The organism is Puniceibacterium confluentis (assembly GCF_007923445.1).
GTDB classification, from domain to species: domain Bacteria; phylum Pseudomonadota; class Alphaproteobacteria; order Rhodobacterales; family Rhodobacteraceae; genus Puniceibacterium; species Puniceibacterium confluentis.
On record NZ_VOJI01000007.1, the window covers coordinates 115,344 to 172,014 of the forward strand.

A 56,671-nucleotide genomic window follows, 5' to 3' on the forward strand; every position below is an offset into this window, starting at 1 on the left:
GCGGATGAAAAATGGCCTCAGCGGCTTCACCAAACGGTCGGAATCGCAGTATGACCCGTTCGGAGCGGCACATTCCTCGACCTCGATTTCCGCCGCCCTGGGGTTCGCCGTCGCGCGCGATCTGGGAGGGGCCTGCGACACCGGCCATGGCGATGCCATCGCGGTGATCGGCGACGGCGCCATGTCGGCGGGCATGGCGTATGAGGCAATGAACAACGCAGGCCATCTGAAAAAACGCCTGATCGTGATCCTGAACGACAACGAGATGTCAATTGCGCCGCCGGTGGGGGCGATGTCGTCGTACCTCTCGCGGCTCTATGCCGAAGCGCCGTTCCATGACCTCAAGGCCGCCGCCAAGGGCGCGGTCAGCTTTCTGCCCGAACCCCTCCGCGAAGGCGCCAAGCGCGCCAAGGAGATGCTCAAGGGCATGGCCGTCGGCGGCACCCTGTTCGAACAGCTCGGCTTTTCCTATCTCGGCCCGATCGACGGCCACGACCTGGACCAGTTGCTGCCGGTGCTGCGCACGGTCAGGGCGCGCGCCACCGGGCCGATCCTGCTTCATGTGCTGACAAAAAAGGGCAAGGGTTATGCCCCGGCCGAAGCGGCGCTGGACAAGGGCCATGCCACCGCCACCTTCAATGTCCTGACGGGCGAGCAGAAGAAGGCCGCATCGAACGCGCCGTCCTATACATCGGTCTTCGGCAAGACGCTGGTGGATCTCGCGGCAGACGACCCGCGTATCTGTGCGGTGACGGCGGCAATGCCCGACGGCACCGGCCTCAACCTCTTTGCCGAACGCTTTCCCAGCCGCTGCTTTGATGTCGGCATCGCGGAACAGCATGGCGTGACCTTTGCGGCGGGCCTCGCGGCGGGCGGCATGCGGCCGTTCTGCGCGCTCTACTCGACGTTTCTGCAACGTGGTTACGATCAGGTGGTCCATGATGTGGCGATCCAGCGCCTGCCGGTGCGCTTTGCCATCGACCGGGCCGGGCTGGTCGGAGCCGACGGCGCCACCCATGCGGGCAGCTATGACATCGCCTTTCTGGCGAACCTGCCGGGGTTTGTCGTGATGGCCGCCGCCGACGAAGCCGAGCTCAAGCATATGATCGCCACCGCCGCGGCGCATGATTCAGGCCCCATCGCGTTCCGCTATCCACGCGGCGAGGGCGAAGGTGTCGAACTGCCGGAGCGCGGCACGCTGCTGGAGATCGGCAAGGGGCGCATCGTGCAAGAGGGCGCACGCGTCGCGCTGCTGTCCTTTGGCACGCGTCTGGGCGAGGTGCGCCGCGCTGCCGAGGCGCTGGCCGCGCGCGGCATCACCCCGACGATTGCCGATGCCCGCTTTGCCAAGCCGCTTGATCGCGACCTGATCCTGACGCTGGCCCGGACACACGAGGCGCTGATCACCATCGAGGAAGGCGCCATCGGTGGGTTCGGCAGCCATGTGGCACAACTGCTGGCCGAAGACGGCATCTTTGACACCGGTCTGAAGTACCGCTCGATGGTGCTGCCGGATATCTTCATTGATCAGGCCAGCCCGGCGGACATGTATGCCGTGGCCGAACTGGGTGCCAGAGACATCGAGGCCAAGGTGCTTGCCACGCTCGGGGTCGCCCAGTTGGGCAAACGCGCCTGATCCCGATCAGGCGGTTTCCGCCTCGAGCAAGGACTGCAAGCCGCTGCGGTAATCGGGGTACAGCAGTTCGACGCCAAGCTCGTTCTTGATCCGGTCGTTCGAGACACGCTTGCTCTCGGCATAGAAACTGCGCGCCATGTCCGAGAGCTCGGCCTTGCGGAAATCGACCTTGGGCGGTTCCGGCAGGTTGAGAAGTTCTGCGGCATGGGAAATCACGTCCTGTGGCGGCGCCGGGTCATTGTCGCAGACGTTGTAGACCGCACCCGGATTGGGCCGCTCGATCGAGGCCGCCAGCACCCGGGCGATATCGTCGACATGGATCCGGCTGAACACCTGGCCGCGCTTGATGATCTGGCGTGCCTTGCCGGCGCGCACCTTGGCGAACGGGCCGCGCCCGGGTCCGTAAATCCCGGCCAGCCGGAAGACATGCAGCGGCAGGCCCGGGATTGCCCCCCAGGCCGCCTCGGCCTCGACGCGCAGCAGACCGCGCTCGGTGCCCGGGGTCAGTGGCGTCGTTTCGTCCACCCAGGCGCCGTGATGATCGCCGTAGACCCCGGTTGTCGACAGATAACCCGCCCAGTAAAGCTCGGGCGCACGGGCGGTAATGGCATCGCCGATCAGCCGCAGGCTCGGGTCGCCGGCAGAGTCGGGCCCGGCGGAAATCAGCAGATGGGTCGCCTGCGCCAGTGCGTCGCGAACCGCCCCTGCCTCCCACAGCACCGGTTCAATTCCGGTTTCGGCCAGGGCGCCCGCGGAGTCGGCGCTGCGGGTGGTCCCGAAGATGCGCCAGCCCTGCGGCAACAGCAGGCGGGACAGGGCACGGGCAGAATAGCCGTGACCAAGCGAGAGTAAGGTATGTGTCATGCGGCGAAAAATGCTCTGAAGACGGGGATTCTGCAAGCCTCGAACCCGACCTGTCGTGCGACCGATGACCGAATCGCCGTCGCCGCTGCCCGGATCCGGACCTTTGCGGCCGACGCCTCGCCAACTCCGCGATCGGCCGCTGCCCAATTCGTGGGCAGTCGATGCGTGCCCCCGGCGCCGCCCGGTCCTGTCGACCACACGTCGCGCCGCCGCCGCAGATCCCGGGGATCCGCCGTTGCCATCGCCGCGGTTGCCACGGTTCGCGGGCGGCAAAAAGTCTTTTGCCGACAAGACATTTGCCAGCGGGCCGGCGGTTTCGGGGCGCCATCGTATCGCCGCCACTCCGGGCATTTCCGGGGCCAAAATAGCCCGGAGATCCGGGGGCAGGGCCGCCGAAGGTTGCTCCGGGGGTGGGCAAAGAATGGCTCATCAGAAAAGCTGACGGTGGCAGGACGGCCGTGACTGTGTAGACCCGAACCGTGGTCAACACCGGAGCAGAGATGCAGTCATATACCCGCCGTGCCCTTCTTGGCACCCTCGTGATGTCGCTGGCCGCCTGCGCCAGCCGGAATGTTCCCGAGATTTCGACCCGTTCGGCCCCGCTCGAACCGGCGCTTTACCCCAACGAGACGCGGGAACTGCGCAAGCTGATCAACACCTACGCCGATCTCTACGGTGTGCCGCGTCCGCTGGTGCACCGGGTGGTGATCCGCGAGAGCACCCACCGCCCCGGCGCCCGCAATGGCCCGTACTACGGCCTGATGCAGATCCTGCCCGCCACCGCGCGCGGCATGGGCCACCGCGGCAAGGCGTCGGAGCTTCTGGACGCAGAGACCAACCTGAAGTTCGCGGTGAAGTATCTGCGCGGTGCCTGGCTGCTGGCGAACGGCAGCTATGATACCGCGGTCAAGTGGTACTCCCAGGGGTATTACTACGAGGCCAAGCGCCGCGGCATGCTGGTCGAAACCGGCCTGCGCAGCGGCTGATCCTGTGCAGTCCGATGCCCCGCCCCGGGCTATCGGGCGGGGTCACTGGGCATAGTCCGATCCTTCGCCGTCCAGGATTGCCTTGAGTTCCGCAAGGTGGCGGACGTCCTGCTCGGGATAGCTCTCCAGTTCGCGCGCTGTCTTTTCCGCGATTTCGTCACTCAGCACCTTGAGCGGCCGACCGGTCTGCAACGCCCGGATATAGGTTTCAGCCGCGCGTTCGAAATAGTACAGCCGGTTGAAGGTTTCGGCCACGGTGTCGCCGATCACCATGACGCCGTGGTTGCCCATCACCATCACCTTTTGCCTGGGATCGGTGAACAGCTGCGCACAGCGGATGCCCTCGTCTTCGAACGCCAGACCGCCATAGGCGCCGTCATAGGCGATGCGGTTGTAAAACGTCGCACAGTTCTGATCAATCGGCGGCAGCGTCGGGTCGGCAAGGCAGGCGAGCACCGTGGCATGGATCGAATGCACGTGCATGGCACAGCGGGCATGGGCACAATGGCGGTGCAGCCCGCCGTGCAGACCCCAGGCGGTGGGGTCGGGCGCGTCGGGGCCGGACAGGGTGTCGGGGTCGTTGGCGTCAACCAGCAACAGGTCCGACGCCTTGATCCGGGAAAAATGTTTCTGGTTCGGGTTCATCAGGAACCTGGTGCCGTCATCATTGACTGACAGCGAAAAGTGGTTGGCCACCCCTTCGTGCATGTTGAGCCGTGCGGTCCAGCGGAAGGCGGCGGCGAGGTCCACGCGCTCGGCCCAGTGGTCCATGTTGGGTTTGAGATGTGTGACAGACATGGTGGGGTCTCCTGTAATCCAGCCGTGGCAAGTCTGCTGTGCCGCGGAGGGAAAGGCCAGAGAGGGTGCACCGGGGGCCGACTGCCGCGCTTGCGCCACTGACGCGATGATGTCACCTTGCCGCGAAATTATGCAACGAGGCGCGGATGCAGGATCAGTCAGTCACACTCGACATCGTTACGCCGGAGATGTCTCCACCCGAGATGTTCGACGATGCGACAGCCGCTGTCGACCGCCTGTGCGCGCTCTACGAGTCCGCCGTCGGTTTTCTGTGTGACCGCTTTGACAAGGCGATGGCCGAGGGCCACCCCGGCGTGCGTTACCGCGCCTATTATCCCGAATTGCGGATCACCACCGCGTCGTTTGCCAAAGTCGACAGTCGGCTGAGTTTTGGCCATGTCTCCGCGCCCGGCACCCACGCCACCAGCGTCACGCGCCCGGACCTGTTTCGCAAGTACCTGTGCCAGCAGATCGGCCTGTTGCTCGCCAATCACGGGGTGCCGGTTCAGGTCGGGCTGTCGGATACCCCGATGCCGGTGCATTTTGCGGTGGCCACCCGGGCCGGCGTGACCGTGCCGCAGGAAGGTGCGGCGCAGTTCACCCTGCGGGATGTGTTCGACGTGCCGGACCTTGCCACGACCAACGACGACATCGTCAACGGCCTGGCCAAACCCGCCGCCGACGGCGCCGAGGCGCTGGCGCCGTTCACCGCGCAGCGCGTCGACTATTCGCTGGCGCGGCTGGCCCATTACACCGCGACCGACCCCGAGCATTTCCAGAACCACGTGCTGTTCACAAACTACCAGTTCTACGTGAGCGAGTTCGAGGCCTATGGGCGCGCCATGCTGGCCGACCCGGACAGCGGCTACATCAGCTTTGTCTCTACCGACAACGCCGAGATCACCGGCCCGGATCAGGCCATCGCGTCCAGCGGGAAGATGCCGCAGATGCCGACCTATCACCTCAAGCGGGCGGATGGATCGGGCATTACCCTGGTCAACATCGGGGTCGGGCCCAGCAACGCCAAGACCGCGACCGACCACATCGCCGTGCTGCGCCCACATGCCTGGCTGATGGTCGGTCACTGCGCCGGACTGCGCAATTCGCAAAGTCTGGGCGATTTTGTTCTGGCGCATGCCTATCTGCGCGAAGACCGGGTGCTGGACGATGATCTGCCGGTCTGGGTGCCGATCCCGGCGCTGGCGGAAATCCAGATCGCGCTGGAACGCGCGGTGGCCGAGGAAACCCAATTGGAAGGCTACGATCTCAAGCGGATCATGCGCACCGGCACCGTCGCGAGTGTGGACAACCGCAATTGGGAGTTGCGCGACAAACGGGGCCCGGTGCAGCGTCTGTCGCAGTCACGGGCCGTGGCGCTGGACATGGAATCCGCCACCATCGCCGCCAACGGGTTCCGGTTCCGGGTGCCCTACGGCACGCTGCTCTGTGTCAGTGACAAGCCGCTGCACGGCGAGTTGAAGCTGCCCGGCATGGCGTCCGATTTCTACCGGACGCAGGTGGCCCGGCATCTGATGATCGGCATCCGCGCGATGGAGCAGTTGCGCGACATGCCGCTGGAGCGGATCCACAGCCGGAAATTGCGTAGCTTTGATGAGACAGCTTTCCTGTGACCCTGGGGAAAGCACCGCTATATGCGCGTTTTTCCCTTGCAAATATACACTAACCGTTGTGTTTGATTGCTACATACGGTTTAGTTCACCGAATGAGGCCCTAGGAGATGGGCAGAGAAGGAGACCATGAAATGGCGAAACCAATGACCAAGACGCAACTTGTGGCAGCTCTGGCCGAAGAAATGGGCAGCGACAAGAAAGCGGCAGGCGCGGCGCTGGACGCGGTTTGCAACCTGATCACCAAGGAAGTGGCCGACGGCGGTGCCGTGACTCTTCCCGGTGTGGGCAAGATCTACTGCCGCGAACGTCCCGAGCGGATGGTACGCAACCCCGCCACTGGCGAGCAGTTCAAGAAAGAGGCCGACAAGGTGGTGAAGATGACCATCGCGAAAGCCTTGAAAGACAGTGTGAACGGCTAACGTCGCGGATTACCGAGTTTTCAGAAGGGTCGCCAGATGGCGGCCCTTTTTTGTGGCGCTGTCGACGGCATGTTCCTGTCAGCAACCGGACCCGAATTCCCTCCGGGCCCGATTGGCGCGGGTTCCGGTCGCGCGCTGTGCGCCGGACCCGCGTTCTGCGTGGACCGTCGGCACAACCCGCGGCCACCGGACATCACAGATACCGGTTCACCAGATTCTCCAGCCGTTCCTGACGGCCTGAGCGGGGCTGCGGGTTGATGTCCTCTGCCAGCACACGGTCGGTGATGCTGTCCAGGGTGCCGGCCAGCATGTCGCGGGCCCGGGGCGTGTCCCAACCCGCATAGCGGGCGTCGCGCGCCGCTTCCAGCTTGCCGTCCTGCAACATTGCGGCGGCGGCCCTGAGCCCGGCGGCACAGGCGTCCATGCCGCCCACATGTGCCAGAATGAGATCCTCGGGGTCCAGAGACTGGCGCCGCAGTTTGGCATCGAAATTGGTGCCACCGGTGGTGAACCCGCCTGCGCGCAGGACTTCGTAATAGGCCAGCGTCATCTCGGGGATGTTGTTGGGAAACTGGTCGGTGTCCCAGCCGGACTGGTAATCGTTGCGGTTCATGTCGATGGAACCGAAGATGCCCAGAGACCGGGCCATGGCCAGTTCGTGTTCGAAGGAATGGCCCGCAAGGATGGCGTGCCCCTGTTCGATGTTCATCTTCACTTCCTGCTCGAGACCGAACTCTTTCAGGAACCCGTAAACCGTGGCGACATCATAGTCGTACTGATGCTTGGTCGGCTCCTGTGGTTTGGGTTCGATCAGGATCGGACCGTCAAAGCCGATCTTGTGCTTGTACTCGACCACCATGTGCAGGAACCGGCCCGCCTGGGCCCGTTCGCGGGAAAGGTCGGTGTTGAGCAGCGTTTCATAGCCTTCACGCCCGCCCCACAGGACATAGTTCGCGCCGCCTAGCTGCTTGGTCGCATCCAGACAGGTTTTGACCGTCGCTGCGGAAAACGCAAAGACATCCGGGTCGGGGTTGGTGGCCGCGCCCGACATGAAGCGGCGGTTCGAGAACAGATTGGCCGTGCCCCAGAGCAGCTTGACGCCGGTGTCTGCCTGCTTTTCCTCGAAATAATCGACGATCTCGCGCAGATTGCGGGTGTTTTCGGCGAAATTGGCGCCTTCGGGGCGGACATCCGCATCGTGGAAGCAGTAGAACGGCACGTCGAGAATCTGGAACATCTCAAAGGCGACATCCGCTTTCAGCCGGGCCAGCGCCATGGTGTCTCCGAACCAGGGCCGATCGAAGGTCTGTCCGCCGAAAGGATCGCCCCCGGGCCAGGCAAAACTGTGCCAGTAGGCCGCAGAAAAACGCAGATGGTCCTTCAGGCTCTTGCCCAGGATCATTTCGTCCGGGTTGTAGTGGCGAAAGGCAAAGTCGTTGTCGCTGTCGGGGCCTTCGAAAGTGATCTTCGGAATGTCCCGGAAAAATTCGCTCATGTCGGTTTCCTTCAGGTCAGGCCCTTCAGGGCCGAATAGCTGGCGCGGTACCGGGCATGTGCCTCGGCAAAATCCGGAGTCAGGGCAATGTCCGGGTCGATGCTGCGGGCAATCGGCGGAGCGGTGGCGATCTCGGCTCCGGCGCCGGTCGCCGCCATCATGCCCAGCCGCGCCGCCCCGAAGGCGCCGCCGAAATCACCCGAGACCGGCAGGTCGATCGGCATGCCCAGAGAGGTTGCAATCGCCTTGACCCAGTAGTCGGACCGGGTGCCGCCGCCGACGCCGATCAGTCGGGTGATCGCGGTGCCGGTCCCGCTGAGCGCGTCAAAGCTGTCGCGAAAGGCGTGGGTGACGCCCTCCAGCACCGCGCGGGTCAGGGCGGCGGTGTCGTTGCCGTGATCCAGATGCAGGAACGCGCCGCGGATCCGTGCGTCGTTGTGCGGCGTCCTCTCGCCGCCCAGATACGGCAGGAACAGGGTGCGTCCCGGGGGCTGCAACGGGCCAAGGTCCGCCGTCAGGGCGTCAGGTTTCTGTCCGATGGACCCGGCGAACCAGTTCAATGCGTCTGCGGCGGCAAGGATGACACCCATCTGGTGCCAGGTGCCGGGCAGGGCGTGGCAAAAGGTGTGCACTGCACTGGCGGCATCGGGCTGATAGGCGGCAGACGCGGCAAACAGCACCCCCGACGTGCCGAGCGAGACAAAGGCTTCGCCCGGTTTCACCACCCCGACACCCACCGCGCTGGCGGCATTGTCACCGCCGCCACCGGCAATCACGACCCCCCTGGGCAGACCCCACCGGTCGGCCAGCGTATCGCGCAACGTGCCGGAAACCGCGGATCCTTCGACCAGCCGCGGCATGTGTTCACGCCCGAGTCCCGTGGCCCCGAGCAGCGCGTCGGACCAGTCGCGGTTGCCGGTATCGAGCCAGCTGGTGCCCGCGGCGTCCGACATGTCCGCGACGTGTTCGCCACTCAGCCAAAGCCGCAGATAGTCCTTTGGCAACAACACCTTGGTGACCCGGGCGAACACCGCGGGTTCGTTCCTGCGGACCCAGACCAGCTTGGGCGCGGTGAAGCCGGGAAACACGATGTTCCCGGTCAGCGCCCGGAACCGCGGGTCCGAGTCCAGTGTTGCAGCCTCATCCGCCGCGCGGGTGTCGTTCCACAGGATGCATGGCCGCAGAACCGCATCGTCGGCCCCCAGCAGGGTCGCGCCGTGCATATGGCCCGACAGTCCGATACCCCGCACGGCGTTCAGTGCCACCCGGGAGGCCAATTCCCGCAGTACCGCATCTGCTGCGGTCAGCCAGCTTGCCGGGTCCTGCTCTGACCAGCCGTCGTGCGGGCGCTGCACACTCAGCGGCGCCGTCGCCTCGGCGAGGATGGCCTGATCGCCATCCATCACCACAGCCTTGAGCGACGACGTGCCCAGATCCAGCCCGATAAACTGTCCGCTCATGCCGCCGCTTTCGGGTTCTTGCCAAGGATGATCATCGACAGGATGTCATCTTCGGTGACATCTTCGACCCGCTCGGTTCCGACAACCTGGCCGTTCTTCATCACCGATACCCGGTCACACAACGCCATCATCTCGCGGGTGTCGTGGCTGATCAGGAAGATGCCAAGCCCCTGTTTCTTGAGCTCGGTGATCAGATCCGCGACCATCTTGGTTTCATGCACCCCGAGCGCGGCGGTGGGTTCGTCCATGATCAGGATCCGGGCCTTGAAATACACCGCGCGGGCGATGGCGACCGACTGGCGCTGACCGCCGGACAGGGCGGACACCGGTTCCTTCAGTTTCTTGAAGTTCGGGTTCAGGCGGGCCATGATCCGGCGCGTCTCGGCCTCTTGCCGCGAGTCATCGACAAAGCCCAGCCGGGTGGTCAGTTCGCGCCCGAGAAACAGGTTCGACGCGGCGTCCAGATTGTCGGCCAGCGCCAGCGTCTGGTAAATTGTCTCGATGCTGTTGTTGCGGGCATCGCGGGGCGAATGGATGTCCACCTTGGCGCCATTGATCCAGATTTCGCCGGAATCCATCCTGTAGGCCCCGGACAGGATCTTGATCAGCGTCGATTTGCCGGCGCCATTGTGCCCCAGCAACCCCACGACTTCGCCGGGATAGAGGTCAAGGCTGACATCGTCGACCGCGTGTACGCCGCCAAACGCGATGGAGATGTTCTTCATCTGAACTAGGGGTGTGGTCATTTACCTGGCTCCTGTCCGCTTGCGATACTCGATGTCGACCCAGACGGCGAACACCAGCACGGCGCCGACCACGATGTTCTGGTAGGGGGCATCGACCCCGACCATCGCCATGCCCGATTGCAGGGACTGCATGATCAGCGCGCCAAAGACCGCGCCGTAGATGGTGCCGATTCCGCCGGACAGGGCGGTGCCGCCGATCACCGCCGCCGCGATGACCCGCAGTTCGTCCAGGGTGCCGATGTCGTTGGTGTGGTAGCCAAGCCGGGCCGAGGCGACAACGCCGCCCAGGGCAGAGAGCACGCCGACAATGGCAAAGATCTTGACCGTCAGCAGCCGGGTGTTGATGCCCGACAGGCTGGCGGCGTCGGGGTTGCCGCCGGTGGCAAAGATATAACGCCCGAGCCGTGTACGTGTGGCGATCACCGTCATCACCACGGCGACAAAGATCAGCAGCAGCACGGAAAACGGAATGCCATAGGCGACGGTGCAGCCTTCGGCCTGTGCGCAGCCATAGGCGGCAAAGTCCCGCGCCACCACCCGGTCCGGCAATTCGTAGGCATTGAGGATGGCAACGAACCCGAGGATCGCGCCAACAGTGATGGCAATCACCGCGATTTCGGCCCAGACCGGTTTGACCGGGAATTCGTGGCTGATCTTGTTGCGCCGTGCCGCCCACAGGCCGACAGCCGCAGCCAGCGCCGCAACGATCCCCACGACCCAGCTCCAGAACCAGCCCAGGGTTCCCGTGATGCCGCCGAACAGGATATAGGTCTCGTCCAGCGGGCCGATGGTTTGTCCGCTTGTCAGATACCAGCCGACGTTGCGCCAGATCAGCAGCCCGCCCAGCGTCACGATGAATGCCGGAATGGCGCGGTAGCCCACCAGCCAACCCTGCATCCCGCCGATCAGGGCCCCCACCAGCAGGCCAAGGCCGATGGTGATCCAGGGGATCAGGGGCGAGCCGATCTCGAGCCCGAGGTGGCCCGGCAGCCAGCGGGTCTGCAACATCCCCATCACGGCGGTGCAGGTGGCGAGCAGGGCACCGACCGACAGGTCGATGTGGCGGGTGACGATCACAAACACCATGCCGGTCGCCATGATGGCGACACTGACCGTCTGGATCGTCAGGTTGAAGATGTTGCGCGGGGTCAGGAACCGGCCATCGGTCCAGAAATTGAACACGAGGCAGACCACGACGAAGGCTCCGATCATTCCCAGCAACCGGGTGTCGAGCTCGAGCTGTCTGATCAGGCTGCGCCGGGGGGCAAGGTGCGACGGGGATTCTGTCTTGTCAGACATTCTGGCTCCGGGATTCAAACACAGGACGGGATGGCAGCGCAAAGCCCTGGGTGGCGGAGCCTGCGGCAAGGCGGAACCCGGCCCGCAGAACTGCAGGCCGGGAAATGTCAGCTCAGTTGCAGGGAGCGGGACCGTCGGTTACACCTTGGCACAGCGCCTCCTGGGTGATCCAGCCGGCGTCCACGACCACGGACAGGTTGTCCTTGGTGATCGGCACCGGTGTAAGGAACTTCGCGTCCATCTCGGTTCCTGCGGGCGAAGTCCACTTGGCTGCACCCTCGACCGCGGCCATGCCGTCCTCGGCGCTTGCCATGTCCACGGCGATCTCTGCCGCCGCCTTGCCGAGATCGCGGGCATCCTTCCAGACCGAAACGGTCTGAGTGCCCAAAGCCACCCGGTTCAGCGCGGCATGGTCCCCGTCCTGTCCGGATACGGGAATGCCCTCCATCCCCTGTGCTGTCAGCGCCGCAACCACACCGCCTGCGGTTCCGTCGTTCGAGGCGACAACCGCATCGACCATGTTGTCATTTGCGGTCAGGATCTGCTCCATGTTGCGCTGGGCGTTCGCGGGCAGCCAGCCATCGGTATAGGCTTCGTCCACGATCTTGATCGCGCCGGAATCGATCGCCTCCTGCAGCACTTCCTGTTGTCCGCCGCGCAGGAAATCGGCATTCGGATCAGTGGGCGAGCCCTTGATCATCACGTAATTGCCTTCGGGCTGTGCCGCGAGCACCGCACGGGCCTGCATCCGCCCGACTTCGACGTTGTCAAAGGTCAGGTAAAAGGCGCGCGGATCCTCGATCAGGCGGTCATAGGCGACAACCGGAATACCCTCATTGGCGGCGGCATCGACCGCCGGGCCGATGGCCGCTGTGTCCTGCGCAAGGATGATCAGCGCGTCAACGCCCTGCGCGATCAGGGATTCGACATCGGAAAGCTGCTTGGCCGACGACGACTGGGCATCTGCCGACACATAGGTCGCTCCGGCCGCCTCCAGTGCGCTCTTGATCGCCGCTTCGTCGGTCTTCCAGCGCTCTTCCTGAAAGTTCGACCAACTGACGCCTATGGTCATGGCGTGGCTTTCGGCCAGTGCAGCCGAACTGAAGCCAGCGACGGCAATCGCCGCTGCGATAATGGATTTATGCATGTGGTCCTCCCAGACTGTCCCCAAAGTTTCGGGGGGGGTGTGAGCCTTTTGGCCCGACACCCGCAAAATGCCATATTTATTTCATCTGTCAAAATAAAAATGACGAAAACATGCTTCCGGGCCATTTTTTTACTTCTCATGACAGCATTAATCCGACAATCTCAGCGGAGAAGGTCACTTTCACCTTTGCGGATGCAGAAATTTGTTTGGACGAAAAATAATGTATGACAGCGAAGGCCGCCGCAACGATGCCGATGTGCCCGTCACCGGCTGTGGGCCGATTCTGTCCGTGTCGGCCACACCTCTGCGCCCCCTTCGCCAGCAAATCTTTGAAACCGTCCGTGCCGCCGGACGAACCGCGCGGGCGGATGTCACCCGGTCGCTTGGGATCAGCCCGGGATCTGCAACCACGCTGAGCGCCGAGCTGATCGCCGCCGGGTTTCTGCGCGAGGTCGAGGGGCTGCCGCGCGAGGCCGGGCGCGGACGCCCTCCGGTCGCGCTCGAGGTGGTGCCCGATGCGCGGCTTGTCGTTGGAATCAAGCTGTCCGACAGGGCGCATACGGCCGTGTTGACGGATTTTGCCGGCAATGTGCTGGCCAATGCTTCGCAGCCGACCCAGCCGCATCGCAAGACGCTGGAGCAGACGGTCACCGAGGTGGCCGAACTCGTCGCCACACTGCTGAGCGGCGCGCAGTGCGACCTGTCCCGGATCAGCGCCGTGGGTGCGGGACTGTCAGGTCTGGTCAATCACGAGAGCGGAATGGTTCTCTGGTCGCCGCTGCTGAGTCAGCGCGACCTGGCCCTCGGTCCGGCACTCTCGCGTCGCTTTGGTCTGCCGGTGTTTCTGGACAACGATGCCAACAACCTGACCCTTGCCGAATTATGGTTCGGCGCCGGGCGGGCGCGCTCGGATTTCGCGGTGGTCACAATCGAGGAAGGCGTCGGCATGGGGCTGGTTCTGGGCAACCGCCTGTTCCGTGGCAGCCGTGGCATTGGACTGGAACTGGGTCATACCAAGGTGCAGTTGGATGGGGCGCTGTGCCGCTGTGGCAAACGCGGCTGTCTCGAGGCCTACGTCGCCGATTATGCCCTCGCCCGCGAGGCGGCGACAGCGCTGGATCGGAACCACAACAATCCGCAAAGCCCGAAGGTGATGCTGGAAACCCTGTTCGAGCAGGCCAAGGCGGGCAACGAGTCGGCGCGCACGATTTTTCGCCGCGCCGGACGCTATCTGTCGTTGGGATTGGCCAATGTCGTGCAACTGTTCGATCCGGAACTGATCATCCTTTCAGGCGAGCGGATGCAGTATGACTATCTTTATGCTGATGAGGTCATCGCCGAGATGCGCGCCCTGACACTGGAGGATGGCCGTGTTCCCTGCCCGGTCGAGATCCACGCGTGGGGTGATCTGGTCTGGGCCCGCGGCGCCTCTGCCCTGGCGCTGGGCGCGGTCACGGATCAGGCCCTGGGCGATGGCTGGGTAGCATGATCCGGGGCGCGGTCCTGTGTCTGATCGCTGCCGGGGCCGATGCGCAACCGCAGTTTCAGAACCACTCCGAGGACTTGCCGCGCCATGTCTACTCCGGCGGATGGGAGCATTTTGTCGGCGGCGGCGTGGCGGTGTTCGACTGTGACGGCGATGCACGCCCGGACATCTTTGCCGCCGGAGGGGACTCGCCTGCGGTCCTTCTGCGCAATCTGGGTGGGTTCCGGTTTGCGCCCGTGCCGCTGGAGTCGCTGACCGGGGTGACCGGCGCCTATCCTCTGGACCTGGATGCCGACGGATGGATGGATCTCTATGTGCTGCGCGTCGGGCCGGACAGGATTCTGCGCGGCGGGCCGGATTGTCGGTTTGCCGATGGCGGCGCGGATTGGGGTCTGCCGCACAGCGACCAGTGGAGCACCGCCTTTTCCGCCTGGTGGGTCGATGACGGACGCACGCACATGGCCGTCGGACATTATGTCGACCGCACAAACCCGGATGGCCCGTTCGGCGCCTGCGACAGCAACGCGTTGTTGATCCCCGACGCCACCGGCTACCGCGCTGAAATACTGGCACCTGGGTTTTGCAGCCTGTCCATGCTCGCCGCCCGGGACGCACGCGGCCGGGCGACGCTGCGCATTTCCAACGACCGGCATTATTATGTCACCGGCGGGTACGAGCAGATGTGGGACATCGGTCTTGGCCGGTTTCTGGAGCCTCGCGATGGCTGGGAAAAGGTTTCGCTCTGGGGCATGGGCATTGCCAGCCGGGATCTGACCGGGGACGGCCGCCCCGAGGTCATGCTGACCTCCATGGGCGATCAGTTGCTGCAGGTGGCACAGGCCGACGGCAGCTATTCCGGGGCGCCCTATGCGCTCGGGACTTACGCGACGCGGCCGCATACCGGTGACGACGGTCGCCCCTCGACCGGCTGGCACGCGCAGTTCGGCGATGTGGACAACGACGGCAGGGCGGATCTGTTTATCGCCAAGGGCAACGTGGATCAGATGCCCGGGATGGCGATGCAGGACCCCAACAACCTGCTGATGCAGCAGCCCGACGGGCGCTTTGTGGAAATGGCAGGCACGGCCGGGGTGGGCAGCGTGGCCCGGTCGCGCGGCGCGGCACTGGTGGATTTCGACGGAGACGGGCGGCTGGATCTGCTGGTGTCGAACCGGCGCGCGCCTCTGGAGCTTTACCGCAACGTCACGGCGGACACCGGCAACTGGCTGCAGGTGGCGCTGGTCCAGCCCGGTGGAAACCGCAATGCCGTCGGCGCGCTGGTCACCGTGAACGGCCAGGTGCAGGAGATCACCGTGGGCGGGGGCCATGCCGGCGGTCAGGCCGTGCCACTGCATTTCGGCCTGGGGGCGGCGACACATGCCGAGGTGTCAGTGATCTGGCCGGACGGGACGGGCAGCGCCGAACAGGTGCAGGCGGGGCAGGTCATCACCCTGTTTCACCCCTGAGGTCAGCGGGCCACCTGTAATCCGCTCGGCACGGTTGACGGCACGCCCAGCCGGCCTGTGGCCGCGGCGGGATCGGTGAGGCTGTCGAGAAAGGCCACAAGCGCGGCAATGTCAGCCTCGCTCAGGTTGACCGACCATGTGGCGGCCGCAGCAATCGCGGCAACCTCATCCGGGTCGGACATGATCTGCGCATCCTTCACCGGCAGCTCGGGGAGCACGGCCTGCGAGATGTCATATCCGGCCAGCCCCTGCGCCGGAGCCGCGTGATCGGCAATGAACCCCGCCAGATCCGCATGTCCGCCGGCATGGCCGTAGGGTGCGGTTTGCGCGACATTGCGCAGCGACGGGGTCCGGAAGGCAAACAGATCTTCGGCCCGGCCGGTAACGCGAAAACGGCCCTCGTCGCGGCTGTGCTGTTCAAACTTTGCGGCCTTGCCCGGGCCGATCTGCGGGGCGCCCATGGCGTGAAACCCGTGGTCGGTCTGGAACGGGCCGGAATGGCAGGTGTGACATTCGGCGCGACCGTAAAACAGCGCGCTGCCCGCCAGCGCCTGTTCGGACAGCGTGCCGGTGCCGCGCAGCCAGGCGTCGAACGGCGCCTGGTCCGAACGCCATTCCAGCGCCATGAAGGCGGCGATGGCGTTTGAGATGTCGGTAAAGCCAATGTCCTCCGGGGTCTGGATCCGCGGATAGGTCCGCGCGAATTGCGTCGCGTAGCCCGGCACAGCCGCCACTCTGCGTGCGATCAGGTCCCAGGCGCCGCCGGGGCCGGTCAGCAAGCCCTGGCGGACCGCGCGCGACACCTCGTTTTCCTGCAGATGCCCGGCCATTTCATCGGCGCTCAGCACCGGAAACATGGTTTGCGCCGACAGAAGCGAAGCAAATCCCGACACCATGTCGTCCTCGAGCGGTGTGCGGAATCCGGTTGCGCGGGTGGCATCGACTTCGATCCGGCCATCGTGGAACAGCCGGGTGAATTCATGGGCCCCGAGATTGAACAGCGCAGGCGCATTGCGCGGCACCCGGGCTTCGGGCGGATTCTGCGGGTCGGCAACACGGTCCGGTCCCAGACCGATACCGCCATCGCCCAGCGACAGCGACAGCCCGTCAGAGGTGCCAAGGCGCGGATGATGGCAGGTGGCGCAGGACACTTCGCGGTTGCCCGACAGGATCGGATCGTAGAACAGCAACTGGCCCAGTGCGGCCTCGGCCGGGTTCACCGGCGCATAGGCGGCGTCGGTCACAGGCTCGGGCAGGCCCTCAGCCGTGGCCGGAGCTGCGAGGGCGCAGGCCAGAAACACCGATGCCGCCGCGCGCAGCATCAGGCGTAGCGGTCCGCCGTCAGACCGTCCATCGCGATCTCGGGGGAGCGGCCCAGTACAACGTCCGCCACAACCCGGGCCGATCCGCAGGCCATGGTCCAGCCCAACGTACCGTGCCCGGTGTTGAGGAACAGGTTGTCGTACCGCGACCCGCCCAGCACCGGTGTGCCGTCGGGGGTCATCGGGCGCAGGCCGGTCCAGCCCTCGGCCTTGGTGATGTCGCCGCCTTTCGGGAACAGGTCATTGATCACGTGTTTCACCGTATCGGTGGCGTGTGGCCCCAGCCGGTTCGAATACCCCGCGATCTCGGCCGTGCCGGCGACGCGGATGCGGTCGCCCAGCCGGGTGATGGCCACCTTGTGAGTTTCGTCCATCAGTGTGGATTGCGGGGCATAGGAATCGTCGGTGACCGGCAGGGTGACCGAATAGCCCTTGACCGGGTAGACCGGAAGCTTGACCCCGATGGGGTTGAGCACACGCGGGCCATAGCTTCCCAGAGCGCAGACATAGGCGTCGCCGGTGACGCGGCCTGCGACTTCGGTGTCGACACCGGCGACGCGGCCATTTTCCACTGCAATGGCGCGGATCGACTGACCGAACTGGAACTCGACGCCCATCTCGGCACATTTCTCGGCCAGCGCGATGGTGAACATCCGGCAGTCGCCGGTCCGGTCGGCGGTCAGGCGCAGCCCGCCGACGAATTTGTTGCGGACTTCGGCCAGCGCAGGTTCCACGGCGATGCAGGCATCGCGGCCCAGCACCTCGAAGGGGCTGTCGTATTCGGCCAGGATGTCCTGATCGGCCTTGGAGCCCTTCATCTGCTTGGCGGTCCGGAACAGCTGCAACGTGCCCTGCGCGCGACCGTCGTATTCAATGCCCGTCTCGTCGATCAGGTCGGGCATCACATCCCGGGAATAGTTCGAGATCCGTACCATCCGGCTCTTGTTGGTGCGGTAGCTCGACTCGTTGCAGTTGCGGATCATCTGCAGGCTCCACATCCACATCGTCGGGCTGATCAGCGGCCAGATGAACAGCGGACGGCGCTTCATGAACAGCCACTTCAGTGCCTTCACAGGGATACCGGGCGCGGCCCAGGGCGAGGTCATGCCATAGCTGAGCTCGCCCGCATTGGCATAACTGGTTTCCAGGCCCGGACCGGCCTGCCGGTCCAGCACAACCACCTCGGCTCCGGCTTTGGCAAGGTAGTAGGCGGTGGTGACGCCGATCACGCCCGCACCCATCACAATCACTTTCATGGCCGACAGCTCCCTGTTCAGGCTTTCAGCCAGCATGCGTCGTCAGCCCGCAGTCTACAAGGTGCGGTCCACCGGAGGCGTTCGGCATTTGTGGTGAAATTCAGATGCTGTGCAACTTGCGGGGGCGCGGGCGCGCGAAATTTGGACGGGCACGCGTGCGCGCGAATTGCAATCCGTCACATCTGCCGGGCGTTCAGGTCCACGGCCCCTGTGGTCTTCCGCCCCGGCGCACATTCGGGACGCGCGATGCGCCGACCCTCGGCTGATGCGATGCAGGTCCGGAGGCGGCTCCGGCCATCTGGCGCAGCGCGGCAACGCGGTTTTCCGTCGCCGGATGCGTGGAAAACAGGGCGTCCCGCTTGTGGGCGTGCAGCGGGTTGATGATGAACATATGTGCTGTGGCCGGATGGCGTTCCGCCGCGTCGTTGTCGATCCGCGAGGCGCCGGCCTGGATCCTCTCGAGCGCAGAGGCGAGCCACAGGGGTTGGCCGCAGATTTCGGCACCGGCCTTGTCGGCGGCATATTCGCGGGTGCGGCTGATCGCCATCTGCACCAGCGCCGCGGCCAACGGCGCCAGGAACATCATGGCCAGGGTACCGACGATGCCCATGCGTTCGCGGCTGCCGCCAAAGATCAGTGCAAAGTTCGCCAGCATGGATATTGCGCCGGCAAAGGTCGCGGTCACCGTCATGATCGCGGTGTCGTGGTTGCGGATATGTGCCAGTTCATGCGCCACCACACCTGCCAGCTCTTCGCGGCTGAGGGTCTGCATCAGGCCGGTGGTCACCGCGACGGCGGCATTTGCGGGATTGCGTCCGGTGGCAAAGGCGTTCGGCTGCGGCGTGTCGATCACATAGACGGCCGGCATCGGCAGTCCGGCGTTCCGGGCCAGTTCGGCCACCATCTGCGACAGGCCGCTGGGATCGCGCGCCCCGACCGGGCGGGCGTTGTGCATCTTCAGCACCAGCTTGTCCGATGACCACCAGGTAAAGACGTTCATTGCCGCCGCGACGCCAAGGGCTATCACCGTGCCCGTGGCACCGCCCAGAAGATAGCCCAACCCCATGAACAGCGCCGTCATCGCCGCCATCAGCATCGCTGTCTTGACGTATCCCATCTGTGCACCTCCGCTCAGCTTTCCGCTTGCATATAGGTCGCTCATTGGGGGCTGAAAAGGCGCGGGGCGCGATTCCCCGCTGCGTCTCCTTGCCTTTGCGGCAAGCCGGAGAAGCCATTTGCCCCGATTGTGTGGCCGCGCAGATGTTGGCATAATGGCACCATGAACATGGCCCGCCTGAAGGACAGCTGCAAAGCCTGTCCCATTCGTCACTCCGCCGTCTGTGCGGAATGTGATACGGACGAGCTTGCCATTCTGGAACAGGTCAAAAGCTATCGGACCTACGCGCCGGGCGAATCTCTGGCCTCGGCGGGGGAAAAGCTGGACCATCTGTCGTCACTGGTGACCGGCTGCGCCACCATGTCCCGCACCCTGGAGGACGGGCGCCGTCAGGCCGTGGGGTTGCTGCTGCCCGCCGATTTCATCGGACGACCGGGGCGCGCGATATCGCTGTATGACATCGAGGCGGTGAGCGAGGTGACGTTGTGCCGGTTCGAGCGGGTGCAGTTCGAGCGGCTGGTCCGGGAAACGCCGCACATCGCCGCACGTCTGCTGACGATGACGCTGGATGAACTGGACGCGGCCCGCGAGATGGCCGTGACGCTCGGGCGCCGGACGGCGCGGGAAAAGATCGCGTCGTTCCTGGTGTCGATGGCGCGGCGGCAGACGGCGGTGACCAAACGCGCGGTGCCGGTCTCGCCGGTGCTGCTGCATCTGCCGCTGTCCCGTCAGGCGATTGCGGATCATCTGGGACTGACCATCGAAACGGTCAGCCGCCAGCTGACACAGCTGCGCAAATCGGGGCTTATCTCGGTGATCGACAGCCGCGACATCACAATCCCGGATTTCGAGAGTTTGCAGCTCGAGGCCGGAGACGACGACGCGACTGACGCCCCATGACCGGTTAACGGGCCAGAAACAGTGGCACGTCGGAGGACTGGATCAGATCGCGGGTGACCCCGCCCAGAAGTTTTTCGCGCAGCTTGGAATGGCCGTAGGCCCCCATCACCAGCAGATCTGCCTGCGTGTCGTTCACATGCTGTTTCAGAACGTCCGAGATCCGGGCGCGCAGCCGTGGCAGCAGGTCGATGTCACATTCGACGCCGTGGCGCGACAGGAAGGTGGCCAGGCACTCACCCGGAGCAAAGCGGCCCTTTGGTGACTGCGGCGGATCTACCATGAGAACCGTCACAACCCGGGCTTTGTGCAGCAGCGGCAAGGCGGCGCGGGCCGCGGCCAGCGCCTGATCCGAGCCGTCCCAGGCGATGGTGATCCGCTCGAACGCCGGTTCGGCCGCAACATCACACAGCAGGATCGGCAACGCGGTGCTGAAAAGGATCGCGTCGAACAAAGTTTCGGCATCGACATCATCCGCGGCCGGCCGTGTCAGGATGGCCAGATCGGAAAAGCGGCTGGCGCCGGCGACCGTCCGCGTCAGCCCCTCGGGGCCGGCCATGAGCGACTCACAGGACCAGGCAAAGTCTTCGCGGCGCAGACGTGCGCGTGCCATGTTTTCCGTCTCCTGCACTTGCGCGCGGCACTGTTCAAGCGTGTCGGCAATCATGCCGCTGCCCAAAGGTGGCAGAAAGGCCGTGGTGTCCATCATCGGCGGGGCGATGCAGAGCACATCAAGATGCGAGTTCAGCTGACGGGCGCAGGCGATGGCGGTCTCCAGCGTTTCCGAGGCGCGCGAGTCAGCAAGCAGAGTGCAGACTGTCGGGTATTCCATGGCGGTTGTCCTTACAGGCAAGAGTGGTGAACTTCGTCCAGTCTGGACCAGAATTCCCGGTGCAACCTTGATTCAGATCAAGGCAGTGCAGCGCCCCGTCACGGTATGGGTCGGCTGACATCGGCCTTCACGCCTTGCGCGGGGGCGGCACAGCGACAGGAACAATTGAAATGGATTATGTGAAGCTCGCGATCTTGGCGGCGGTCGCGCTATTGGCGGCGATCGCCGCCAATCTGGGGCATGATCTGGCCTACTCGGTCCACGCCCTGATCATCATGCTGGTGGCCGGGGGGCTGTTCCTTTGGCAGGTGCGGCGCGTGGACGAGGTCCACGCAGTGCCGGACACCAGCGGATACATGGACGGGCCGGTGCGTTACGGCGTGGTCGCCACCGCCTTCTGGGGGGTGACCGGGTTTCTGGTGGGGGTGTTCATCGCCCTGCAACTGGCCTTTCCGGTACTGAACTTCGACTGGTCCGAAGGGATGGCGAACTTTGGCCGCCTGCGCCCGCTGCACACCTCGGCGGTGGTCTTTGCCTTTGGCGGCAACGCGCTCATTGCGACGTCGTTCTATGTGGTTCAGCGCACCAGCGCCGCCCGGCTCTGGGGCGGGAACATGGCGTGGTTCGTGTTCTGGGGCTACCAGCTTTTCATCGTGCTGGCGGCGACGGGCTATCTTCTGGGCAGCACCCAGTCCAAGGAATACGCCGAGCCCGAGTGGTATGTGGACATCTGGCTGACCGTGGTCTGGCTGGCCTATCTCGCGGTCTTTCTCGGCACGATCATCAGACGCCGCGAACCGCACATCTATGTCGCCAACTGGTTTTTCCTGGCCTTCATCGTCACCGTGGCGATGCTGCATGTGGTCAACAACATCTCGATTCCCGTGTCGCTGCTTGGCTCGAAGTCGGTGCAGGTCTTCGCCGGCGTGCAGGATGCCATGGTGCAGTGGTGGTATGGCCACAACGCCGTCGGGTTCTTTCTCACCGCCGGATTCCTGGGGATGATGTATTATTTCGTGCCCAAGCAGGCCGGCCGCCCGGTCTATTCCTACAAGCTGTCGATCATTCACTTCTGGGCGCTGATCTTTCTCTATATCTGGGCCGGTCCGCACCACCTGCACTACACCGCGCTGCCCGACTGGGCCGGTACGCTGGGCATGGTGTTTTCGATTGTCCTGTGGATGCCCAGCTGGGGCGGCATGATCAACGGGCTGATGACGCTGGAAGGCGCCTGGGACAAGATCCGCACTGATCCGATCATCCGGATATTCGTTGCCAGCCTGGCCTTTTACGGCATGTCCACCTTCGAGGGCCCGGTGATGTCGATCCGCGCGGTCAATTCCCTGAGCCATTACACCGACTGGACCATCGGTCACGTGCATTCCGGTGCCCTTGGCTGGAACGGGCTGATCACCTTTGGCTGCCTCTACTTCCTGACGCCCAGGCTCTGGGGCCGGGCCAAGATGTACTCGGAGGCAGCAATCAACTGGCACTTCTGGCTCGCGACCATCGGGATCGTGCTCTACGCCGCGTCGATGTGGGTCACCGGCATCATGGAGGGGCTGATGTGGCGCGAGGTCGATGCCAACGGGTTCCTGGTGAACTCCTTTGCCGACACCGTGGCCGCCAAGTTCCCGATGTACGTCGTCCGCGCTGCCGGAGGCGGTCTCTACCTCGCCGGGGCGCTGCTCATGGTCTGGAACATGTGGATGACCGTCCGCGCTGCCCCCGCCCGTGAGGGCGCCCCCAATGACGCCATTCCAGCGGAGTAATGACGATGCGTGACACCTCCAAACCCACCATTCTTGACCGCCACGGCAAGATCGAGCGCAACGCAACGCTGTTGCTGGTCTTTTCCTTCCTCGCGGTCACGATCGGCGGCATCATCGAGATCGCGCCGCTGTTCTGGCTGGAAAACACGATCGAAGAGGTCGAGGGCGTGCGCCCCTATTCGCCGCTGGAACTGGCCGGGCGTGACATCTACGTGCGCGAAGGCTGTTATACCTGCCATAGCCAGATGATCCGCCCGATGCGCGACGAGAACGAGCGTTACGGCCATTACTCGCTGGCGGCCGAATCGATGTACGACCATCCCTTCCAGTGGGGCAGCAAACGCACCGGGCCGGATCTGGCCCGGGTCGGCGGGCGCTATTCCGATGACTGGCACGTGGCGCATCTGTCGGATCCGCAATCACTGGTGCCCGAAAGCGTGATGCCGAAATATGGCTACCTCACCCGCTCCCGGTTCGAACCCGAGGGTCTGACAGCGCTGCTGAAGACCCATCGCCTCGTCGGTGTGCCCTACACCGACGAGATGATCGCCAACGCCGTGCAGGACGCGCGGGTGCAGGTAACCCCGGACGAGGATTACGACGGGCTGCTGGCGCGCTACCCGGGTGCGCAGGTGCGCAATTTCGACGGGCAACCGGGCCTGTCCGAAATGGATGCGCTGGTGGCTTACATGCAGATGCTGGGCACGCTGGTCGATTTCTCGACCTTCATCCCCGATTCCAGCCGCTGAGATACAAAGGAGAGTCCCGATGGACACCTATTCGCTCTTTCGCCAGATCGCAGACAGCTGGGTGCTGCTTGCGCTGTTCGTCTTCTTCATCAGCTGCATTCTGTGGGCCTGGCGGCCTGGCAGCAGAGCCCAGCATCAAGAAGCTTCGGCGCTGATCTTCAGGGATGAGAAAACCGGTTGTGCCAGGGAGTGCGCGACCTGCGACTGCAAACCCAAGCTGGATATGCCCCATGACAACGCATGATGATGACACCGAGGTGGGAACCACTGGCCACAACTGGGATGGCATCCAGGAGTTGAACAATCCGTTGCCGCGCTGGTGGCTGTGGACGCTCTATGCCACCATTGCTTGGGGCGTGGTGTACACCGTCCTGTTTCCGGCATGGCCGCTGGTCAGCGGCGCAACCTCGGGGCTGCTGGGCTGGTCCACGCGGGGCGCCGTGGCGGAAGAGATCGCCGCCGTCGAGGCCGCGCAGTCGGATCTGCGCGCGGACCTGGTGGCCACCGAGCTGACAGCCTTGCCTGCGGATGCGGCGCTGCACGGCTTTGCGGTTCAGGCCGGGGCATCGCTGTTTGCAAACAACTGTGCCCAGTGCCACGGCGCCGGTGCCGCCGGATCGGTGGGCTATCCCAACCTGCTGGACGATGACTGGCTCTGGGGCGGGCAGATCGGACAGATCGCGGCGACGATCCGCCATGGCATCCGCAACTCCGAAGACCCCGACGCGCATTACAGCGAGATGCCCGCCTTTGGCGACATTCTGACCGGTGCCGAGATCGACACCCTTGTCGGCCACTTGCGGTTGCTGTCAACCGGTGCGGATCCTTTGGCAGGCCCGGGCGGACAGCTGTTTTCAGACAACTGCGCCGCCTGCCATGGCACCGATGCGCGGGGGGACCCGGAAATCGGCGCGCCGGATCTGGGCGACGCGATCTGGCTCTATGGCCGCGACACGGCGGCGCTGACCCGGACGATCCGTCAGGCGCGGTTCGGTGTCATGCCGGCCTGGGGCGCGCGGCTGGGCGAGGCAGACGTCCGGGCACTGGCTGCCTACGTGCACCAGCTCGGCGGCGGAGAGGCAACCGGCGCTGAATAGCGCCGCCGGACAAAAAGAGCGCCGGGCGCCAGCCACATTCGCCTCCGGTTTTGACGCAGGTCAATGTCGGCGCGGCGCGCCCGGGGCATCAGGCGACGGATCATATGGAACTGCAAGCATGACCAACCCGACTCCTTCGCTCTATGCGGCGCGCCTGCCGATCTTTCCCCGGCGCGTCTCGGGGTATTTCCGCCGGTTGAAATGGGCGTTGATGTTCGTGATGCTGGGCATCTATTACGTCACGCCCTGGCTGCGCTGGAACCGCGGGCCCGACATGCCGGATCAGGCGGTTCTGATCGACATGGCCAACCGGCGTTTCTATTTTTTCATGATCGAGATCTGGCCACACGAATTCTATTTCGTCGCCGGGATGCTGGTGATGGCCGGACTTGCGCTGTTCCTGTTCACCGCGGCGCTGGGCCGGGTCTGGTGCGGTTATGCCTGCCCGCAGACCGTCTGGACCGACCTGTTCATCCTTGTCGAACGCTGGATCGAAGGTGACCGCAATGCCCGGGTCCGGCTGCACCAGGCGCCCTGGGATGCGCACAAATGGCGGCTGCGGATCACCAAGTGGCTTGCCTGGCTGGTGATCGGCCTGCTGACCGGCGGCGCCTGGGTGTTCTATTTCACCGACGCACCGGGCCTGCTGGCGGATCTCGCCACCTTCAGCGCGCCGCCGGTGGCCTGGATCACCATTGCCATCCTCACCGCGACGACCTTTGTGTTTGGCGGTTTCATGCGCGAACAGGTCTGCATCTACATGTGTCCCTGGCCCCGTATTCAGGCCGCCATGATGGACGAGGACACCCTGACTGTCGCCTATCGTGACTGGCGCGGCGAGCCCCGCGGCAAGGGCCTGCGCCGCCGCGCGGCTGCGGCCGGGGCCGACGTCACGGTGCGGGCCGCCGGGCCGCAGATCGGCAAGCGTTCGCCGGTGATCCCGATGCCTGGCAGGCCGTCTGGCCTGACTGCGCCTGCGCCGTCACAGGTCAAGGGGGACTGCATCGACTGCAACGCCTGCGTGAATGTCTGCCCCATGGGCATCGACATCCGCGACGGTCAGCAGATGGCCTGTATCACCTGTGCGCTGTGCATTGATGCCTGTGACGAGGTGATGCAAAAAACCGGCCAACCGCGCGGGTTGATTGACTATATCGCCCTCTCTGATGCCCCGAAAGAGGCAGCCGGAGAGCCGCCCCGTTCGGTCTGGCGGCATGTGCTGCGGGTGCGGAATCTGGTCTATGCCGTGCTCTGGACGGGTATCGGACTGGCCCTGGTCTTTGCCCTGTTTCTGCGCCCCATGGTCGAGATGACCGTGGCCCCTGTCCGCAACCCGACGCATGTGACGCTGGCGGATGGCACCATCCGGAACGCCTATGAAGTGCGCGTGCGCAACAAACGCGGCGAAGACCGTACCTTTGACCTGTCGCTGGATCAAGACGGGCTGCGGATCACCGTCGAGGGCAGCGCCGGCGACCGGATCGCAGTGCCGGCCGATGCGCAGGCGCAGGTCCGGGTCTATGTCGATGCCCCCGCTGGGTCGGCATTCGCCACAAACGCCCGCGGCGACCTGCGGCTCTGGGTCACTGACCCCGCCACCGGCGAAAGAGCCGTGGTGGACACGAACTTTACCGGAGAGGACTGGAAATGACGGTAGAAAACAAAGGCCGCCCGCTGACCGGCTGGACGGTCATGGCGATGTTCGTGACCGGGTTCGGCATCATCATCGCGGTGAACCTCGCACTGGCCATTCATGCCGTGCGCACCTTTCCCGGGCTGGAGGTGGCAAACAGCTATGTCGCGAGCCAGTCGTTCGACGCCCGCCGCGCGGCACAGGAGGCCCTGGGATGGACCGCCCAGGCGCAGCATCGCGAGGGGCGTCTACTGCTGACGATGCGGGACCGGGACGGTCAGCCGCTGCGGCCCGAAGGTCTGAGTGTGACCGTGGGCCGACCGACCGAGTCGGCCGAGGACATCACCCCGCATCTCGACCGCGATCTCGCTGCGCCGCTGGACCTGCGGCCTGGCCTGTGGCGGGTGGATGTGACGGCCCGTGCCCCGGACGGCACATTGTTCGAGCAGCAACTCTCGTTGAGTGTCGCGCCATGACGATGGCCTGTGCCGGATGTGTGGCCACCCCGTCCCGGCGCGATGTCGCGCCGGTGGCCAGCGATATCGTGCTGCATCTGCCCGACATCCACTGCGCCGCCTGCATTGGCGCGGTCGAGGATGGATTGGCGCGGGTGCAGGGGGTGCGGGACGTGCGGGTCAACCTCAGCCAGAAACGGGCCTTTGTCGCCGCCGCACCCGAGGTGAACAGCGATGTTCTGATCGGCAGGCTGGCCGCGCTCGGGCACCGGGCGCAGTTGCTGGACGGCACTCAGGTCGCCGGGCAGGGCGCCGTGGGGCAGGATCTGCTGATGCGCATCGGTGTCGCGGGGTTTGCGATGATGAACGTCATGCTGCTCTCGGTTGCGGTCTGGGCAGGCGCCGCAGAGTCCACCCGCCAGGTCTTTCATCTGGTCGCTGCCGCCATTTCCCTGCCGGCGGTGGCGTTTTCGGCGCGGCCGTTCTTTGCCTCGGCGTACCGGGCGCTGGCGGCCGGTCGGCTGAACATGGACGTTCCGATTGCGCTGGCCATCGGCCTTTCGGCGCTGGTGTCCCTGGTCGGGGCGCTGAGCGGCTCGGACCGGGCAAGCTGGTTTGACGCCGCGCTGGCGCTGACCTTCTTTCTGCTGCTTGGCCGTTACCTGGACCATCTGGGCCGGTACGCGGCGCGGTCGGCGGCGGCGGATCTTGCTGCACTGGCCACGCCGCAGGCGCTGCTGATGCGCGATGGCCGCGAACATGTCGTGCGCGCCGACACCCTGCTGCCGGGCGATGTGGTGCGGGTGACGCCGGGCAGCCGCATTCCCGCCGATGGTGTGATCCTTGAAGGCAGCAGCGAGCTGGATTGTGCCGCCCTGACCGGCGAAACCGCACCGGATCCACGCCAGCGCGGTCAGGATGTGGCGGCGGGCGAGATGAACCTCATCGCGCCGCTGCTGGTGCGCTGCACCCGCGCCGGAACCGATACGACCCTGCGGCGCCTGGCCGATCTGATCGCCCAGGCCGAGATGCAGAAGTCGCGTTACAGCGGCCTTGCCGACCGGGCGGCGCGCCTTTACGCGCCGGTGGTGCATCTGCTGGGGCTGGCGGCCTTTGCCGGCTGGTGGGGGGCAACCGGTGACGCAGGCCGCGCCATCGAGGTGGCGGTATCGGTTCTGGTGATCACCTGCCCCTGCGCGCTGGGCCTTGCGGTTCCGGCGGTGTCCACCGTCACCACGGCGCGGCTGTTCCGGTTGGGGCTGCTGGTGAAGTCCCGCACCGCGCTGGAGCGGCTGGCCGAGATTGACGAGGTGGTGTTCGACAAGACCGGGACGCTGACAACCGGCTTGGCGGTATTGGAAACGGTGCCATCCGACCACGATCTGATGCTGGCGGCGGGTCTGGCGGCGGGCTCGTCGCACCCCTTGTCCCGGGCGCTCTGCGCCGCGGCGGCAGAACGCGGGCTGGCGCCCGTGGCGGTTCAGGATGTGGCCGAGGTCGCGGGCTGCGGGGTCACGGCTTCGCTGGACCGCGTGTCGCTGCGGCTGGGTCGGCCGGAATGGGTGGCACCGGACCGCACGGCGTCGGACCGCTCCGAGGTCTGGCTGCAACGTGGCACGGATGCGCCCGTCGTCTTTGCGTTCTCGGAACAGCTGCGCCCGGATGCGGCGGCATGTGTCGCGGCGCTGCGCGCGGACGGCATCGGCGTGGCGCTGCTGTCCGGTGATGCTCCTGCGGCTGTCGCGCGGATTGCCCGGGCGCTGGACCTGAACGAGGCGCAGGCCCGGGTGACACCCGAAGGCAAGGTGGCCTGGTTGCAGGCGCGTGCCGCCGCCGGCAGACGGGTTCTGATGGTCGGGGACGGGCTCAACGACACCGGGGCGCTGGCGGTGGCGCATGCGTCGCTGGCGCCGTCGACGGCACTGGATGCCGCACGGTCGCTGGCGGACGTGGTGCTGCTGTCCGACAGTCTGCTGCCAATTCCCGGGGCGCTGGCACAGTCCCGGCGCGCACGCCGCCGGATGGGGCAGAACATGGCGCTGGCGCTGGGCTACAACCTGGTCTCGGTGCCCCTGGCGCTGGCCGGTCTGGCAACGCCGCTCATTGCGGCGATTGCGATGTCGACCTCGTCGCTGACGGTGTCGGCCAATGCCATGCGGAGCACATCATGAACGTTCTGGTCTATCTCATTCCGGTGTCGGTCACGCTCGGCCTGCTGGGGCTGGGCGGCTTTGTCTGGACCCTGCGCAGCCGCCAGTACGAAGACCCCGAAGGCAGCCGGGCCCGGGTGCTGGACGATCGCTGGGACGACGCGCCGCGGTCCTGAGCGCCGCGCGCCGCTGCCGGGTGAAACGCGACCCGCGGGCGTCAGGCCCGGCGGGTGCCGAAAGCTAGCGGATCAGCGCCTTGATCGCCGCCGCATGTTCAGGCGTGGCGCCCATAGAATCCGCAGCAAGCGCCTGCGCTTCGGACAGCACGTCGCCGGGCGGCACGATCCGGTCTATCAGCCCCCAGGCCAGGGCCTCCTCCGCCGGAATTTTCTGACCGGCCATCAGGATCAACTTGGCGCGTGATGGCCCGACGAGAGCGACCAGGCGCGCCGGATCCGAGGGCTGGGGCAAAAAGCCAAGCTTCATCACCGGATAGAAGATCTTGGTCGCGGGCACGGCGATGCGCAGATCACAGGCCAGAACCATTCCCAGCGCGCCGCCGGCGGCCGTGCCGTTCAAAGCGGCGATGGTCAGTCCGTTCAGCCGCACCAGCGCGCCCGAGAGCCGCTCCCAGAGCGGCGACAGCGCCAGACCGGTGCGGGCGGCCTCCAGATCGGCGCCGGCACTGAACACGCGGCCCGTACCGGTCAGCACCAGTGCCCGCGCATCTTGCGCGGATTCGGCAATGCGGCACAGGTCCTCCAGCATCTCGGGGGTCAGCGAATTTGCCTTGTCCGGACGGTCAATGGTGACGGTCCAGAGGCCGCCGTCCTGCGTCAGGCTTATCATATCAGCCCGACCCGCTTGCGGATGTCTTCGTCGCGCAGGGAAATTTCATCGCCCAGCCAGCCGTCCGCTTCCGGCGAACACATCCAGAGCAATGCGCGGGCGGGCCAGTCCGCGGGGATGTGCACGTCCCAGTCCAGCTGGCTGACAGGGTTCACCCCGCTGGCCTTGATCTCGCGCTGCATCCGGGTGGCGACGGTGCCGGGGGACAGGCCGATGGCGCGGATGCCGTTGGCACGTTCTTCATGATCCAGACAACGGGTCAGCATGTTTACCGCCGCCTTCGAGGCGCAGTAGTGCGACCAGCCCTCGACCGGGCCATGCGCCGCGCCCGAACTGATGGTCAGCACCGAACCGCCGCCGGTCGCCTTCATCAGCGGCACCGCGGCGCGCATGCCGTGAAACACGCCGTTGAGGTTGATGTCGATGACCTGCCGCCAGGCCTCGGGACTGGCCGTGGTCAGGTGCGAGATCGGCTCGATCACCCCGGCGTTGTTGATCAGCACATCAAGGCCGCCAAAGGCCGTCTCGCAGTTTTCGACCGCCTGCGCGACCTCCCAGTAACGCGAGATATCGCAGGGGATCGCGATCGCCCGGGGGCCGATTTCACCGGCCAGTTCGGCGATGGCATCGGCACTGCGCGCGACCAGCGCGACATTTGCACCGGCCCTGGCAAAGACCCGTGCCGTTTCGGCACCGATCCCGCGGCTTGCACCGGTGATCATCACGGTTTTCCCAGTCATTTCCATGGCCTGCTCCTCTTGCTCTCTCGCAAACTTGGTAATCGCTGCTTATGTCACCGTCCAGCCCCTTGACCGGGGATGTTCCGAAGCCGAAGCTGGCGGCATTGATTTGCGAACAGAGAGGGCCCTTTCATGAACCGATTGACACAGACTATTGGCAGCAGTGCCGTCGCAACCATGTTCCTTTCGGCGTCGGCGGGTGCCGACGTTACGCCGCAGCAGGTCTGGGATGATCTCGGGACCTATCTGCGCGGGTTCGGATACACCGTTTCAGGGGCCGGGACGGAACGCGGCGGCGCACTGACGATCAGCGGCTTCGCCATCAGCATGGACCTGCCCGAGGGCGAGGGCACATTTGCCTTTGCCGCCGACGAGATCGTGCTGACGGACAGGGGCGACGGATCGGTGGCCGTCGAATTCCCGGCAGTGATGCCGATCACCCTGAAAGTGGCTCCGAAAGACGAGGAAGCCGTCGATCTGAGGGTGGATTACACGCAGACCGGGCTGGATATGCTGGTCTCGGGGGTGCCGGGGGACATGGTCTGGGATTACAACGCCGACAGGCTGGGTATGGAATTGTCGGAACTGGTGGTCGATGGTGTGCCGGTGGGCCGCGAGATGGCCCGCTTTGACATCGCGATGTCCGATGTCGAGGGTGCCTCGACCATCATGCAGGGCGCGTTGCGCGAGATTTCGCAGGGCATGAGCATGGGGCAGCTGAGCTATGACTTTGCGTTCAACAACCCGGATGTTCCCGGATCCGGCCAGTTTTCCGGGCGCATGCTGGACCTGACCTTCGAGGGCTCGACGACGCTGCCGCTGGACATGGATGCCGAGGATCCGGCGCAGCTGTTTGCCGCGGGTCTCGGCGGCGAGGGCCTGTTCACCCATTCCGGCGGTTCCATGGCCTTTGCGGTGACCGAGGACGGCAAGACCACCACCGGCGAAACCAGCAGCAGCTCTGGAGAAATCGGCGTGTCCCTGTCGGGGGACATGGTGTCCTATGGGGTCAGCGCGACGGACATGGCGCTGAACCTGTCGGCCCCGGATCTGCCCTTCCCGGTTTCGGCAAAGATGGCCGAAGCGGGGTTCAACATGACCTTGCCGCTGGCCGCGGCAGAGACACCGCAGGACATGGCCTTTGGCCTGACGCTGGGCGGGTTCACCATGTCGGACATTCTGTGGAACATCTTTGACCCGGCCAAGACATTGCCGCGCGAGGCGGCGACGGTTTCGGTCGATCTGGTGGGAACGGTGACACCGTTTGTGAACCTGTTCGATCCCGAGGCGGTGGCGACGCTGGAAAAGACCGGCGGGGTGCCGGGGGCCCTGAACAGTCTGAGCCTGCGCGAGCTCACGGTCGCGGCGGTCGGCGCCAGGCTGGAAGGCCATGGCGATTTCACCTTTGACAACGACGATCTTGAAACCTTCGAAGGTATGCCCGCACCGACCGGATCGGTGATGCTGAGCCTCGTGGGGGGCAATGCCCTGATCGACCGGCTGATTGCGATGGGGCTGCTGGCCGAACAGGACGCGATGGGCGCGCGGATGATGCTGAGCATGTTTTCGGTGCCGGGCGAGGGTGAGGACAGTCTGAAATCGACGATCGAGGTGCGTGGCAACGGCCAGGTTCTGGCCAACGGCCAGCGGATCAAGTGACGCGCCCCTGATCCCGCGGCGCCCGCGTGCCGCGGGCACAGATGTCTCGGCAGCGGGCCGTCCGGCCCGCTGCCTCGGCGCCTGTGGCCGGTGTGACGGACTGAACCGGGCACAGCGCCGGTTGCGGGTGTGGCGAAGTGTCGGCTGCCGCACCTGGCAGACGTCCCGGGCGCGGCGGCAGCGCCGCTATTGGCCGCGCAGCGCCGGCAGGCCGACGCCGGTCGCCTCGAAACCGCCATCGGCGGCGATGATCTGGCCGGTGACGTAGGATGCCCGCTCGGAACAGAGAAAGGTGATGACTTCGGCGATTTCGCGTTCGGTGCCGTACCGGTTCAGCGGGATGGCGTCGTGATAGGCGTCGATGATCGCCTGGCTGTGCACGGCCAGTGCCAGTTTGGTGCGCACCGGACCCGGGCAGACGCAGTTGGCGCGGATGCCGTATTCGCCCAGCTCTGCCGCCTGTTGCCGGGTCAGCTGGATCACTGCGGCCTTTGAGGTGCCATAGGCCACCCGCAGTGTCGAGGCGCGCAGGCCCGAGATCGAGGCGATGTTGAGGATCGCGCCGCGGCTTTGCTTCAGCGCCGGAAGCGCCGCCTGCGAGCACAGAAAGACGCCGTCGAGGTTGGTTTCCATCACCCGGCGCCAGCGGGGGAAGTCGGTGTCTTCGATCGGGCCGAAATCGGCGACCCCGGCATTGTTCACCAGCGCGTCGATGCGCCCGCCCCAGGCCAGCGCATCGCGGATCATCGAGGTGACCTCTTCGGGCTGCGAGACGTCACGGGCCACGGCGTAGACATCCCTGCGTCCGGCGGCCGCCTGCACGAGTTCACTCTCGTCGCGGTCCACCATGACCACGCGCCATCCCTGCTCGAGAAACAGGTCGGTGGTGGCAAGGCCGATGCCGCGGGCAGCACCTGTGACCAATGCGGTTTTCTGATCCATGTCGACTCTCCTCCCGATGTGCCCGGGTTGTGGCACAGGGCAGGGGCGTCCGGATAGCAGAAACTAGCCGCGCATGAGATCGGGCAGTTCACCGGAGAGTCCCGCCGCCTCGCGCATCACGCCGCGGCGCAGGTCGGGGGTGGCGTTGACCAGAGCCATCCCAAGATCGCGGGCACCGCGCAGCAAGGGATTGTCGCTGGAAAACAGCCGGTTGAACACATCCGTTGCCAGCGCCAGCGTCGCGGTGTCGAACCGGCGCCAGGCGGCGTAACGGTCAAGCACCTGCGGGCTGGCAAAGTCTTCGCCGCGCCGGGTGGCATGGCTGATCACATGGGCGAGGGCAGCGATGTCGCGCAGGCCGGCGTTCAGGCCCTGCCCGGCCAGCGGGTGCACGCTGTGGGCCGCGTCGCCGACCAGCGCCAGGCGCCGCGCCGTCAGGCTGTTGGCCAGCGAAAGCCCCAGCGGATAGCTGTAGCGCGCGCCTTCGAGGTGGATGTCACCCAGAAAGTCGCCGACACGGGGCCGCAGGACCTGCAGGTACGCGGTCTCGGGCAGGGCGTTGATGCGCCGTGCCATGTCGGCGGTCTCGGTCCAGACGATGGCGCTGCGGTTGCCGGTCAGGGGCAGGATCGCCAGAGGACCGGGCGGCAGGAACAGCTGGTGCGCGGTGCCATGATGCGGCTTTTCATGGCCGATAGCGCAGACCAGCGCGCTCTGGCGGTAGGTCCAGCCGGTGCGGCGGATGCCGGCCCGGGTCGCGGTGCCGCTCTGCTTGCCGTCGGCACCAACCAGCAGGCGGGCGCGCAACACCTCGCCGCTGGACAGGGTGACGCTGGCCAGGCCTGCTTCGGTGGCCTGCGCCACCACGGTTTCGCCGGTGCGGTGGCTCAGTCCGGGAACGGCGGCGAGGGCCGCGAGCAGGTGACGGCGCAGGTGCCGGTCTTCGATCATGTACCCCAGGGGACCATCGGTGATCTCGGCGGCGTCAAAGGACAGGCCCAGAAAGGCGGCACCATCACCGACCCGCCCGTCGGTCACCTTGACCTCGAGCATCGGCTGCGCGTCCGGCGCAAGGGCGTCCCAGAGACCCAGCGCCGCCAGCATCCGCTGCGAGGTCAGCGCCAGCGCGTAAGACCTTCCGTCAAAGGCAGGGTCGGCATGGATGCCCGGTTTTTGGGCGTCGATGACGGTGACGCTGAGACCACTTTGCGCGGCGGCCAGCGCCATGCAGCTGCCATTGAGGCCGCCGCCGATGACGAGGATGTCGCTGTCGAACCGTATGTCTGTGCTCATGCGTCGCAATATGGCGGTGCGGGCGGGATTGTCCATGCCCAGTGCGGGGGTTACCGTCGCCGAAACAGCAGACAAGGGGTGACGGCATGCAGGGTTGGACAGGATGGAGCGCTTCGGATCTGGGGCGCGGAATCGGGCGGGGCGAAATCGACCCCGAGGCGCTGGCACAGGTTTTTCTGGACGCCATCGCGGCGCATCCCGACAGCGACCGGATCTATGCCCGGCTGACGCCCGAACGGGCGCTGTCCGAGGCGCGGGCGGCGGGGGCGCGGGCGCGGGCAGGTCGGCGGCTGTCGCTGCTGGACGGGGTGCCGGTCAGCTGGAAGGACCTGTTCGATACGGCGGATGTGGCCACCGAGGCCGGTTCGGCCCTGTTGAAGGGGCGCGTGCCGCAGGCTGACTGTGCCGTGCTGCGGACCGCCACGGCCATGGGGCTGGTCTGTCTGGGCAAAACCCATATGTCCGAGCTGGCGTTTTCCGGTCTGGGGCTGAACCCGGTCACCGCCTCGCCCCCCTGTGTCAATGATCCGGAAGCTGTCTCGGGCGGGTCGTCCTCGGGGGCGGCGGCCTCGGTCGCCTTCGGACTGGCTGCGGCGGCGGTGGGGTCGGACACCGGCGGCTCGGTACGGATCCCGGCGGGCTGGAACGATCTGGTCGGGCTCAAGACCACCTCGGGGCTGTTGTCGCTGAACGGTGTGGTGCCGCTGGCGGCACGGTTCGACACGGTGGGGCCGCTGACCCGCAGCGTCGAGGATGCGGCACAGATGCTGGCGGCGCTGCTGGGGGTTCCGGCGATGGACACCGCAGGTGTGCCGGACCTGCGCGGGCGGCGGTTCGCGGCCCTTCAGACCATTGTCATGGATGATCTGCGCGCCGGGCCTGCCGCCGCCTATTCGGGCGCGCTGGAGCGTCTGCGCGCGGCGGGTGCGGTGATCGACGAGATCGCGGCACCCGAGATCATCGGTCCGATGGGGGATGCGCCGGTGCTCTACACCACCGAGGCCTGGGGCACCTGGCACACGCAGATCGAGGCACAGCCAGACCTGATGTTCGCGCCGATCCGCGAGCGGTTCGAGGGCGGGCGCGCCTTTTCCGGCGCGGAATACGTTGCCGCCTGGCAGCGGCTGGATGCCGCGAGGGCGGTCTGGAGCGACCGCACGGCCAGCTATGACGCCGTGCTGTCGCCAACGGCGCCCAACCTGCCACCCAAGCGCGACCGGCTGATGGAGCAGGGCGACTATTACGTGACCGAGAACCTGCTGACGCTGCGCAACACCCGCGTCGGCAACCTTATGGGGGTGGCCGCAATGTCGCTGCCGACCGGGGTGCCAAGCTGCGGCCTGCAGTTGCTCGGGCAGTCGGGCGGCGAGGCGGCGCTGCTGCGGCTGGCGCTGTCGGTCGAGGCAGCGCTGCACTGAGATCGCGGGCCCCCGGTCGCCCCGGGCGGTTCCCCGCACGTTCTGGCGGCTGTCGGCGCCGGGCGGTCAGCCCGGCGGCGCGTGAAAGGCGCCGCGCGGGGCGGGCTCGGACGGCTGCGGGCCGGTGCGGTACAGCACAAAGGCAATGCAGGCAGCGGCGCCCATCAGCGGGATCAGCAGCGCCATCGCCAGTACCGCATTGCCCATCAGCGCGCCGAGCGAGCCGATCAACAGGCCCGAGCCCATCTGCAGGAACCCCATCATGGACGCGGCGGCGCCGGCCTCGCGGCCAAACGGCGCAAGGGCGGCGGTGGACATGGCGGGCATGATGAAGGCGATGCCAATGGCATAGACCGCCACCGGCACCATCACATGCAGAAAGCTGAGCGTGCCAAAGGCCAGTGTCATGGTGCCCAGGCTGCCCAGCAGGATAAAGCCGAGACCGGGAGCAACCAGACGATCGGCGGCGACGCGGGACAGGAGCAGGCGCACGGCGACAGAGCTGGCGAAGAAGAACCCCGACTGCATCAGCATCCCAAGCCCGAACTGTGTCGCGGTCAGGCCGACCTCGTCCATCAGGATGAATGGCAGAAACGTGGCCTGCGCATAGAGTGCCCCCAGCGCGCCGGCCATCACCGTGGCGGCCGCCATGAAGTGCCTGTGCCGCAGCAGCATGAGGTAGGTTCCGCCCAGATAGCGGATGTTGAGCCGCGAGCGGTCGGCGACCACGGTTTCGCGCAGGGCAAACACCGCCACAACGATGATCAGCAGACCCATCGCCAGCATCGCCACAAAGGTCGCGCGCCAGCCAAAGCCAGCCAGCAGCAGCCCGCCAAGGGTGGGGGCCAGTGCCGGGCCCAGCGCGAGGATGATGCCGATCAGGTTCATGATGCGGCTGGACTCCTCGCCGCGGAACAGGTCGCGCACCAGTGCGCGCGAGATCGCCACCCCGGCAGAGGCGCCGATGCCCTGCAGAAAGCGGGCGGCCATCAGCGCCTCGACCGTCGGGGCGAACAGGGCAAACAGGCTGGCCGCGCAGTAGATCGCCATGAAGGCGATGATGATGGGACGACGGCCCAGCGCGTCGGACAGCGGTCCGGCGACCAGTTGCGCCAGGGCAAAGCCGCCGAAATAAAGCGTCAGGGTCATCTTCACCGCCGATTCCGTCACGCCGAAGGCCTGGACGATTTCGGTCATTGCCGGGGTGTAGATCGCCATCGACACCGGGCCGATCGCGACCAGCAGCGCGCCGATCAGGCTGACGCGGCGGGCGGACATCAGCGGCGTCACGACGGCGGTGACCGGGGCGGTCATGCGGTGAGCTTCCGGCTTCTGGCGGCGCGCCCGGCGCGGGCCAGGTCAAGACTGTCGCGGATCCGGCAGGCGGTTTTGCGGAAACGATCAAGCTCTGCCGCGTCGATGCCGGAGGTGGCGCAGGCCCGGGCCCGTGCTCCGGCCTGCGCGATCTGGTCCAGCACCGGCTCGGCCGCCGGTGTCAGGGTGACAAGCTTGGCGCGCCGGTCCGAAGGATCCGGTCTGCGCGCGACCAGACCGCCGGCTTCGAGCCGGTCGATGAACGCGCTGAGGCTCATCGGGGCGACCCCGAGGATGCAGGCCAGCTGGGTCTGCTGCACCGCGCCGCAACGCGACATGTGGGCCAGCACACGGGCCTCGGACGGGGTTACCGGGATCGCGGCAGCTTCGATCTCGTGTTCGAAGGTGCTGCGCATCAGCCGGGCGAGATCGTTGAGCAGAAAGCCAAGCGTATCCGGGTCGATATTTCGGGGCATCGGCGAATCGTTCCTGTTAAGGGTCATGTATAATAAGGCAAGCTTATTAAGTCCGGCGGCTGGAGCCAATCCCAAAAAAAAGTCTGTCGACAGTGACATGATTTCCCTTGATTTTTTCCCCGAACGTTCCCGGGCGGCGGTGGGGCAGGGGGGCCGGTGCCGCAGAAGCCAGACCGCAAAAGGACCGGGGCGCCTCGGCAGGGGAGGGGCCCGGGGGGCGAATCAGGCCGCCCGAAATTCGCCGCGATCGGATGTGGCATCGCGGATGCGATTTTCCTGCCACAGGTCTGTAAAGCCCCCGGCTTTTTCTGGACGAAGGCGCGGGCTTTCCGTATCCTGATCCAAAGCGGGGCGAACACGATCCCGCATTCAGAGGCAGTCGAATATGTTTCCCGAGCGGTTTTCGAACCTTCCGGCCTATGCGTTCCCGCGCTTGCGGAGCCTTTTGGACGCCCATTCCCCGGGCGGCCCGGTTGCGCATATGACCATCGGCGAGCCGAAGCATGCCTTTCCCGACTGGATAACCGAGATCATTGTCGGCAACGCCCACGAATTCGGCAAATATCCCCCGAACGAGGGTTCGCCCGAGCTTTGCGCCGCCATCGCTGCCTGGGTGCGGCAACGCTATGGCGTGGCTTTGAACCCGGACACCGACGTGATGACCCTGAACGGCACGCGCGAAGGGCTGTACAATGCGGCCATGGCGTTGTGCCCCGAAGAGAAGGCCGGCAAAAAGCCCGTCATCCTGATGCCGAACCCGTTTTACCAGGTCTACATGGTCGCGGCGATTTCGGTCGGCGCGGAACCGGTGTTTGTGCCTGCCACGGCCGCAACGGGGCATCTGCCGGACTACACCCGTCTTCCGGCCGAGGTGCTGGACCGCACGGCGCTGGCCTATATCTGTTCGCCAGCCAATCCACAGGGCGCGGTGGCGGACCGGAGCTATTGGCAGCACCTGATCGCGCTGGCCGAAAAGCACGATTTCCGGATTCTCGCGGATGAATGTTATTCCGAAATCTACCGCGATGCCGCGCCGGTCGGCGCCTTGCAGGTGGCGCGCGAGACGGGCGCCGACCCCGAGCGTGTGGTGATCTTCCATTCGCTCTCCAAGCGCTCGAACCTGCCGGGGCTGCGTTCCGGATTCGTGGCAGGCGGTCCGCAGAGCATCGCGCGCATCCGTCAGCTGCGGGCCTATGCCGGTGCGCCGCTGCCGCTGCCCTTGCAGCGGGTGGCCGAGAAGGTCTGGGCCGACGAGACGCATGTGGTGGAAAACCGTCGGCTCTATCAGGACAAGTACGCGGTCGCGGACCGGATCTTTGGCGATGTGCCCGGATACCTGCCGCCGGAGGCCGGGTTTTTCCTGTGGCTTCCGGTGAAAGACGGCGAGGCGGCGGCGCTGAAACTGTGGACCGAGACCGGCGTCCGGGTACTGCCCGGCGCCTATCTGTCCCGCGCAACGCAAGACGGCACCCCCGGCGCAGGGCATATCCGCGTCGCGATGGTGGCACCGATGGATGAATTGAAGGACGGGCTCGGGCGGCTGCGGGATTGTCTGTATGGCGACTAAGGCCGCAACAAGAGCAAAAAAACCGAAAACCAAGGCGAGGCAGAAGATGGCGTATCAGGCACGGGGGCGCGACCCCCTTTTCGACAGTGACATGCAGGCGGCAATCGAGAAACGCGGCAAGGAACTGGTCGGCCTTGCGCTGATGGTTCTCGGGGTGATGGCAGCGATGATGATCGCGTCCTATACGCCCGACGACCCGAGCTTTCTGTCCGCCACCGATGCACCGGTGCAGAACCTGATGGGGCGGATCGGCGCGTCGATCGCGGCGCCACTGTTCATGATCGTCGGCTGGGGCAGCTGGGGACTGGCGCTGTCGCTGTTCGTCTGGGGCCTGCGCATGGTGTTGCACCGGGGGGAAGAACGCGCCATTTCCTGCCTGATCTTCGCGCCGATCTGGGTGGCGGTTGCTGCGGTCTATGCCGCCGGCCAGCCTGTGGGACCGGAGTGGAACCACAGCTTTGGTCTGGGCGGCCTGTTCGGCGACATGATGATGGGGACGCTGCTCAATATCCTGCCGGTGGGGGCCAGCTTCGGGCTCAAGCTGCTGATGCTGGTGCTGGGGGCGGTGATCGTGACCATGGGCGCCTTTGTGCTGGGCTTTACCGCGCCGGAACTGCGCGGCATGGCGCGCTTTCTGATGATGAGCCTGGTGATGTCCTATGCCACCCTGCTGACCATCCTCGGGCGCAGCGCCAGCGCCGGGGTGCAGGCAGCGCAGTCGATGCAGATGGCGCATTACGAACGCCGCGAACGCCGCCGCCAGGAAGAGGCCGAAACTGCGGCCTGGGCCGCCGCACAGGAGGCCGTCCAGGCGCCGCCGGTGCGCCGCCGCGTGGCGCCCCCCACGAGCCACACCGAGCCTTACGGCGCCGCACCGGCAGCGCTGAGCGCAGAAAAGCCCAGCTTCCTGTCGCGCATGCCGCAATTGATCAAACGCCATGACGCCTTGCCGGAACCCGAGCTGATCGAGGTGGAATCCGTGGCCGAGGTCACCGAGATGCCGGGGGACGACCGCATCCGCGCCAAGATCGCCGACGTGATCAAGTCCCGCGTCCGCGCGGCTCCCGAGGTGCGGATCGCCGAAGAGATGCCGCTGACCAAGGGCCGTGGCCGCCGCCCCGAGCCGCTGATCGTGTCGATGGCGCCACGGGTTTCGGCCATGCCGCCGGAACCGCCGGTCACCGCCCCGAAGCCACAGCCTCCGGTCGCCGCGTCGGGGTTGGTCGCGTCGCGCGCGACCTCTGTGCCGCCCGCCGCCGGGGCAACGGTGATCGCCCGCCGGGGCGGTGCCGTGCCCCCGGCGCCAATCTATGTGGATGAGGTCGAAGACGACGACGACGACTACGGCCGCGACCAGACGCGGTTCGAGCCGATCGACGAAACCGATGCGCTGACCTATGGCGCCGCACCTGCGGACGATGAGGACGACGCGGACGAATATGACGCCCTGTCCTATCAGGCGGAGATTGCCCGCCCGGCGATTCCGGTGGCCGCCCCGAAAAAGGTCGTGCAGCAGCCGATCCGCAAGGCGATCCAGCCCTCGCGCCGCGCGGTCGAGGAATCGCAGCCACGCCTGAAGTTCGAGGAAAAGGCCGAGGTGGCGTATGAACTGCCGCCGCTGAGCCTGCTGCTCAACCCCGACACCATCCAGCGTCACCACCTGTCCGACGAATCGCTGGAAGAAAACGCCCGGATGCTGGAATCGGTGCTCGACGACTACGGCGTGAAGGGCGAGATCGTGTCGGTCCGGCCCGGACCTGTAGTCACCATGTATGAACTCGAACCCGCACCGGGCCTCAAGGCGAGCCGGGTCATCGGCCTGGCCGATGACATCGCCCGTTCGATGTCGGCCCTGTCGGCGCGGGTGTCCACGGTTCCGGGCCGCTCGGTGATCGGCATCGAACTGCCCAATGACAACCGCGAAATGGTGGGCTTCCGCGAAATCCTGTCGTCGCGCGACTACGGCGACGGCACCCAGAAACTGCCACTGGCCCTGGGCAAGGACATCGGTGGCGATCCGATTGTCGCCAACCTTGCCAAGATGCCCCACCTGCTGATCGCGGGCACGACCGGTTCGGGTAAATCGGTTGCCATCAACACGATGATCCTGTCCCTGCTCTACAAACTGACGCCCGAAGACTGTCGGCTGATCATGATCGACCCGAAGATGCTGGAACTGTCGGTCTATGACGGCATTCCGCACCTGCTGTCGCCGGTGGTCACCGATCCGAAAAAGGCCGTCGTGGCGTTGAAATGGGTCGTGGGCGAGATGGAGGAACGCTATCGCAAGATGTCGAAGATGGGCGTGCGCAACATCGACGGCTACAACGGCCGGGTGGCCGACGCCCTGGGCCGAAACGAGATGTTCGAACGGACGGTGCAGACCGGCTTTGATGACGACACCGGTGAGCCGATTTTCGAGAGCGAAGAGTTCGAGCCCCGGAAGATGCCCTATATCGTCGTTGTCGTCGACGAAATGGCCGACCTGATGATGGTCGCGGGCAAGGAGATCGAAGCCTGCATCCAGCGTCTGGCGCAGATGGCGCGGGCCAGCGGCATCCACCTGATCATGGCGACGCAGCGGCCGTCGGTCGATGTGATCACCGGCACCATCAAGGCCAACTTCCCCACCCGCATCTCGTTCCAGGTGACCTCGAAAATCGATTCGCGCACCATTCTTGGCGAAATGGGGGCCGAGCAGCTGCTTGGCATGGGTGACATGCTTTACATGGCGGGCGGGTCCAAGATCATCCGCTGCCACGGTCCCTTCGTGTCCGATGAAGAGGTCGAGGAGGTGGTGAACCACCTCAAGGCCTTTGGCCCGCCCGACTACATCGGCGGGGTTGTCGAAGGTCCGGACGATGACCGCGAGGCGGATATTGACGCAGTGCTCGGCCTCGGGACCGGCGGAAACACCGACGGCGAGGATGCGCTGTATGACACTGCTGTCGCGATCGTGATCAAGGACCGGAAGTGCTCGACCTCCTACATCCAGCGCAAGCTGGCCATCGGCTACAACAAGGCCGCGCGGCTGGTTGAGCAGATGGAGGACGAAGGCGTGGTAAGCTCTGCAAACCATGTCGGCAAACGCGAAATCCTGGTCCCGGAACAGAACTGATCCGGTCGGGCGCGCGTTCCGCGCGCGCTGCGCCCCTCCGGCGACGGGCCAGGCCCGTCGCCTTCGCGCCAGCGGCACCGTGACGCCTGGCAGCTGCCGCCGCGCCGGTTGCACTGTCCCCTGTTCTACGGCGGGAACCAGCCTGCCCTCTTGATCGTTGCTCCCAGGATGCCTTTATCCAACATCAGGCCGCTGATATCGCATATCCACGCGGAGTCTGGCATCCGGGCCTTCACTGAGACGAGCAAACAGGACAGACCATGAAACTTGCCGCCCTTATGACCGCCGCCCTCGTGACGCTGGCAACGGCCCTCCCGGCCGCTGCCGAGAAATTGTCGCTGAACCAGATCTCGGGCTATCTGAACCAACTGCAGTCCGCCAAGGGGGCGTTTACCCAGATCAATGCGGATGGCACCATCTCGACCGGTACGATTTACATCAAACGTCCGGGCCGGGTGCGGTTTGAATACAACCCGCCGGAACAGGCTCTGGTGCTGGCAAACTCGGGCCAGGTGGTGATTCTCGACAGGAAGTTGGGCGGCGCCCCGGAAAGTTATCCGCTCAGCCAGACCCCGCTGAGCATCATCCTCGCGCGCAACGTCAACCTGGGGCAGGCGAACATGGTGCGCGGCCACAGCTATGACGGCACCGCGACCACGGTGCTGGCGCAGGATCCCAAACGCCCGGAATACGGCACCATCGAGTTGAAGTTCACCGGGTCTCCGGTCGAGCTGCGGCAGTGGGTTATCAAGGATTCCAACGGCGCCAGCACCACGGTGGTGCTGCGCGAGCTGAGCCAGACCGAGGTCAGCAACGCGTTGTTCGACGTGCGCAGCGAACTGGCGAAAAGCAACCGGTAACGGTCTGCTTCCGGCGGCAGAGCCGGTCCGCGGAAAAGATCCGCGGACCCCGTTGCCCTAGCGGGCGGCGCGACAGCCGGACAGTTGCGCCTCGTAGATTGTCGCGCGCTGCCCGACCTCGCTGGCGACCCGCACCAGCCAGGCCTTCTGATTGTAGGACCCCCGCGAGAAACCGGTGCGCCCCTCGTGGTACGCAAGGTAATGGTTGCGGGCATCGGACATCTGGATTCCCAGCGAGTTGCGCGACTGCGCCATGTACCAGCCCATGAAATCGGTGGCATCGTCGATGCTGTCGCGCCGGGCCCGGTGTTTGCCGGTGGCGGCGACATATTCGTCCCAGGTGCCGTCCAGAGCCTGTGAATAGCCAAAGGCCGAGCTTTGGCGCCCGATGGGTATCACCCCGAGGGAATACTTGAACGGCGTGCGGGCATCGCCGATGAATTTGCTTTCCTGATAGATGGTTGCCATCTGAACGTGCATCGGCACGCCCCATTTGCGTTCCGCCGAGCGGAAGGCGCGGGTGTATTGCGGGCGCTCCTGGACGATGGCGCAGGCGTTGTCGAGATCGCGGGGCGCGGAGTAGTTTCCGCCGCCGCCGCCACAGGACGCCGTCAACAGCATAATCACCAGTGCGCGAAGAGTTCTGCTCATCTGCCTCTCGCTTTTTTTGGTTTTTTATTTTGTAAGACTGTACCCGATTGTCACTCTGTGGGAAATCACAAATCCATTATGCGGATTTCTCGGCTGTGCCCGATGACAGAGTCCTTGCATTCTTTGCGGGCAGGTTCATGATGGATATCCGGCTCAAGGTTCCGGACCGGCCGTGCATGCGAAGACTGTGTTGGTGCAGGCCACAGTGTGTTTCCGCCGGAATGTGTTCAAAAGTTGGACAACTTGCCATTGAAAGGTCTAAAAGTCCTCTGTAGAGGCGAGTGATCATGAATACCCAGCGCGCGAAATATCATCTCGGACAAGTCGTCCGCCACCGCAAACACCCCTTTCGGGGCGTCGTGTTCGATGTTGATCCGGAATTCAGCAACACCGACGAGTGGTACGAGGCGATTCCCGAGGACAGCCGACCGATCAAGGATCAGCCCTATTATCACCTGCTGGCCGAAAATGATCAGAGTTTCTATGTCGCCTACGTGTCCGAGCAGAACCTGATTGCGGATTATTCCGGTGAGCCGGTCGACCACCCCGATGTGCCCGACCTTTTCGGCGCGTTTCACGACGGCAGCTACGAGCTTCACTTTCAGATGAACTGATCGGGCCGCGCCCGTCACCGCCGCCGGTGCAGGAACTTCCGCAACACGCTTGGGCGGCTTGCGCCGTCCGGCTGACCTGCTGTCAGGCGCTGCGGACGAGGTCGAGGAAGCTGTCGATGTCGGCCGGGTTAAGCGACCAGTCGCAGACAAAGCGGGCGGAGAGCATCCGGTCCGGGTCGGTCCCGTCCAGCTTGCCGCTGATGTGGTACTGCGCACCCGCTGCCTTCAACCGCTTGTGAACCGCGCGGGGCAGGGCGGCAAAGATCATGTTCGCTGTCGGTTCGTTCTGGATCCTGGCGACGGATTGCAGGCCGCCCAGAAGCTGCGCCGCGCGGGCGTTGGCGGTTGTCGCCAGTTCCTGCCAGAGATCGTCGCGCAGATAGGCCGCCATCTGGGCGGCGAGGTAGCGGTGCTTGGAAAACAGGTGCGCGCCGCGCTTGCGCCGCAGCTCGAAGGCGCGGGCATGGGCGGGGTCAAAAAAAATCACCGCCTCGACCCCCATCAGGCCGTTCTTGGTGCCGCCAAAGACCGCGACGTCGATCCCGGCTTTCCAGCTCATTTCCGCCGGGGTGCAGTTCAGCGCGACGCAGGCATTGGCGAAACGCGCCCCATCGAGATGCACCGGCACGCCGTGGTTTGCGGCAACGGTGGCGAGGGCGCGCAACTGGTCAAGGCTGTAGACATTGCCCTGTTCGGTCACCTGGGTGATGGACACCGGGCCGCGCTGGGGGCCATGCACGCCGCGGTTGCCCTGCCCCTTGATCGCGCGGCGCAGCGCGTCCGGGGTCATGCGGTCGGAGCCGGGCACAAGGGTCAGCTTGGCACCGCCGGTGTAGAACTCCGGTGCGTTGCATTCGTCTTCGTGGATATGGGCGACCGGAGAGCAGAACACCGTGTCAAACGGCTGGCACAGCGTCGCCAGCGCCAGTGAGTTCGCGGCAGTGCCGGTGGCGACCAGATGCACCGCCGCGTCCGGCGCTTCGAACAATTCGCGCAGACGGTCGCAGACCTCGGTGGTCAGCGCGTCGCTGCCATAGGACATCACATGGCCGCTGTTGGCCTCGGTCAGCGCGGCCAGAACCTGCGGCGGAACCGGGCCGGAATTGTCCGATGCAAAGAACATTCAGGTCGGCTCCTCGATGATGTGGTCTTCCCAGTCGTCTTCATTGACCTCGAATTCGGCAACGGTGCGGTGCTGCATCGACACCCCGGCCGCGTGCACCGACTCGGGGGTGCCCGAAATCAGCGGGTGCCAGTCGAACAGCGGCTTTCCCTCCCACAGCAACCGGTAGGCACAGGTCTGCGGCATCCAGTAGGCGTGGGTGTCGATGTTGCCGGGCTTGAGCACGATGCATTCCGGCACGAACTGGTGACGGATCGGGTACTGTGCGCAGCGACAGGTGGTGTCATCGAACAGGCGGCAGGCCACACGGGTCAGCTCGACCTGGCCGGTGTCTTCGTCTTCCAGCTTGTTGAGACAGCATTTGCCGCAGCCGTCACACAGCGCCTCCCATTCCTCGGCGGACATCTGGGTGAGTTTCTTCTTTTCCCAGAAACGCTTTTTCAGCCCTTTGCGCGGAATCGGATCGCTCATAACGTGGCCAGGATCTGGCGGGTGCGGACGACGTCGGCCGCCATCTGGCGGGTCAGGGCCTCAAGGCTGTCGAACTTTTCTTCCGGCCGCAGAAAGTCGACAAGGGCCACAGACAGGGTGGCGCCATAGAGGTCGCCCTTGAAATCGAGCAGGTAGGTTTCGAGGTTGGCATGGTTGGTGCCGAACATCGGCCGCACCCCGATCGAGGCCGCCCCCTGATACTGACCCTGGTGCGGGCCGTCGGTCACATCGACCAGCACGGCATAAACCCCGAACCGGGGCGGGTGCAGCCCGTCTATGCTCATGTTTGCGGTTGGGTAGCCCAGCTCGCGGCCGCGCTGTTCGCCGCCAATCACTGTCCCCTGGATCCGGTGCCAATGGCCCAGCTGCGCGGCGGCGTCGCGCGGGCGGCCGTCGCTCAATGCGGCACGTATCGAGGTCGAACTGACTTCTCCGGCACTGTTTTCCAGCAAATTTGCGATGGTGACGCCAAAGCCCATTTCCGCGCCAAAGCGGACGAGGTCCGCGGCCTTGCCGGCGCGCCGGTGGCCAAAGCAAAAGTCCGCACCAACAACCACATGACGCAGGCCCAGCCCCTCGGCCAGCACCTTGTGGGCAAAGGTCTCTGGCGACAGCGCGGCAAGGGCGGCGTTGAACTTCAGCTCGTAGAGCCGGTCGACGCCCAGTTTGGCAAGCCGCGAGGCGCGCGCCGTGGGGCCCATCAGCCGAAAGGGCGGTGCCTCGGGTGCGAAATACTCGCGTGGATGCGGCTCGAAGGTCACAACGCCCAGCGGGGCATCGGGCACCGCCCGACGGGCCAGGTCGATCACCGACTGATGGCCCAGATGCACGCCGTCGAAATTGCCGATCGCGGCGCTGGCGCCGCGGTCGCTGGCTGCGACGAACTGATGATCCCGGATAATCCGCATGGGGCGAGGGTTAGCCGGGCATCACCGGCAACGCAAGACGCGACACTGCGGTATTGCCGCCGCTGCGGCGGTGACGTCTGTCCCGCCGCGCGACTGCCGTTGCCCTGGGCAGTGTTCAGTCGAATTTTCGGCTCGGTGCCAGCACCGTGGCTTCGCCGATCAGGACTTTCTTGCCATCGACAGAGCAATGGCATTCCAGTTTCACCCGCCGCTTGGTCAGGTCGATGTCGATCACCTTGACCTCGGCATAGACCGTGTCGCCGGGGCGCACCGGGGCGAGGAATTTCAGCGTCTGGCCCATGTACACCGTGCCATGGCCGGGCAATTGTTCGCCGATGACGGCCGAAATCAGGCCGGCAGTCAGCATCCCGTGGGCAATGCGGCCCTCGAAAATCGTGTCATTGGCGTAATCATCATCGAGATGCACCGGGTTCCGGTCTGTCGAAACTTCGGCAAAGAGCTCGATGTCACGGTCTGTCACCTGTTTGCGCAGGTACCGGGACATGCCCATCTCGATGTCTTCGATGCAGATGGTTCCACGCGGCAGGTTATCGAACATGTCTGACTCCATTTTCGTTGGCCCGGTAATAAATAGGCGAGATGTCACTCTCCTCAAGCAACTTTATTACTTCGCAAGCGCAGAAAATCAAGCAATACCTTTGGCGCGACAGGGCGCTTTGCCCGCCGGTGGCGGTTTTGTCGCAGATCCTCGGCGCAGGTGAACGACGCCCGAAGGCCCGGCGCAGGGCTCGGGTCAGGTCTTGGCAGACGCAATTGTGGGCGTTTTCTGCCCTGTGCCCGAATTCCGCGCGCTTCAGCGCAGAAAGCCGATGGCAAAGCTCGGGGTGGTTTCGGCAGTTTGCAGATACGTGGCAAGGGCGTCCGGGTCGGGCTGTTCCCTGGTCTTGGTCTCGGCCGCCGCGAGGCCGCCGGTGATGAACAGCGAATCGATGTCTTCGCCCATTGCACCGGAAATGTCGGTGTGGATGCCATCGCCGATGGCAAGGATGCCGCTGTTTGCCACAGCGCGACCCAGTTCGGCGAGGCGGCGGCGGGCAAGGTCATAGATCGGCGGATGCGGTTTGCCGAAATAAAGGCTCTCTCCGCCCATCTCGGTATAAAGCTGCGCCAGCGCACCGGCACACCATTCGCGCGAGTCGCCACGGTCAACGACAATGTCGGGGTTGGCACAGAGCAGTTTCAGGCCGTTCTGCTTGGCCAGCAGGAACTGCGGGCGGTAGATGGCCGGATCGGCCAGCGGATCTACGGGGCCGCAGCAGACGATGCCTTCGGCCTGCTCCAGCGGCACCTGGGTGATCTCGACCGGGTCGCTGACCACCTTCAGGGGCATGAAAAAGCCCTGTTCGTGCGGCTGGCCGATGAACCACACCTTCTGGCCGACCACGCCGGTGAACATTGCGGCGCGGGCTGAATCGCCGCTGGTGGCAATGGTGTCCCAGGCATCGTCAGGAACGCCGAACCGGGCGATCTGCTTTTCAACATTCACCCGGGGCTGTGGCGAATTGGTGACCAGCACCACTGCTCCGCCACCCTTGCGATAGGTCTGAAGCGCGGCCACGGCCGATGGAATGGCCCGGACACCGTCGTGGACACAACCCCAGAGGTCGACGAACAGCGCGTCGTAGCGGTCTGAAATCTCGGAAAGGGACTGGATCAACTGGGTCATCGGGCAGGGTCCTGACATGGGAAGGGGCTTGCGGAACATATGCACCCGCAGGCCCGTCTTGACCACCATCGGCTGCGTCCGGTTCCGGTTGCGGCGCGCCGGTGCAAAAAGGGCTGCCGTGGCAGCCCCTGGTCTTGCGGTCCGGGCCCGGGGCTCAGACCTTGAGGCTCGGGATGATCTGCTTCTTGCGGCTCATCACGCCGGGCAGCACCACGGTGTCACCGGAAACAGTTGCGCCAAAGCTTTTCTCGGCCACGGATTTCACCAGGTCGTTGGGCACCAGCAATGTTGCCTCTTCGTTGAGGATGTCGATCACGAAAAGCAGCACCTGATCGGCGCCGTCCTCTTTGGCGACATCCACCATCGAAGCCATCAGGCTGTCCTTGCGGTCCAGCACGATTTTCGGCGCGGTGGTTTCCAGCACCGAAACCCGGAAGTCGTGGCCGTCGACGGTGTATTCCTTGGAATCCATCCGCAGCAGTTCGGCATCCGAAAAGGACGAGACATCCGATTTTGCAGCAAACATCTCGGCGGCATAGGCCGGGATGTCCACGCCCAGTTCACCGGCCAGAGCTTGCGCCACGGCGGTGTCCTCGGGGGTGGTGGTGGGGCTGCGGAACTCCAGCGTGTCGGACAGGATGCAGGTCAGCATGGCGCCCTTGATGGCCCGGGGGGCCTTGGCCATGTCTTCGCCGATCATCTTGTGCATCAGGGTCGCGGTGCAGGCCAGCGGCTCGATGCGGATCTCGATCGGGCCTTTTGTTTCCAGCCCGCCGACGAGCTTGTGATGGTCGATGATGCCGCGGATATCGGCCTTGTTGATCGAGGCAGGCAGTTCTGCCGGATTGTTGGTGTCGACAATCACCACCGGCGCCCCGGCTTCGACATCGGCGATGATCGCCGGCTTGTCCAGGGACCAGTGGCGCAGCATGAAGGCGGCTTCGGTGTTGGGTTCGCCAAGCAGGACCGGTGTTGCCGCTTCGCCACGGATCTGCGTCAGATACCAGGCCCAGATGATCGCACTGCCGGTGCTGTCTGTGTCAGGGGATTTATGGCCAAAGACTTGCGTTGTCATCGGGGGTCCTCGCGATTGCGGAAAGCTGTTTCGCGGGCGTTATATGGGGGCGGTTGCGGCTTGTCACCTGCCGCTGCGGCACTGCGGCAATTGCGGGCCTTGTGCGGAGGGACCGGGCCACAACCGCTGGCGCGGCGTGGCGCGGTCAGCGGGGGGCGGGGGGGTCGGCGCGGTTGTATGGCGTCCAGTCGGTGATGTCGGGATAATACCTGTCGCGCCACTGACGTACGCGGGGGTTCATCACCCGGCGCCACAGCGGCGGGACCAGCGCGGCAACCGTCATCACCGGATAGCCGTAAGGCAGCTGCGGGGCGTCGTCGGCTGCATAGGTCTGCAACAGCGGAAAGCGGCGATCAGGCTTGTAGTGGTGATCCGAATGGCGCTGGAGGTTGATCAGAAGCCAGTTCGTGGCGCGCTGGCAGGCGTTCCAGGAATGCCGCGGCAGGACGTGTTCATACCGACCGTTGCCCAGGTGCCTGCGGGTCAGCCCATAGTGTTCGACGTAGTTCACCAGTTCGAGCTGCCAGATCGCGACAAATGCCTGCGCGACAAAGCAAAGCAGGCCGGTGGTGCCGCCGAGCAGGAGCGACAGCACCAGCATCGCCGCCTGAAGCCCCAAGTAACGCCAGAACGGGTTGCTTCGGTGTGTCCATGGCAGGCCCCTGCGGTCGAGCATGTCGCGCTCGGCCCGGAAGGACGAGATCAGCGACTGGCGCAGGACACGCGGGAAAAACCGGTAGAACCCTTCGTTGTAGCGCGCTGTCACCGGGTCGCGTGGTGTGCCGACATAGCGGTGGTGCACCAGAAGATGTTCCGAGCGGAAATGCGAATAGAGCACCATGGCCAGCAGCAGGTCGGCCATCCACCGCTCGAACCGGTTCTTCTGGTGCATGAGCTCGTGCGCATAGTTGATGCCGATCGTGCCGGTCATCACACCGCAGCCGAAGAACACGCCGAAGGTCTCGAGCCCCGACAGGTGTGTCGCGCGGGCCACGTACCAGATCAGCGCAAACAGGCTTAGAAATTGCAGCGGTGTCCAGATCAGGGTGATGGCGCGGTGCCAGACCAGCAGCGCGGCGTCGGTCTGCGGGTCGGGATTGTCGAGGTCCAGCCCGAGCAGCGCGTCAAGCAGCGAAAACAGATACCAGGTGAGGACGGGCGTTAGCAGGATCCAGGCACCGCCTTTTGCGGCGCCAAGCCAGACCAGCGGAATCAGGGCGAGCGAGATCCAGAACGGCAGCGCGGCCGGCAGGCGACCCTTTGGTTGGTCCTGGGCGGTGTTCTGGTCGGTCATCACAGGCCTCCTGCCCGGTTATAGGATGCGGCAGCGCATTGCCAAAGGACAACGTCACGTTCCCTGCGCCAACGCCAGTGCCTTGCGCATGACGGTTGGCAGATCCTCGGGGCTGAAATCGGGCGATTCAATGAAATCGCCGCGCTCGGGGCGGCGTTCCATCGGCACCAGCGCCGTCCTGACCGTCAGGCGCAGATGGAAATGGGTGAAGGTGTGGCGCGCCTCTCCGGCCACGGTCTTCCACTCGGCGCGGATCGGCGGCGCCTCTTGCGGCGCTTCGTTCCACTCGGATCCCGGCCAGCCCAGCATCCCGCCCAGCAGGCCCTTGTCGGGGCGGCGCTCGAGCAGCCAGGCGCCGTCGACGCGGCGGACAAGGTAGGCCACGCCCAGCCGAGTGGGTTTGCGTGCCTTGGGCGATTTTTTCGGCAGCTCGCTTTGCGTGCCTGCGGCCCAGGCCATGCAAGAGCGCCGCCACGGGCAGAGTCCGCAGGCCGGATTGCGTGGCGTGCAGATCGTCGCACCAAGGTCCATCACCGCCTGGGCATAGTCGCCGGGGCGCAGCACCGGCGTCAGTGCGCGGGCGCGTTCGGTCAGAATCGGTTTTGCCGAGGGCAGCGGAGTGTGTTCGTCGTAAAGCCGCGCCATGACGCGTTCGACATTGCCGTCCACCACCGTCTCGGGCAGATCATGGGCGATGGCGGAAATCGCGGCGGCGGTGTAGGGGCCGACACCGGGCAGGCTCAGCAGCACGGCCGGATCGTCCGGAAACACGCCATTGTGGTCCAGGGTCACGGCGCGGGCACATTTCAGCAGGTTGCGGGCCCGGGCGTAATAGCCAAGCCCGGCCCAGGCGGCCATCACCTCCGCGTCTTCGGCGGCGGCCAGGTCGGTGACGCGCGGCCAGCGGTCGGTGAAGGCCTCGAAATAGCTTTTCACGGCTGCGACCGTGGTCTGCTGCAACATGATTTCCGACAGCCAGATGCGGTAGGGATCGGGACGCTGCCCCGCCGCCCGCGCTGCCGGACCGACACGCCAGGGCATGGCGCGGGCATGGCGGTCGTACCATTCAAGCAGCGCCAGGGGGTCGGCAGGTTCACGTGGCTTTGACATAAGTTTGAACACGTCCCATGGGTCGGCGCATCATCCGGACTGGCGTCTGTGGCACGGGTCACTAGAATAGCACCTTGAGAGGGGATTCAACCCATGGCCCGACGCCCGTCAAGCACCCGCGGATTCGCCCGCACGTCATCCCTGCTGCAGGGGCAGATCCGGCGCACGAGCGAGGCGCGCGGCTTTGCCCAGTCCAGATTGCTGACCCACTGGGCCGAAATCGCCGGCGAGGACATCGCCGCCATCTCGCGCCCGGTCGAGGTGGGCTACGGGCGCGGCGGAATGGGGGCGACGCTGACGCTTCTGACCACGGGGTCCAATGCGCCGATGCTCGAGATGCAGAAGCTGAAACTGCGGGAAAAGGTCAATGCGGTCTACGGCTACAATGCCATCGCGCGCATCCGCATCACCCAGACCGCGGCCACAGGGTTTGCCGAAGGACAGGTGTCCTTCGACCACCGCCCCAAGGTGCAGGCCGCGGCAGAGCCGGACGCCGCCACGGTCGAACATGCCCGCGCCACCACCGGCGGTGTCGCGGACGCCGGGCTGCGTTCCGCGCTTGAACGACTGGCCACAAACATCATAATCAGATCGAAAGACCGGGCCTGAGGCCCTCTCTGACAAAAAAGGAACTGCTCATGAAACGGATGATCCCCATCACGGTGCTGGCGCTTGGCCTGATCGCAGGCGGCGGCTGGCTGCTGACGCAGCCGCGCACCACCACCACCGCCACTGGCCAGGAGATCAGCCTGCCGGGCGCTGCCGTGGCACAGGAGGCCGGAGCCGCTGTCGAAATCATCGAGATGTATCAGGGCGAGGCCGATGCCCCGGTCGAGGTGATCGAATACGCCTCGTTCACCTGCCCGCATTGTGCCAATTTCCACGCCACGGTCTATGACCAGCTCAAGGAAAACTACATCGACACCGGCAAGATCAAGTTCATCTACCGCGAGGTCTATTTCGACAAATACGGCATGTGGGGGTCGATGATCGCGCGCTGTGAGCCGACCAAGTTCTTCGGCATCACCGACCTGCTCTATGATGGCCAGAACGACTGGGCCCGCGCCGGCTCGGATGGCGCCATCGCCGATGGCCTGCGCAAGATCGGCCTGCTGGCCGGCATCGGCAAGGATCAGCTCGATGCCTGCCTGAGCGACGGCGACAAACTGCGCTCTCTGGTGGCCTGGTATCAGGAAAACGCCACCCGCGACGGCATCGAATCGACGCCTTCGTTCCTGATCGACGGCAAGAAGTACTCGAACATGAACTATGCCGACTTCTCGGCCATTCTGGACGAGAAACTCGGCGGATGACAGCGGCGCCCAACGGCCCGTTGGCCGGTCTCAAGGTGATTGAGCTTGCCCGCATCCTGGCCGGCCCCTGGGCCGGTCAGACCCTGTCGGACCTGGGCGCCGAGGTGATCAAGGTCGAGGCGCCGCAGGGGGACGACACCCGCAGGTGGGGCCCGCCCTTCATCGACCGCGACGACGACCACACCGCGGCCTATTTCCATTCCTGCAACCGGGGCAAGACCTCGGTCACCGTCGATCTGGCCAGCCCCGAGGGGCAGGAGACGATGCGCGATCTGGTCCGCGACGCCGATATCCTGATCGAGAATTTCAAGGTCGGCGGACTGCAGAAATACGGCATGGATTATGCCAGCCTGTCACAGATCAATCCCCGGCTGATCTATTGTTCGATCACCGGCTTCGGCCAGGACGGCCCCTATGCGCACCGCGCCGGGTATGACTACATCATCCAGGGCATGTCGGGCCTGATGTCGATCACCGGTGATCCCGGGGGGCAGCCGCAGCGCGCCGGGGTGGCGGTGACAGACATCTTTACCGGCGTCTATTCAGTGGCCGGCATTCTGGCCGCCCTGTACCAGCGTTCGGTGACGGGCAAGGGCCAGCAGATCGACATGGCGCTGCTGGACGTGGCGGTGTCGGTCACCGCCAATCAGGCGATGAACTACCTGGCCACCGGAACGCCGCCGGGGCGGATCGGCAACTATCACCCGAACCTCACCCCCTATCAGGTGTTCGACTGCAGCGATGGTTTCATCATCATCGCCACCGGCAACGATTCCCAGTACCAGCGGCTGTGCGGGTTGCTGGGGCTCGACGACATGGCGGCCGATCCGGCCTACCTGACCAATGCCGACCGGATCGCAAACCGCTCCGAGATGACCCGCCGGCTGACCGGGGCAACGCTGCGGATGACCAAGGCGGACCTGCTGGCCGCCTGCGAAGGCGCGGGAGTTCCGGCCGGACCGATCAACAACATGGCCGAGGTCCTGGCGGACCCGCATGTCCAGGCCCGCGGTATGCAGATTGCCCCCGAAGGTGTCCCCGGCCTGCGTGCGCCGTTCCGGTTCTCGGATGCTGATCTTGTGCTGGACAGGGCCTCGCCCCGGCTGGGCCGAAGCTGACACGCCTCAACGCGGTCGTCGCCAGGCGCGCGCGCCCGGTCCCCGTGGCCAAATATCCCGGGGGGGCCGGGGGGCTGGTCCCCCGGTCCCGTCGCCCGCAAAACCCACCCGGCCTCAGGCCAGGTGATCCACCACCCGCAGATCCTGCGCCAGCACGTCGACCTCTTCCAGCCAGCGCGCCACCAGCTTTGGATCGCCGGGCGCCGCCGAAACCCCTGCTGGTATCTCTCGGGCCATGACGGCCTCGACCGCCAGCGACACCGGCACCGACACCAGCCGCGCCATCGCCGTGCCGCGCGCATCGCCCCAGGCGTCCATGACATAGGTCCGGTGCCAGACCGGCACACCCTCGGCCTCGGCTTTCAGCGCCACGCACATCACCACCCGGTCGGGATCGTTCTCGCCATAGGCGTGTTCGGTCCAGAACTGATCCGACATTTCCTTCAGCCGCGCCTCGCCCTCCGGGCCCTGCAAGGTCTCGACCTCGCGGAACACCGGAGCCCAGGCCTCGGCCCAGCCATTCAGCCGGAGGGTGCCACGCACGAATTCCTTGACCTTCCATGTCGGATCGAAGTTGTAGGCATCCATGAACGGCAGTGAATCGCGGTTGGGATAGACCTCAAAGGTCTCGGGCACCGCCAGCGGCGCGTCATAGCTGCCCAGCGCATCCCAGGGCCGCGCGACCCGCAGTTCGCTGAAGGCACGGACAGAGCGCGACGGCGAACGCAGCGCCTTGAGCACACCCAGCGGCGACCAGCTGAACTTGTAGCGAAAGGCGTTGGCGTGTTTCGGCACACCGCCGCAATAGGAGGTAAAGGACAGCACGTTGCCCGGCTCATAGGCGTCCGAGCGCCGGTAGTCCGCCACCAGGTGATGCGCCATCAGATGGTCGATGCCGGGGTCCAGCCCGACCTCGTTCACCAGTGCCACCCCCTTCAATTGTGCCTTGGCATGCAGCGAACGCATTTCGGGCGCGATATAGGATGAGCTGACAAAGTGTGCTGCCTTGGCGATGGCCAGTTCCGCGAGTGGCACGTGCCAGTCGGCGGGCAGCATCGAGACCACCACGTCACCCGGCTGGAGTTCGGCCTCCAGCGCGTCCAGCTCGAACTCGTGGATGCGCTGGGTCAGGTCGCCGACGGCATCCTCGGCCTTGTCGATGGTGCGGTTCCAGACCGTCACCTCATGGCCCGCCGTGATCAGCCGCCGCAGTCCGGGCACCGCCGACAGGCCGGTGCCGCACCAGTGAATCGTCATGCTGTCACCTTTTTGCTGTGATCTTCAAAATGCTGAAACGCCCGGCCCCAGACACCAGCCCGCAGATCGTCCAGTGTCATGAGGGATGGCAGCAGCTGGCCTGCGTAATCCCGCGAGGATTCCACCGGCAACATCGAAGGCAGGTTGTCGATGGCCGTCACGTCCAGCGGCGGCGAGTCATGCACACGCAGCGCCGGAGTGTCCCAGGTGGTGGTGCGGTCATAGACCTTGACCGGAGAAAAATCGCTGGTCGGGTCACAGGCGATATCGCCGATCACCGTCAGGCGGCGCGGCGCGGCACCGGTATCCGCAGGCACAAAGACCGGGGCGCCGGGCTGGGCCAGGATGCAGTTGAGGAATATCTCATGCTGCAAAACCTCGGGGAAGGGGCCGCCATGGGCTGTCTGGGCCAGATCCCAGCCGGTGACCGGAAGACCCATCGCCGTACAAAGATCGGTTGCCCCGCTGCCCACGCGGCCCAGAGCGCCGATCACCAGCACCGAGGGCGGCGCTGTCTCGACGCTGGCCATGGCGTTGCGCAATTCGGCCTGCAGTGCCTCGGCAGAGCCATAGGTCTGGACGCTGCCGCAAGTTTTGCCCCGCTGCTGCGCGATCCAGCACATCAGGGCGACCGCCGCACCGGCGTAGCCTGCCCAGTAGCCGAAGGCCGCCACCCGCCGTCCGTTGCCGTCTGTCAGGTACTCGAGGTCGTACAGGGCGCCGCCGCCGGCCCTGAACCGGCGCAGCAGACGCTGACCATCCGGCTGCCCCTTGTAGGCATGGCCGAACATGATGTGGCGGTGACGCAGGGGCGTGCCGTCGTCGGGCAATTCCTTGAGCCCGAAGATGACGGCTTCGGTCGGTGCGTTGACCCAGCTGCCCTCTGGCGCAATCTGCGCGCCCGCCTGGACATAGCCCGTGACCGGCACCGCGCGTTGCGAGCTCTCTTCGAAGGTCACGCGAAATCCCTTGTCGATCAGCGCGCGAACACCCTCCGGCGTGATTCCGACGCGCTCTTCGTTCGGGCGCTGTTCCGCGCGCACCCACAGATGTACCATGTATGAAATCCCCTGTTTGCGG

General features: G+C 65.4%; 52 protein-coding genes (1 of these 52 running past the window's edge). 24 read left to right on the forward strand and 28 right to left on the reverse strand.

Annotation, left to right across the window (positions count from 1 at the left end):
- Positions 1-1,636 carry the 3' portion of a 1-deoxy-D-xylulose-5-phosphate synthase gene (dxs, locus tag FOY53_RS09925; protein WP_146588305.1) on the forward strand. Its footprint begins 290 nt before the window's first position, so the window shows 1,636 of its 1,926 coding nt (coding positions 291-1,926); the start codon falls outside the window, past its left edge; it ends in the stop codon at positions 1,634-1,636.
- Positions 1,637-1,642: 6 nt separating this feature from the next.
- Here dxs and FOY53_RS09930 read toward each other — a convergent pair whose 3' ends face one another.
- Positions 1,643-2,500: an SDR family oxidoreductase gene (locus tag FOY53_RS09930; RefSeq protein WP_146588307.1), complete on the reverse strand. Its 858-nt coding sequence runs from the start codon at positions 2,498-2,500 to the stop codon at positions 1,643-1,645.
- A 500-nt stretch (positions 2,501-3,000) separates the two neighbouring features.
- Here FOY53_RS09930 and FOY53_RS09935 point away from each other — a divergent pair, with 500 nt between their 5' ends.
- Entirely contained in the window at positions 3,001-3,486 is a 486-nt protein-coding gene (locus FOY53_RS09935; RefSeq protein WP_146588309.1) for a lytic transglycosylase domain-containing protein, read from the forward strand.
- Positions 3,487-3,528: 42 nt separating this feature from the next.
- Here FOY53_RS09935 and FOY53_RS09940 read toward each other — a convergent pair whose 3' ends face one another.
- The gene (locus tag FOY53_RS09940) at positions 3,529-4,284 is read right to left on the reverse strand and encodes a class II aldolase and adducin N-terminal domain-containing protein (protein ID WP_146588311.1); all 756 of its coding nucleotides are present in this window, start codon (positions 4,282-4,284) and stop codon (positions 3,529-3,531) included.
- A gap of 146 nt (positions 4,285-4,430) precedes the next feature.
- Between FOY53_RS09940 and FOY53_RS09945 the strand changes: the two genes are divergently transcribed.
- Positions 4,431-5,915 (forward strand): AMP nucleosidase, encoded by a 1,485-nt coding sequence (locus FOY53_RS09945; protein WP_146588313.1) that lies wholly within the window; start codon positions 4,431-4,433, stop codon positions 5,913-5,915.
- A 131-nt stretch (positions 5,916-6,046) separates the two neighbouring features.
- Complete coding sequence (locus FOY53_RS09950) at positions 6,047-6,334, forward strand: HU family DNA-binding protein (RefSeq protein WP_146588315.1); 288 nt, start codon at positions 6,047-6,049, stop codon at positions 6,332-6,334.
- Between the two features lie 193 nt (positions 6,335-6,527).
- Here FOY53_RS09950 and xylA read toward each other — a convergent pair whose 3' ends face one another.
- From xylA to xylF, 5 genes are all read right to left on the reverse strand, one after another.
- A complete protein-coding gene (gene xylA / locus FOY53_RS09955; protein ID WP_146588317.1) occupies positions 6,528-7,829 on the reverse strand; it encodes a xylose isomerase in 1,302 nt (433 codons plus the stop codon).
- An 11-nt stretch (positions 7,830-7,840) separates the two neighbouring features.
- Positions 7,841-9,289 (reverse strand): xylulokinase, encoded by a 1,449-nt coding sequence (xylB, locus tag FOY53_RS09960; protein WP_146588319.1) that lies wholly within the window; start codon positions 9,287-9,289, stop codon positions 7,841-7,843.
- The gene (locus FOY53_RS09965; RefSeq protein ID WP_146588321.1) at positions 9,286-10,035 is read right to left on the reverse strand and encodes an ATP-binding cassette domain-containing protein; all 750 of its coding nucleotides are present in this window, start codon (positions 10,033-10,035) and stop codon (positions 9,286-9,288) included. The genes xylB and FOY53_RS09965 overlap by 4 nt, the downstream gene beginning before the upstream one ends.
- Positions 10,036-11,334: a sugar ABC transporter permease gene (locus FOY53_RS09970; protein ID WP_146588323.1), complete on the reverse strand. Its 1,299-nt coding sequence runs from the start codon at positions 11,332-11,334 to the stop codon at positions 10,036-10,038.
- Positions 11,335-11,446: 112 nt separating this feature from the next.
- A complete protein-coding gene (xylF, locus tag FOY53_RS09975; protein WP_146588325.1) occupies positions 11,447-12,481 on the reverse strand; it encodes a D-xylose ABC transporter substrate-binding protein in 1,035 nt (344 codons plus the stop codon).
- 220 nt (positions 12,482-12,701) lie between these two features.
- On the opposite strand from xylF, the gene FOY53_RS09980 reads away from it, so the two are divergent.
- Positions 12,702-13,970, forward strand: coding sequence for an ROK family protein (locus tag FOY53_RS09980; RefSeq protein ID WP_146588327.1), 1,269 nt, complete (start codon positions 12,702-12,704; stop codon positions 13,968-13,970).
- Entirely contained in the window at positions 13,967-15,433 is a 1,467-nt protein-coding gene (locus FOY53_RS09985; RefSeq protein ID WP_146588329.1) for a CRTAC1 family protein, read from the forward strand. Before FOY53_RS09980 ends, FOY53_RS09985 begins: the two co-directional genes overlap by 4 nt.
- Positions 15,434-15,435: 2 nt before the next feature.
- Here FOY53_RS09985 and FOY53_RS09990 read toward each other — a convergent pair whose 3' ends face one another.
- The 3 genes from FOY53_RS09990 to htpX form a co-directional block, all read right to left on the reverse strand.
- Positions 15,436-16,755 (reverse strand): cytochrome-c peroxidase, encoded by a 1,320-nt coding sequence (locus FOY53_RS09990; RefSeq protein ID WP_146588331.1) that lies wholly within the window; start codon positions 16,753-16,755, stop codon positions 15,436-15,438.
- Positions 16,755-18,011 (reverse strand): D-amino acid dehydrogenase, encoded by a 1,257-nt coding sequence (locus FOY53_RS09995; RefSeq protein ID WP_146588333.1) that lies wholly within the window; start codon positions 18,009-18,011, stop codon positions 16,755-16,757. Before FOY53_RS09995 ends, FOY53_RS09990 begins: the two co-directional genes overlap by 1 nt.
- A gap of 193 nt (positions 18,012-18,204) precedes the next feature.
- Positions 18,205-19,128, reverse strand: coding sequence for a zinc metalloprotease HtpX (gene htpX / locus FOY53_RS10000; protein WP_146588497.1), 924 nt, complete (start codon positions 19,126-19,128; stop codon positions 18,205-18,207).
- A 162-nt stretch (positions 19,129-19,290) separates the two neighbouring features.
- Between htpX and fnrL the strand changes: the two genes are divergently transcribed.
- Entirely contained in the window at positions 19,291-20,028 is a 738-nt protein-coding gene (gene fnrL, locus FOY53_RS10005) for a transcriptional regulator FnrL (protein WP_146588335.1), read from the forward strand.
- A 4-nt stretch (positions 20,029-20,032) separates the two neighbouring features.
- Here fnrL and FOY53_RS10010 read toward each other — a convergent pair whose 3' ends face one another.
- Positions 20,033-20,857, reverse strand: coding sequence for a universal stress protein (locus FOY53_RS10010; RefSeq protein ID WP_146588337.1), 825 nt, complete (start codon positions 20,855-20,857; stop codon positions 20,033-20,035).
- A gap of 170 nt (positions 20,858-21,027) precedes the next feature.
- On the opposite strand from FOY53_RS10010, the gene ccoN reads away from it, so the two are divergent.
- The 8 genes from ccoN to ccoS all read left to right on the forward strand — a co-directional run bounded on the left by ccoN (position 21,028) and on the right by ccoS (position 28,889).
- A complete protein-coding gene (ccoN, locus tag FOY53_RS10015; protein ID WP_146588339.1) occupies positions 21,028-22,629 on the forward strand; it encodes a cytochrome-c oxidase, cbb3-type subunit I in 1,602 nt (533 codons plus the stop codon).
- Positions 22,630-22,634: 5 nt separating this feature from the next.
- Entirely contained in the window at positions 22,635-23,378 is a 744-nt protein-coding gene (ccoO, locus tag FOY53_RS10020; RefSeq protein ID WP_146588341.1) for a cytochrome-c oxidase, cbb3-type subunit II, read from the forward strand.
- 19 nt (positions 23,379-23,397) lie between these two features.
- The gene (locus FOY53_RS10025) at positions 23,398-23,622 is read left to right on the forward strand and encodes a cbb3-type cytochrome c oxidase subunit 3 (RefSeq protein ID WP_146588343.1); all 225 of its coding nucleotides are present in this window, start codon (positions 23,398-23,400) and stop codon (positions 23,620-23,622) included.
- Positions 23,609-24,475 carry a cytochrome-c oxidase, cbb3-type subunit III gene (gene ccoP, locus FOY53_RS10030; protein WP_146588345.1) on the forward strand — a complete coding sequence of 289 codons (867 nt, stop codon included), beginning with the start codon at positions 23,609-23,611 and terminating at the stop codon, positions 24,473-24,475. The genes FOY53_RS10025 and ccoP overlap by 14 nt, the downstream gene beginning before the upstream one ends.
- A gap of 118 nt (positions 24,476-24,593) precedes the next feature.
- Positions 24,594-26,126 (forward strand): 4Fe-4S dicluster domain-containing protein, encoded by a 1,533-nt coding sequence (locus FOY53_RS10035; protein ID WP_146588347.1) that lies wholly within the window; start codon positions 24,594-24,596, stop codon positions 26,124-26,126.
- On the forward strand, positions 26,123-26,584 hold the full coding sequence (locus FOY53_RS10040; protein ID WP_146588348.1) for a FixH family protein: 462 nt from the start codon (positions 26,123-26,125) through the stop codon (positions 26,582-26,584). The genes FOY53_RS10035 and FOY53_RS10040 overlap by 4 nt, the downstream gene beginning before the upstream one ends.
- On the forward strand, positions 26,581-28,734 hold the full coding sequence (locus tag FOY53_RS10045) for a heavy metal translocating P-type ATPase (RefSeq protein ID WP_146588351.1): 2,154 nt from the start codon (positions 26,581-26,583) through the stop codon (positions 28,732-28,734). The genes FOY53_RS10040 and FOY53_RS10045 overlap by 4 nt, the downstream gene beginning before the upstream one ends.
- Positions 28,731-28,889, forward strand: a complete 159-nt coding sequence (gene ccoS, locus FOY53_RS10050; RefSeq protein WP_146588353.1) for a cbb3-type cytochrome oxidase assembly protein CcoS — start codon at positions 28,731-28,733, stop codon at positions 28,887-28,889. The genes FOY53_RS10045 and ccoS overlap by 4 nt, the downstream gene beginning before the upstream one ends.
- 64 nt (positions 28,890-28,953) lie before the next feature.
- Here the strand turns inward: ccoS and FOY53_RS10055 are convergent, their stop codons facing one another.
- Both FOY53_RS10055 and FOY53_RS10060 read right to left on the reverse strand, forming a co-directional pair.
- The gene (locus FOY53_RS10055) at positions 28,954-29,562 is read right to left on the reverse strand and encodes an enoyl-CoA hydratase/isomerase family protein (RefSeq protein ID WP_146588355.1); all 609 of its coding nucleotides are present in this window, start codon (positions 29,560-29,562) and stop codon (positions 28,954-28,956) included.
- Positions 29,559-30,308, reverse strand: coding sequence for an SDR family oxidoreductase (locus tag FOY53_RS10060; RefSeq protein WP_146588357.1), 750 nt, complete (start codon positions 30,306-30,308; stop codon positions 29,559-29,561). Before FOY53_RS10060 ends, FOY53_RS10055 begins: the two co-directional genes overlap by 4 nt.
- Positions 30,309-30,443: 135 nt before the next feature.
- Between FOY53_RS10060 and FOY53_RS10065 the strand changes: the two genes are divergently transcribed.
- Positions 30,444-31,961 carry a DUF2125 domain-containing protein gene (locus tag FOY53_RS10065; RefSeq protein ID WP_222435237.1) on the forward strand — a complete coding sequence of 506 codons (1,518 nt, stop codon included), beginning with the start codon at positions 30,444-30,446 and terminating at the stop codon, positions 31,959-31,961.
- 186 nt (positions 31,962-32,147) lie between these two features.
- Here the strand turns inward: FOY53_RS10065 and FOY53_RS10070 are convergent, their stop codons facing one another.
- Together FOY53_RS10070 and FOY53_RS10075 are read right to left on the reverse strand one after the other, a co-directional pair.
- Positions 32,148-32,903: an SDR family NAD(P)-dependent oxidoreductase gene (locus tag FOY53_RS10070; RefSeq protein WP_146588361.1), complete on the reverse strand. Its 756-nt coding sequence runs from the start codon at positions 32,901-32,903 to the stop codon at positions 32,148-32,150.
- Positions 32,904-32,966: 63 nt separating this feature from the next.
- Positions 32,967-34,232: a UbiH/UbiF/VisC/COQ6 family ubiquinone biosynthesis hydroxylase gene (locus FOY53_RS10075; protein WP_146588363.1), complete on the reverse strand. Its 1,266-nt coding sequence runs from the start codon at positions 34,230-34,232 to the stop codon at positions 32,967-32,969.
- Positions 34,233-34,282: 50 nt separating this feature from the next.
- On the opposite strand from FOY53_RS10075, the gene FOY53_RS10080 reads away from it, so the two are divergent.
- Entirely contained in the window at positions 34,283-35,614 is a 1,332-nt protein-coding gene (locus FOY53_RS10080; protein ID WP_146588365.1) for an amidase, read from the forward strand.
- 66 nt (positions 35,615-35,680) lie between these two features.
- On the opposite strand, the gene FOY53_RS10085 is transcribed toward FOY53_RS10080, so the two are convergent.
- A complete protein-coding gene (locus FOY53_RS10085; protein WP_222435238.1) occupies positions 35,681-36,928 on the reverse strand; it encodes a multidrug effflux MFS transporter in 1,248 nt (415 codons plus the stop codon).
- Entirely contained in the window at positions 36,925-37,404 is a 480-nt protein-coding gene (locus FOY53_RS10090; protein WP_146588367.1) for a MarR family winged helix-turn-helix transcriptional regulator, read from the reverse strand. Before FOY53_RS10090 ends, FOY53_RS10085 begins: the two co-directional genes overlap by 4 nt.
- Before the next feature lie 385 nt (positions 37,405-37,789).
- Between FOY53_RS10090 and FOY53_RS10095 the strand changes: the two genes are divergently transcribed.
- From FOY53_RS10095 to FOY53_RS10105, 3 genes are all read left to right on the forward strand, one after another.
- A complete protein-coding gene (locus FOY53_RS10095; RefSeq protein ID WP_146588369.1) occupies positions 37,790-38,971 on the forward strand; it encodes an aminotransferase class I/II-fold pyridoxal phosphate-dependent enzyme in 1,182 nt (393 codons plus the stop codon).
- Between the two features lie 46 nt (positions 38,972-39,017).
- Positions 39,018-42,089, forward strand: coding sequence for a DNA translocase FtsK 4TM domain-containing protein (locus tag FOY53_RS10100; protein WP_146588370.1), 3,072 nt, complete (start codon positions 39,018-39,020; stop codon positions 42,087-42,089).
- 260 nt (positions 42,090-42,349) lie between these two features.
- Complete coding sequence (locus tag FOY53_RS10105; RefSeq protein WP_146588372.1) at positions 42,350-42,949, forward strand: LolA family protein; 600 nt, start codon at positions 42,350-42,352, stop codon at positions 42,947-42,949.
- A gap of 57 nt (positions 42,950-43,006) precedes the next feature.
- Here the strand turns inward: FOY53_RS10105 and FOY53_RS10110 are convergent, their stop codons facing one another.
- On the reverse strand, positions 43,007-43,600 hold the full coding sequence (locus FOY53_RS10110) for a transglycosylase SLT domain-containing protein (RefSeq protein WP_146588374.1): 594 nt from the start codon (positions 43,598-43,600) through the stop codon (positions 43,007-43,009).
- Between the two features lie 287 nt (positions 43,601-43,887).
- Between FOY53_RS10110 and hspQ the strand changes: the two genes are divergently transcribed.
- Entirely contained in the window at positions 43,888-44,214 is a 327-nt protein-coding gene (gene hspQ, locus FOY53_RS10115) for a heat shock protein HspQ (RefSeq protein WP_146588376.1), read from the forward strand.
- Positions 44,215-44,296: 82 nt separating this feature from the next.
- Here hspQ and FOY53_RS10120 read toward each other — a convergent pair whose 3' ends face one another.
- From FOY53_RS10120 to FOY53_RS10155, 8 genes are all read right to left on the reverse strand, one after another.
- Entirely contained in the window at positions 44,297-45,337 is a 1,041-nt protein-coding gene (locus FOY53_RS10120) for a threonine aldolase family protein (RefSeq protein ID WP_146588378.1), read from the reverse strand.
- Positions 45,338-45,808, reverse strand: coding sequence for a YcgN family cysteine cluster protein (locus FOY53_RS10125; RefSeq protein WP_146588380.1), 471 nt, complete (start codon positions 45,806-45,808; stop codon positions 45,338-45,340).
- Positions 45,805-46,737 carry a bifunctional riboflavin kinase/FAD synthetase gene (locus tag FOY53_RS10130; protein ID WP_146588383.1) on the reverse strand — a complete coding sequence of 311 codons (933 nt, stop codon included), beginning with the start codon at positions 46,735-46,737 and terminating at the stop codon, positions 45,805-45,807. Before FOY53_RS10130 ends, FOY53_RS10125 begins: the two co-directional genes overlap by 4 nt.
- A 115-nt stretch (positions 46,738-46,852) precedes the next feature.
- Positions 46,853-47,296, reverse strand: coding sequence for a MaoC family dehydratase (locus tag FOY53_RS10135; protein WP_146588385.1), 444 nt, complete (start codon positions 47,294-47,296; stop codon positions 46,853-46,855).
- Between the two features lie 255 nt (positions 47,297-47,551).
- Positions 47,552-48,424 carry a TIGR01459 family HAD-type hydrolase gene (locus tag FOY53_RS10140; protein ID WP_146588387.1) on the reverse strand — a complete coding sequence of 291 codons (873 nt, stop codon included), beginning with the start codon at positions 48,422-48,424 and terminating at the stop codon, positions 47,552-47,554.
- A gap of 154 nt (positions 48,425-48,578) precedes the next feature.
- A complete protein-coding gene (locus tag FOY53_RS10145) occupies positions 48,579-49,499 on the reverse strand; it encodes a manganese-dependent inorganic pyrophosphatase (protein ID WP_146588389.1) in 921 nt (306 codons plus the stop codon).
- Between the two features lie 145 nt (positions 49,500-49,644).
- Positions 49,645-50,793 (reverse strand): alkane 1-monooxygenase, encoded by a 1,149-nt coding sequence (locus FOY53_RS10150; RefSeq protein WP_146588391.1) that lies wholly within the window; start codon positions 50,791-50,793, stop codon positions 49,645-49,647.
- Positions 50,794-50,847: 54 nt separating this feature from the next.
- Positions 50,848-51,903 (reverse strand): A/G-specific adenine glycosylase, encoded by a 1,056-nt coding sequence (locus FOY53_RS10155; protein ID WP_146588393.1) that lies wholly within the window; start codon positions 51,901-51,903, stop codon positions 50,848-50,850.
- 93 nt (positions 51,904-51,996) lie between these two features.
- On the opposite strand from FOY53_RS10155, the gene FOY53_RS10160 reads away from it, so the two are divergent.
- From FOY53_RS10160 to FOY53_RS10170, 3 genes are read left to right on the forward strand one after another with little or no spacing between them, the layout of a single operon-like run.
- Positions 51,997-52,512, forward strand: a complete 516-nt coding sequence (locus FOY53_RS10160) for a DUF721 domain-containing protein (protein ID WP_146588395.1) — start codon at positions 51,997-51,999, stop codon at positions 52,510-52,512.
- 29 nt (positions 52,513-52,541) lie between these two features.
- Positions 52,542-53,216 (forward strand): DsbA family protein, encoded by a 675-nt coding sequence (locus tag FOY53_RS10165; protein ID WP_146588397.1) that lies wholly within the window; start codon positions 52,542-52,544, stop codon positions 53,214-53,216.
- Positions 53,213-54,334, forward strand: a complete 1,122-nt coding sequence (locus FOY53_RS10170; protein ID WP_146588399.1) for a CaiB/BaiF CoA transferase family protein — start codon at positions 53,213-53,215, stop codon at positions 54,332-54,334. The genes FOY53_RS10165 and FOY53_RS10170 overlap by 4 nt, the downstream gene beginning before the upstream one ends.
- 114 nt (positions 54,335-54,448) lie before the next feature.
- Here the strand turns inward: FOY53_RS10170 and FOY53_RS10175 are convergent, their stop codons facing one another.
- Positions 54,449-55,591: a saccharopine dehydrogenase family protein gene (locus tag FOY53_RS10175; protein WP_146588401.1), complete on the reverse strand. Its 1,143-nt coding sequence runs from the start codon at positions 55,589-55,591 to the stop codon at positions 54,449-54,451.
- A complete protein-coding gene (locus FOY53_RS10180) occupies positions 55,588-56,649 on the reverse strand; it encodes a saccharopine dehydrogenase (protein ID WP_146588403.1) in 1,062 nt (353 codons plus the stop codon). The genes FOY53_RS10175 and FOY53_RS10180 overlap by 4 nt, the downstream gene beginning before the upstream one ends.
- Positions 56,650-56,671 lie beyond the last annotated feature (22 nt).

Coding starts and splice junctions, on each gene's coding strand:
- FOY53_RS10010 (WP_146588337.1), bottom strand. CDS start 20,857: ATGGAATACCCGACAGTCTGCACTCTGCTTGCTGACTCGCGCGCCTCG.
- FOY53_RS10040 (WP_146588348.1), top strand. CDS start 26,123: ATGACGGTAGAAAACAAAGGCCGCCCGCTGACCGGCTGGACGGTCATG.
- FOY53_RS10090 (WP_146588367.1), bottom strand. CDS start 37,404: ATGCCCCGAAATATCGACCCGGATACGCTTGGCTTTCTGCTCAACGAT.
- FOY53_RS10150 (WP_146588391.1), bottom strand. CDS start 50,793: ATGACCGACCAGAACACCGCCCAGGACCAACCAAAGGGTCGCCTGCCG.
- FOY53_RS10135 (WP_146588385.1), bottom strand. CDS start 47,296: ATGTTCGATAACCTGCCGCGTGGAACCATCTGCATCGAAGACATCGAG.
- FOY53_RS09995 (WP_146588333.1), bottom strand. CDS start 18,011: ATGAAAGTGATTGTGATGGGTGCGGGCGTGATCGGCGTCACCACCGCC.
- xylB (WP_146588319.1), bottom strand. CDS start 9,289: ATGAGCGGACAGTTTATCGGGCTGGATCTGGGCACGTCGTCGCTCAAG.
- xylA (WP_146588317.1), bottom strand. CDS start 7,829: ATGAGCGAATTTTTCCGGGACATTCCGAAGATCACTTTCGAAGGCCCC.
- FOY53_RS09965 (WP_146588321.1), bottom strand. CDS start 10,035: ATGACCACACCCCTAGTTCAGATGAAGAACATCTCCATCGCGTTTGGC.
- FOY53_RS10075 (WP_146588363.1), bottom strand. CDS start 34,232: ATGGACAATCCCGCCCGCACCGCCATATTGCGACGCATGAGCACAGAC.
- hspQ (WP_146588376.1), top strand. CDS start 43,888: ATGAATACCCAGCGCGCGAAATATCATCTCGGACAAGTCGTCCGCCAC.
- FOY53_RS10165 (WP_146588397.1), top strand. CDS start 52,542: ATGAAACGGATGATCCCCATCACGGTGCTGGCGCTTGGCCTGATCGCA.
- FOY53_RS09930 (WP_146588307.1), bottom strand. CDS start 2,500: ATGACACATACCTTACTCTCGCTTGGTCACGGCTATTCTGCCCGTGCC.
- FOY53_RS09935 (WP_146588309.1), top strand. CDS start 3,001: ATGCAGTCATATACCCGCCGTGCCCTTCTTGGCACCCTCGTGATGTCG.
- FOY53_RS09970 (WP_146588323.1), bottom strand. CDS start 11,334: ATGTCTGACAAGACAGAATCCCCGTCGCACCTTGCCCCCCGGCGCAGC.
- FOY53_RS09940 (WP_146588311.1), bottom strand. CDS start 4,284: ATGTCTGTCACACATCTCAAACCCAACATGGACCACTGGGCCGAGCGC.
- FOY53_RS10025 (WP_146588343.1), top strand. CDS start 23,398: ATGGACACCTATTCGCTCTTTCGCCAGATCGCAGACAGCTGGGTGCTG.
- FOY53_RS09980 (WP_146588327.1), top strand. CDS start 12,702: ATGTATGACAGCGAAGGCCGCCGCAACGATGCCGATGTGCCCGTCACC.
- FOY53_RS10180 (WP_146588403.1), bottom strand. CDS start 56,649: ATGGTACATCTGTGGGTGCGCGCGGAACAGCGCCCGAACGAAGAGCGC.
- FOY53_RS09990 (WP_146588331.1), bottom strand. CDS start 16,755: ATGCTGCGCGCGGCGGCATCGGTGTTTCTGGCCTGCGCCCTCGCAGCT.
- FOY53_RS10105 (WP_146588372.1), top strand. CDS start 42,350: ATGAAACTTGCCGCCCTTATGACCGCCGCCCTCGTGACGCTGGCAACG.
- ccoO (WP_146588341.1), top strand. CDS start 22,635: ATGCGTGACACCTCCAAACCCACCATTCTTGACCGCCACGGCAAGATC.
- ccoS (WP_146588353.1), top strand. CDS start 28,731: ATGAACGTTCTGGTCTATCTCATTCCGGTGTCGGTCACGCTCGGCCTG.
- FOY53_RS10045 (WP_146588351.1), top strand. CDS start 26,581: ATGACGATGGCCTGTGCCGGATGTGTGGCCACCCCGTCCCGGCGCGAT.
- FOY53_RS10125 (WP_146588380.1), bottom strand. CDS start 45,808: ATGAGCGATCCGATTCCGCGCAAAGGGCTGAAAAAGCGTTTCTGGGAA.
- FOY53_RS10160 (WP_146588395.1), top strand. CDS start 51,997: ATGGCCCGACGCCCGTCAAGCACCCGCGGATTCGCCCGCACGTCATCC.
- FOY53_RS10070 (WP_146588361.1), bottom strand. CDS start 32,903: ATGGATCAGAAAACCGCATTGGTCACAGGTGCTGCCCGCGGCATCGGC.
- FOY53_RS10035 (WP_146588347.1), top strand. CDS start 24,594: ATGACCAACCCGACTCCTTCGCTCTATGCGGCGCGCCTGCCGATCTTT.
- FOY53_RS10130 (WP_146588383.1), bottom strand. CDS start 46,737: ATGCGGATTATCCGGGATCATCAGTTCGTCGCAGCCAGCGACCGCGGC.
- FOY53_RS10140 (WP_146588387.1), bottom strand. CDS start 48,424: ATGACCCAGTTGATCCAGTCCCTTTCCGAGATTTCAGACCGCTACGAC.
- FOY53_RS10095 (WP_146588369.1), top strand. CDS start 37,790: ATGTTTCCCGAGCGGTTTTCGAACCTTCCGGCCTATGCGTTCCCGCGC.
- FOY53_RS09985 (WP_146588329.1), top strand. CDS start 13,967: ATGATCCGGGGCGCGGTCCTGTGTCTGATCGCTGCCGGGGCCGATGCG.
- FOY53_RS09945 (WP_146588313.1), top strand. CDS start 4,431: ATGCAGGATCAGTCAGTCACACTCGACATCGTTACGCCGGAGATGTCT.
- FOY53_RS10080 (WP_146588365.1), top strand. CDS start 34,283: ATGCAGGGTTGGACAGGATGGAGCGCTTCGGATCTGGGGCGCGGAATC.
- FOY53_RS10110 (WP_146588374.1), bottom strand. CDS start 43,600: ATGAGCAGAACTCTTCGCGCACTGGTGATTATGCTGTTGACGGCGTCC.
- FOY53_RS10145 (WP_146588389.1), bottom strand. CDS start 49,499: ATGACAACGCAAGTCTTTGGCCATAAATCCCCTGACACAGACAGCACC.
- FOY53_RS10175 (WP_146588401.1), bottom strand. CDS start 55,591: ATGACGATTCACTGGTGCGGCACCGGCCTGTCGGCGGTGCCCGGACTG.
- FOY53_RS10120 (WP_146588378.1), bottom strand. CDS start 45,337: ATGTTCTTTGCATCGGACAATTCCGGCCCGGTTCCGCCGCAGGTTCTG.
- FOY53_RS10055 (WP_146588355.1), bottom strand. CDS start 29,562: ATGATAAGCCTGACGCAGGACGGCGGCCTCTGGACCGTCACCATTGAC.
- ccoN (WP_146588339.1), top strand. CDS start 21,028: ATGGATTATGTGAAGCTCGCGATCTTGGCGGCGGTCGCGCTATTGGCG.
- ccoP (WP_146588345.1), top strand. CDS start 23,609: ATGACAACGCATGATGATGACACCGAGGTGGGAACCACTGGCCACAAC.
- xylF (WP_146588325.1), bottom strand. CDS start 12,481: ATGCATAAATCCATTATCGCAGCGGCGATTGCCGTCGCTGGCTTCAGT.
- htpX (WP_146588497.1), bottom strand. CDS start 19,128: ATGGGATACGTCAAGACAGCGATGCTGATGGCGGCGATGACGGCGCTG.
- FOY53_RS10100 (WP_146588370.1), top strand. CDS start 39,018: ATGGCGTATCAGGCACGGGGGCGCGACCCCCTTTTCGACAGTGACATG.
- FOY53_RS10060 (WP_146588357.1), bottom strand. CDS start 30,308: ATGGAAATGACTGGGAAAACCGTGATGATCACCGGTGCAAGCCGCGGG.
- FOY53_RS10170 (WP_146588399.1), top strand. CDS start 53,213: ATGACAGCGGCGCCCAACGGCCCGTTGGCCGGTCTCAAGGTGATTGAG.
- FOY53_RS09950 (WP_146588315.1), top strand. CDS start 6,047: ATGGCGAAACCAATGACCAAGACGCAACTTGTGGCAGCTCTGGCCGAA.
- FOY53_RS10155 (WP_146588393.1), bottom strand. CDS start 51,903: ATGTCAAAGCCACGTGAACCTGCCGACCCCCTGGCGCTGCTTGAATGG.
- fnrL (WP_146588335.1), top strand. CDS start 19,291: ATGAACATGGCCCGCCTGAAGGACAGCTGCAAAGCCTGTCCCATTCGT.
- FOY53_RS10085 (WP_222435238.1), bottom strand. CDS start 36,928: ATGACCGCCCCGGTCACCGCCGTCGTGACGCCGCTGATGTCCGCCCGC.